Below are 42689 nucleotides of genomic sequence, written 5' to 3' on the forward strand. Positions count from 1 at the left end.
CTGCAGGGGCCCGGCCCGCGTCTACGCCTCCGTCAGGGTCGCCAGCAGCGCGTCCGCCGCCGCGTACGGGTCCAGCTCGCCCACGGCCACCCGGGCCGCCAGCGCGTCGAGGTGCGCATCGCCGTGCAGGTCCGCCATCCGCGCCCGCAGGGCCGTCACGGCGATCGTCTCGACCTCCCGGGCCGCCCGGGCGGCCCGGCGCTGCTCCAGCACCCCGCGCTCGTCCATCCAGGCCCGGTGCTTCTCCAGCGCCTCGACCAGCTCGTCGATGCCCTGGCCGCGGGCCGCGACCGTCTTCACGATCGGCGGCCGCCAGTCCTCCCGGCCGCGCGCCTCGCCCAGGCCCAGCATGTGGTTCAGCTCCCGGGCCGTCGCGTCCGCGCCGTCCCGGTCGGCCTTGTTGACCACGTACACGTCGCCGATCTCCAGGATTCCCGCCTTGGCGGCCTGGATCCCGTCGCCCATCCCGGGGGCCAGCAGCACCACCGAGGTGTCGGCCTGCGAGGCGATCTCCACCTCCGACTGCCCCACGCCGACCGTCTCGACGAGGATCACCTCGCAGCCGGCCGCGTCCAGCACCCGGATCGCCTGCGGGGCGGCCCAGGCCAGCCCGCCGAGGTGGCCCCGGGTGGCCATGGAGCGGATGTAGACCCCCGGGTCCGAGGCGTGGTCCGACATCCGCACCCGGTCACCGAGCAGCGCCCCGCCCGAGAAGGGCGAGGACGGGTCGACGGCGAGGACGCCGACCCGCTTGCCGGCCTTGCGGTACGCGGACACGAGCGCCGAGGTCGAGGTCGACTTGCCGACACCCGGCGACCCCGTCAGCCCCACCACGTACGCCCCGCCCGTCAGCGGGGCCAGTGCGGCCATCACCTCGCGCAGCTGCGGGGACGCCCCCTCGACCAGCGAGATCAGCCGGGCCACCGCTCTCGGCCGGCCCTCCCGGGCCTGGGCCACCAGCTGGGGGACGTCCACCGCCGTCATACGTGCTGCGCTCCTCGGTTCTCGTACGGGATGCGTGAGGGCCAGCAGGCCCGGGGAAGGGGTACCGCCGGGCCCCCGTAGCAGGGCCCCGGCGGCCTGGCGGGCCTACTTGGCGACGCGAACGATCAGCGCGTCGCCCTGACCGCCGCCGCCGCACAGCGCGGCCGCGCCGATCCCGCCGCCGCGGCGCTTCAGCTCCAGCGCCAGGTGCAGCACCACACGGGCCCCGGACATGCCGATCGGGTGTCCCAGGGCAATGGCGCCACCGTTGACGTTCACCTTTTCCGGGGTCACGCCGAGGTCCTTCATTGACTGCACGGCGACCGCCGCGAAGGCCTCGTTGATCTCGATGAGGTCCAGGTCGGAGACCTCCAGACCCTCCTTCTTCAGGGCGTGCAGGATCGCGTTGGACGGCTGCGACTGGAGGGAGTTGTCCGGGCCGGCCACGTTGCCGTGGGCACCGATCTCGGCGATCCACTCCAGGCCGAGCTCCTCGGCCTTCGCCTTGCTCATCACGACCACGGCGGCCGCGCCGTCGCTGATCTGGGAGGAGGTGCCGGCGGTGATCGTGCCGTCCTTGGCGAAGGCCGGACGCAGCTTGCCGAGGGACTCCACCGTGGTCTCGGGGCGGATGCCCTCGTCGGTGGAGAAGATCACCGGGTCGCCCTTGCGCTGCGGGATCTCCACGGGGACGATCTCGGCCTCGAAGACGCCGTTCTTCTGCGCGGCCGCGGCCCGCTGGTGCGAGGAGGCGGCGAACTCGTCCTGCGGGGCGCGCTCGATGCCGAGCCGGGTGTTGTGCTTCTCGGTGGACTCGCCCATCGCGATGTTCTCGAAGGCGTCCGTGAGGCCGTCGTAGGCCATCGCGTCCAGCATCTCGACCGCGCCGTACTTGTAGCCCTCGCGGGTCTTCGGCAGCAGGTGCGGGGCGTTCGTCATGGACTCCTGGCCGCCCGCGACCACGATGTCGAACTCGCCGGCGCGGATCAGCTGGTCGGCCAGCGCGATCGCGTCCAGGCCCGAGAGACACACCTTGTTGATCGTGAGGGCGGGCACGTTCATCGGGATGCCGGCCTTGACCGCCGCCTGGCGGGCGGGGATCTGGCCCGCGCCGGCCTGGAGCACCTGGCCCATGATCACGTACTGGACCTGGTCGCCGGAGATCCCGGCCCGCTCCAGCGCGGACTTGATGGCGAAGCCTCCGAGGTCGGCACCCGAGAAGGACTTCAGCGAGCCGAGCAGCCGCCCCATGGGCGTGCGGGCCCCGGCGACGATCACAGAAGTGGTGTTGTTCGATCCGGACATGAGGCACAGCCCCTTGGATGAGGAGTGAACGAGGGTTTACGTGAATGTACTGGGCGGTACCGCAGCGGTCACCGGGCTGCCGGTGTGATCGCGCGCACGTTGCGTGACCACCCCCTTCAGGAGTGCACTGTCACCATGCTGACAAGAATCGACCACATCGGGATCGCCTGCTTCGACCTGGACAAGACTGTCGAGTTCTACCGTGCCACGTACGGCTTCGAGGTGTTCCACTCCGAGGTCAACGAGGAGCAGGGTGTCCGCGAGGCCATGTTGAAGATCAACGAAACCTCCGACGGCGGCGCCTCCTACCTCCAGCTCCTGGAGCCCACCCGCGAGGACTCCGCCGTGGGCAAATGGCTGGCCAAGAACGGCGAGGGCGTCCACCACATCGCCTTCGGCACCGAGGACGTCCAGGGGGACTCCGAGGCCATCCGCGGCAAGGGCGTCCGCGTCCTCTACGACCAGCCCCGCACGGGCTCCATGGGCTCCTCCATCACCTTCCTGCACCCCAAGGACTGCCACGGCGTTCTCACCGAACTGGTCACCTCGAACCCCGAGCACTGACGGACCACTGATGGCCCGATTCCCCGGCCGGTAGAGTGGCCATGGCTCGGCCGGGGTTCGGTGCGGAGACGGGGTCGGGGCCTGTGACCCCTGCCCCGGTATCTGACACCATTCCCCCGGGGGCGTCGTTCAGCGGGCGAGCGATGCTCATTGGGAGTGAGCTTGCGACCAGGGGACGGATGGGACCGCGCTGTGCGGGGCTACGAAAGCCAGGAGAGCCATCAGGCCGAGGCCGACCATCTCTCGCGCTTCGAGGCCGAGATGGAGCGGCTGAAGAAGGAGCGCGGGAAGGCCGTCCAGCACGCCGAGGACCTGGGATACCAGGTCGAGGTGCTGCGCGCCAAGCTGCACGAGGTACGGCGCGCTCTTGCGTCCCGCCCCGCCTACGACGGCGCGGACATGGGGTACCAGGCGGAGCAGCTGCTCCGCAATGCCCAGATCCAGGCCGACCAGATGCGCTCGGACGCCGAGCGCGAGCTTCGTGACGCCCGGGCCCAGACCCAGCGCATCCTCCAGGAGCACGCCGAGCACCAGGCGCGCCTGCAGGCCGAGCTGCACGCCGAGGCCGTCAACCGCCGCCAGCGCCTGGACCAGGAGCTCGGCGAGCGGCGCCAGACCGTCGAGGCCCACGTCAACGAGAACGTGGCCTGGGCCGAGCAGTTGCGCGCCCGTACGGAGGCTCAGGCGCGCCGGCTCATGGAGGAGTCCCGCGCCGAGGCCGAGCAGTCCCTGAACGCCGCCCGCGCCGAGGCCGCCCGGGTGGCCGAGGAGACCCGCCGCCGGATGGCCGGGGACGCGGAGGCCGCCCGCGCGGAGGCCGAAGCCACCCTGCTGCGCGCCCGCAAGGAGGCCGAGCGGCTACTGACCGCCGCCTCCTCGCAGGCCCAGGAGGCCACCGAGCACGCGGAGCGGCTGCGCTCCACCACCTCCGCCGAGGCCGAGCACACCCGCCAGCAGACCCTGGATCTGGGCCGGCTGGCCGAATCCCGCGCGCAGGAGGCCGATTCCGCGCTGCGCGAGGCCCGTGCCGAGGCGGAGAAGCTCCTCGCGGAGGCGAAGGAGAGCGCCACCCGGCAGCTGGCGTCGGCGGAGTCCGTCAACGAGCAGCGCACCCGCACCGCCAAGGAGCAGGTCGCCCGGCTGGTCGGCGAGGCCACCAAGGAGGCCGAGGCCCTCAAGGCGGAGGCCGAACAGGCCCTGGCCGATGCCCGCGCGGACGCCGAGCGGCAGCGCACCGAGGCCGGCCAGCAGGCCCGTACGGCCGCGGCCGAGGACATGGCGGCGCAGCTGGCGAAGGCCGCCCGCACCGCCGAGGACGTACTGAACAAGGCCTCGGAGGACGCCCGGGCCACCACCCGGGCCGCGTCCGAGGAGGCCGAGCGGATCCGACGCGAGGCCGAGACCGAGGCCGACCGGCTGCGCCTGCAGGCGGCGGCCACGGCCGACGAGCTCAAGGGCGCGGCGAAGGACGACACCGAGGAGTACCGGGCCCGCACAGTCGAGCTCCAGTCGGAGGCCCGGCGGCTGCGCGGTGAGGCCGAGCAGCTGCGCGCCGAGGCCGTCGCCGAGGGCGAGCGGATCCGCGGCGAGGCCCGCCGCGAGGCCGTACAGCAGATCGAGGAGGCGGCCCGGACCGCCGAGGAGCTGCTCGGCAAGGCCAAGGCGGACGCCGACGAGCTGCGCGGCGGCGCGACCGCCGAGAGCGAGCGGGTGCGCGCCGAGGCCGTGGAGCGGGCCGGCACGCTGCGCAAGCAGGCCGAGGAGACCCTGGAGCGGACCCGCGCCGAGGCCGAGCGGCTGCGCGCCGAGGCCGAGGAGCAGGCCGAGAGCGTACGGGCCGAGGCGGACGCGGCGGCCGTCGCCCGGCGCCAGGAGACCGAGCAGGCACTGGCCGCCAAGCGGACCGAGGCCGACGAGGAGCTCGTACGGCTGCACACGGAGGCCGAGACCCGGCTGACGACGGCCGAGCAGACGCTGCGCGACGCCCGCGGTGCGGCGGAGAACATCCGCCGGGAGACCACGGAGGAGAACGACCGGCTGCGCGCCGAGTCGGCGGAGCGGATCCGCACCCTGCAGGCGCAGGCGGAGGCGGAGGCCGACCAGCTGCGCACCGACGCGGCGCAGGACGCCGGCCGGGCGCGGGCCGAGGCCGAGCAGTCCGCCGTGCGGCTGCGCGGCGAGGCCGAGGCCGAGGCGGAGCGGGTGCGCTCCGAGGCCCAGGAGACCGCGGACCGGCTGCGCGCGGAGGCGAAGGCCGCCGCGGAGCGGGTCGCCGAGGAGGCCGCGGAGGCGCTGGCCGCCGCCCAGGAGGAGGCCGCCCGGCGCCGCAGGGAGTCCGAGGAGACCCTGTCGTCGGCGCGGACCGACGCGGACAACGAGCGGGCCCAGGCCCGCGAGCAGAGCGAGGAACTGCTGGCGCAGGCCCGCAAGCGCTCCGAGGAGGCGCAGGCCGAGGCGGTCTGGCTGACCGAGGAGGCCGAGCGGCGCGCGTCGGAGGTCGTGTCGGCGGCGGAGGCCACCGCCCAGCAGGTGCGGGACTCCGTGGCCGGGCTGCACGAGCAGGCCGAGGAGGAGATCACCGGACTGCGCAGCGCCGCCGAGCACGCGGCGGAACGTACGAGGACGGAGGCCGAGGAAGAGGCCGGCCGGGTCCGTTCCGACGCCTACGCGGAGCGGGAGCGGGCCACCGAGGACGCCAACCGGATCCGCAGCGAGGCACGGGCCGAGACGGACGCGGCGAAGTCGCTGGCGGAGCGGACGGTCGGCGAGGCGATCGCCGAGGCGGAGCAGCTGCGCGCCGACACCGCCGAGTACGCGCAGCGGGTGCGTACCGAGGCCACGGACGCGCTGGCCTCGTCCGAGCGGGACGCGGCCCGCACCCGCGCCGACGCCCGGGACGACGCGAACCGCATCCGCGGCGAGGCCGCGGAGTCCCTGGAGGCCTCCCGCGCCGAGGGCGCCCGGATCATGGGCGAGGCGACGGCGGAGGCCGAGCGGCTCGTCGAGGAGACCCGCGCCGCGAACGCGGTCACCGTCGGCGAGGCGGCGGCCGAGGCCGAGCGGCTCACCGCGGAGGCGGCGGAGGCCGCGGAGGCCACCCGTACCGAGGCCGCGAACACCCTGGACGAGGCACGGGCCGAGGGCAACCGGCTGCGTACCGAGGCCGCGGAGCAGATCGACCGGCTCATCACCGAGGCCTCGGCGGAGGCCGACCGGCTCACGGAGGAGACCCGCGCCGCGAACGCGGCCACCGTCGCCGAGGCGACGGTGGAGGCCGAGCGGCTCACCGCCGCGGCGACCCGGCTCAAGGCCCAGGCGGCCGACACCCTGGCGAGCGCCGAGCGCGACGCCGCGCGGATCATGGTCGATTCGCGTGCCGAGGGCGACCGTCTGATCGACGAGACCCGTGTGGCCAACGAGGCCACCGTCGGCGAGGCCGCGGCGGAGGCCGACCGGCTGCGGGCCGAGGCGGCCCGGGTGCTGGACGACGCCCGCGCGGAGGGCGGCCGGATCATCGGCGAGGCCACCGCGGAGGCGGAGCGCGTCACGGTCGCGGCGAACGAGACCCTGGCGGGCGCCGAACGCGACGCCGAGCAGACGCTGGACGAGGCGCGCGGCGAGGCCAACCGGCTGCGCACCGATGCGGCCGAGCAGGCGGACCGGCTCGTCACGGAGGCCGTGGCCGAGACGGAGAAGCTCACCGAGCAGACCCGCAAGGACAACGAGCGGACGATCGGCGATGCGGCCGCCGAGGCGGAGCGGCTGCGCGCGGACGCGTCGGAGGCGTTGTCCTCGGCGCAGGAGCACGCGACCCGCACCCGGTCGGAGGCCGAGCGGGTCAAGGCGCAGGCGGCCGCCGAGGCGGAGCGCATCCGCGGCGCGGCCCGTACGGAGTCCGAGAAGCTGCTGGACCAGGCCCGCGAGGCGGCCAACAAGCGCCGCAGCGAGGCCGCGGAGCAGGTCGACCGGCTCATCACGGAGGCTTCGGCGGAGGCCGAGAAGCTCACCGCCGACGCGCAGAAGCAGGCCCTCGCCGCCACGACGGCGGCCGAGGAGCAGGCCGACGCGATGGTCGACGCGGCCCGCAAGGAGGCGGTGCGGATCACCTCGGAGGCGACGGTCGAGGGCAACTCCCTGGTGGAGAAGTCCCGTACCGACGCGGACGAGCTGCTGGTCGGCGCGCGCACGGACGCGGCTGCCATAAGGGAGCGGGCGGAGGAGCTGCGCGGCCGCGTCGAGGGCGAGGTCGAGGAGCTGCACGAGCGGGCCCGCCGGGAGTCGGCCGAGCAGATGAAGTCGGCCGGCGAGCGCGTGGACAAGCTGGTGCGCGCCGCGACCGAGCAGAGCGTCGAGGCCGAGGCGAAGGCCAAGGAGCTGGTGTCGGACGCGAGCAGCGAGGCGAGCAAGGTGCGCATCGCGGCGGTCCGCAAGGCGGAGGCGCTGCTCAAGGAGGCCGAGCAGAAGAAGGCGGAGCTGGCCCGGGAGGCCGAGAGCGCGCTCGCGCAGGCCAAGGCGGAGGCCGAGCAGCTCGTCGAGGAGGGCCGCCGCGAGCTGGAGGTCCTGGTGCGCCGTCGCGAGGACATTCAGGCGGAGATCTCCCGTGTCCAGGACGTTCTTGAGGCGTTGGAATCATTCGAGGCGCCTTCGGGCGGAAAGCCGGCGGTCGGTGGCCAGGGCTCGGGGGGCGTGAAGGCCGGAGTGACAGCGGGATCCACTCGTTCGGGTGGCAAGGCGTCCGAGGGGTAGCCAAATGCTCTGGGATGTGTGCACCTGATGAACGTTCAGGCGAACGAGTGACAAGCGTTCTGTCGCCTTGCCACTCAAAAGGGGTGTCATTGTCCAGATCAAACGCGGATTGACTCGATGACACGCCGTCTGGGCGCCTAGGATTCCCCTAACACCTCACGTAGCACCTCATCGGTCTCATTCGACAGGAACCCCATGAGCGACACTTCCTCCCCCTTCGGCTTCGAGCTCGTGCGGCGTGGTTACGACCGTGGTCAGGTGGACGACCGCATTACCAAGCTGGTCTCCGACCGCGACAGCGCCCTTGGACGTATCAACTCTCTGGAAAAGCGGATCGAGGAGTTGCACCTCGAGACGCAGAACGCCCAGGCCCAGGTGAACGACGCCGAGCCGTCGTACGCCGGTCTCGGCGCCCGGGTCGAGAAGATCCTGCGGCTGGCCGAGGAGGAGGCCAAGGACCTGCGCGAGGAGGCCCGTCGCGCGGCCGAGCAGCACCGTGAGCTCGCCGAGTCGGCTGCCCAGCAGGTGCGCAACGACGCCGAGTCGTTCGCCGCCGACCGCAAGTCGAAGGCGGAGGACGAGGGCGTCCGCATCGTCGAGAAGGCCAAGGGCGACGCGTCGACCCTGCGCTCCGAGGCCCAGAAGGACGCGGCCTCCAAGCGCGAGGAGGCCGACGCCCTGTTCGAGGAGACCCGCGCCAAGGCCGCCCAGGCCGCCGCGGACTTCGAGACCAACCTGGCCAAGCGCCGTGAGCAGTCCGAGCGCGACCTGGCCTCCCGTCAGGCCAAGGCCGAGAAGCGCCTCGCGGAGATCGAGCACCGCGCCGAGCAGCTGCGCCTGGAGGCCGAGAAGCTGCGTACGGACGCCGAGCGCCGGGCCCGCCAGACCGTGGAGACCGCGCAGCGCCAGGCCGAGGACATCGTGGCCGACGCCAACGCCAAGGCGGACCGCATCCGCAGCGAGTCCGAGCGCGAGCTGGCGGCTCTCACCAACCGCCGCGACTCGATCAACGCGCAGCTGACCAACGTGCGCGAGATGCTGGCGACGCTCACCGGTGCGGCCGTCGCGGCGGCCAACCCGATCGTGGACGACGAGCCCGTCACCCGCGGCGTCCCGGCGCAGCAGACCCGCTGATCATCCACGGGTCGGGCGCGCTACGCCCCGTATGCCCGATCGAGGGCCCTATGTCACCTTTTGGGGTGGCGTAGGGCCCTCGGGCGTTCTAGCGTGGCCGCATGATCGAGCTTGAGGGCCTCACCAAGCGATTCGGCGCGACGACCGCCGTGGATCACCTCAGCTTCCAGGTCAGACCGGGGGTGGTGACCGGTTTCCTCGGTCCGAACGGTGCCGGCAAGTCCACGACCATGCGCATGATGCTCGACCTCGACAACCCGACGAGCGGCACGGTCCGGGTCTACGGGAAGCACTACCGGGACCTGCCGGAGCCGCTGAAACACGTCGGGGCGCTGCTGGACGCGAAGGCCATGCACGGTGGCCGAAGTGCATACAACAACCTTCTCTGCCTGGCCCAGTCGAACCGCATCCCGCGGCAGCGGGTCGACGAGGTGCTGGATCTGGTCGGCCTGACGGCCGTGGCGAGGAAGAAGTCCAAAGGATTTTCGCTGGGAATGAGCCAACGGCTGGGAATCGCCTACGCAATGTTGGGCGACCCGGAAATCCTGATGTTCGACGAGCCGGTCAATGGCCTGGATCCCGAGGGAATTCTCTGGATCCGCAATCTGATGAAGGGCCTGGCCGCAGAGGGGAGGACGATCTTCGTCTCCTCCCATCTGATGAGTGAAATGGCGCTGACCGCAGATCATCTGGTCGTCATCGGACAGGGAAAGCTGCTGGCCGACCTGCCGATGGCCGATTTCATCCAGCAGAACTCGCGCAGCTACGTCCGGCTGCGCTCGCCGCAGCAGGAGTACATCAAGGACGTGCTGCACGAGGCCGGGATCGATGCCGTCAGCATTCCGGCCACCGGCACGCTGGAGATCGACGGCGTGAGTGCGGAGCAGCTCGGCGAGCTGGCCGCCCGGCACCGGATCGTGCTGCACGAACTCAGTCCGCAGCGGGCCTCGCTGGAGGAGGCGTTCATGCGCATGACCGCGGACTCCGTCGAGTACCACGCCCACGCGCCGGGCGCGCCGGGCACCTGGCCGGAGCCGGGCGTGGCCGCCGGCCGGCCGGCCCCGCCGCCCGACGTCCCCGCCTGGGGCGCCGGCCACCGGGCGACGCGCAAGGACGGTGAGTGAGCATGGCCTTCTCCGCCGTCCTGCAGTCCGAGTGGACCAAGATCCGTACCGTCGCCTCCACCAGCTGGACCCTGATCGTCGCGCTGGTGGTCACCGTCGGCATCAGCGCCGCGATCTGCGCCTTCGTCAACGCGAGCTTCCAGGACATGCCCCCGGCCCAGCAGGCCACCTTCGACCCGACCCAGGTGAGCTTCGCCGGGATGACCCTCGGCCAGCTGGCGATGATCGTCTTCGGGACACTGGTGGTCGGCACCGAGTACAGCACCGGCATGATCCGCACCTCGCTGGCCGCCGTGCCCCGCCGGGAGCACTTCCTGCTCGGCAAGCTCGTGGTGGCGACCGCCCTGGCCCTGCTGGTCGGCCTCCTCACCAGCTTCCTGTCCTTCTTCCTCGGTCAGGCACTGCTCGGCGCCCGGAGCATCGGGATCGGCGAGGAGAACGTCCTGCGCGCCGTGGTCGGCGCGGGCCTCTACATGGCCCTGCTCGCCCTGTTCTCGATGGGGGTGACCGCGCTGCTGCGCAGCTCGGTCCTCGCCATGTGCCTGCTGATCCCCTTCGTGCTGGTCCTCCCGGCGATCCTGTCCATCGCCGAGGCGACCCGGAAGGCGGGTCTGTACCTGCCCAACCAGGCCGGCTCCCGGATCATGCAGGTGGTGCCGAACGGGATGGACGCGCCGGACACCCCCTACGGGCCGTGGGGCGGCCTCGGGATCATGACCCTGTGGGCGCTCGCAGCAGTACTCGGGGGCTACCTCGTCCTCAAGAAGAAGGACGCCTGACGCCGGCCCCCTGCTGAAGTACTACGGGTGATGCCCGGGTCGGCCTCAGGGGCGGCTCAGGGATCCGGCCGGGGACGGAACCGCAGGAACCTCGTTATCCTCTTAACCCTTACGCGGGCGAAAGTCGTCCCGGCCTGGTAAGGGGCAGCAAGATGATCGAGGCAGTCGGCCTGACCAAGCGCTACGGCGCCAAGACCGCCGTCGACCAGCTGTCCTTCCAGGTCAAGCCGGGTCACGTCACCGGATTCCTGGGGCCCAACGGCTCGGGGAAGTCCACGACCATGCGCATGATCGTCGGCCTCGACCGGCCCACGTCCGGTCATGTCACGATCAACGGCCGGCCCTTCCGGGAGCTGCCGAACGCCCAGCGGCACGTCGGGGCCCTGCTCGACGCCAAGGCCGTCCACGGCGGCCGCCGGGCCCGGGCCCACCTGCTGTCCATCGCCCAGCTCTCCGGGATCCCGGAGAAGCGGGTGGACGAGGTGCTGGCCGTGGTCGGCCTCCAGGACGCCGCCCGGCAGCGCACGAAGGGCTTCTCGCTCGGCATGGGCCAGCGGCTCGGCATCGCGACCGCCCTGCTCGGTGACCCGCAGGTGCTCCTGTTCGACGAGCCGGTCAACGGACTCGACCCCGAGGGCATCCTCTGGGTCCGCAATCTCATGCGCCGCCTCGCCTCCGAGGGCCGCACCGTCTTCGTCTCCTCGCACCTCATGAGCGAGATGGCGCTGACCGCCGACCACCTCATCGTGATCGGCCGGGGGCGGCTGCTGGCCGATATGGGTACCCAGGAGTTCATCGCGCACAACTCGGCCGGATTCGCTCGGGTGCGCGCGGCCGACACTGATCCTGATGGCCGGGACACGCTGGGTAAGGCCCTCGCCAAAGCAGGCGGGCGGGTCCTGCAGGAGCCCGACGGAGCACTGCGCGTGACCGGCCTGGAGCTGCGGCACGTCGCCGACCTCGCGCACGGGGCCGGCGTACGGCTGTGGGAGCTGTCACCGCACCGGGCCTCGCTGGAGGAGGCGTACATGCGGATGACCCAGTCCGCCGTCGAGTACACCTCCACGGACGACCCCCGGGCCGAGCTGTGGGAACCGGAGCCGCTCTCCGTCCCGGCCTGGGAGGAGGAGCCCGAGACCCCCGAGGTCCCGCAGTCGGGCTTCTACGCGCCTCCGCCGCCGGGAGCGAACGGGCGGCCCTTCCTGATGCCCACCGACCCCGGCGCACTCGCGAGCGCCGCCGGGAACACCGCACCGAAGACCCCCGAGGACACCCGATGACCCCGACGACCACGACGGCGGAGCAGTCCGGGAGCTACAGCTCCCCCCTCGCCACGCCGCGGCCGCACCTGGGGCACGCCCTGGCCTCGGAGTGGACCAAGCTGGTCTCGCTCCGCTCCACCCTGTGGACGCTGGGCGCGCTCGTGGTGACCGTGGTCGGGATCGGCGTGGCCGTCATTTCACAGACCGTGGACGCGGACTACGAGCAGATCCACTTCACCACGCCCGCCCTCATCGGCCTGCTGGTCGGCCAGCTCGCGGTGATCGTCCTCGGCGTGCTGACCATCACCTCGGAGCACGGCACCGGACTGGTGCGGACCACGTTCACGGCGGCCCCGGACCGGTACCGGGTGCTCACCGCGAAGTACCTCGTCTTCAGCATGACGGCCTTCGTCACCACCGTGCTGGCGGTCTTCGTGGTCGGGGTCTGCGCGGCCGTGGCGCACGGCGGCACCGCGTCCGGCCCGCACGCGGCCGGCGAGTGGTTCGGGGCGCTGCTCGGCTGCGGCTACGTCACCCTGCTCGGCGTGCTCGCGCTGGCGATCGGCTCCCTGGTGCGGCACTCCGCCGGGGGGATCGCCCTCATGCTGGGCCTGGTCACCCTGCCGCCGGTGATCGGAGCCATGCTGAGCATGTGGGAGGCGGTCGCGCCCGTCAGCCGGGTCATCCTGCGGCACAACGTGCCCGTGGCGATGATGCAGCTGTTCGGCATGCCGGAGGGCGGCGACCTCGGTCCGGAGCCGAGCAACCTCTCGCACATGATGCTGATCGTGCTGGTCACCGGCGGCGCGGTGGCCGCCTCGTACCTGGTGGTCGGCCGCCGGGACGTCTGAGGCCGTACCTTTCGGATCCTGCCTCGTCAGTACCGGGGAGCATTTCGGGACCGCTGCACCTTCGAGGTGCGGCGGTCCTTCGCGTTCCAGCAGGCCTTGTGCCAGTGCCGCCGGTCGTCCACGCCGCCGTACTCGGGCCAGGCCACCAGGTGCGGGGTGCCGGAGGGGATCTCCTGGTCACAGCCGGGGCAGCGGTAGCGCTTGCCCGCCGCGCTCGCGCCGGCCACGTGCCGGACCTTCCAGTCCTCGCCCTGGTACTCCTCGGTGCGCTCCAGTCCGTAGCGGTCGAGGCCGGTGCTGGGGCGTTCGTCCGGGGTCTCGCCGCCCCTGGGACGGTTGTTGCGCGGTGACACGTATACCTCACGGATGGGCGGCCGGCAGTGACTTTCTCCCAGACTACGCGCAGCGAGGCCGGGTACCCGCAGGGTGGCTGAAGAAGGCGGCCGGCCGAAGAGGAATGGCCCGACAATCCCAATAACTTTCGTGTCAGCCCGTGCCTTTGGCACGTGTCAGACGTTGTTGCCATAGGAAGAACCGGTCCACCTGGGGGAGGCCGCGTCAGCCGCAAGGAGGCTAAAGGCGATGCGCGTAGGAGCGTTTGTACTGGCGGCCCAGTTCCCGGGTCAGGGACAGGGCGAGGCACTGCACCGGGCGGTGCGGACCGCCGAGGTGGCCGAGGAGGCCGGGCTCGACTCGGTCTGGCTCGCCGAGCATCATTTCGTCCCGTACGGGGTCTGCCCCTCGGCGGTGACCCTGGCGGCCCTGCTGCTGGGCCGGACCCGGCGGCTGCGGGTGGGCACGGCGGTGAGCGTACTGCCGAGCACGCATCCGGTGGCGCTCGGGGAACAGGCGGCCCTGCTGCACGTGACCTCGGGCGGCCGGTTCACCCTCGGGGTCGGCCGCGGCGGGCCGTGGGTGGACCTGGAGGTGTTCGGGGGCGGCCTGGACAGTTACGAGAACGGCTTCCCTGAGGCCCTGGACCTGCTGCGGCGGTGGCTGACGGAGGCGAGGGTGGGGGCCGCCGGCGAGCGGTACGGATTCCGCGAGGTGGACGTCGTACCGCGGCCCTCGGAGGCCCTGGACGGGGACGGGGCCGGGCCCGAGGTGATCGTGGCCTGCACCTCGCCGGCGTCGGTACGGATGGCCGCCGAGCGGGGGCTGCCGATGCTGCTCGGGATGCACTGCGGCGACGAGAGCAAGGCCGAGATGGTCGCCCTGTGGCGCAGCACGGCGCTGGCGGCGGGCCACTCGCGCGAGCACGTGGCCGGCGCGGGACACGTCTCCGCAGGGGTGTGCCAGATCGCGGACCGTACGGCGGACGCGCGCGAGACCCTGGTGAAGGCGATGCCGGGCTGGCTCAGGCAGGGTCTCGACGCGCATGTGACGGTGGACGGCCGCGTGCGCGCGATGCGGGATCCGGTCGCCTACACGGAACTGCTGTGCGACCTGCACCCGGTGGGCACCCCGGAGGTGGCGGCGGACCGGCTGGCGGCCACGTCGGCACGGACGGGCATCACGCGCTTCGCCCTCCTGACGGAGGGCTCCGGTGATCTCGCCGCGACGGAGGAGAACGTACGACGGCTCGGCGCCGAAGTCCTTCCCCGCCTCGGCTGAGACCTCCCGGTCCCACCCGGCGCTTCTTTCGGATCACGCCCGGGCGGCATGATCCGAAAGAGACGCCCCGGGGCACGGCCTAGCAGTCCCGCAGCTCCGGCGACTGGTTGAGCAGCTGACCGCGGATCGAAGTGAACTTGGCCAGCCGGTCGTCCACCGAGGGATCCAGCGGGAACACCGCCACCCGGTGGCAGTTCTGGAATGCCAGGCGCACCCCGAAGTGCCGCTGCAGCGCACCGCGTATCGCGTCACTCGCGAGGGCGCGCAGCAGCTGCCCCCGCGCCTGCTCGTCGGGCGGCGGCGTCTGGTTGTCGGCGAACTGTCCGCCGTCCACCTTCAGCTGGGCCACCAGCGAGCTGATCATCTCCCAGGCGTAGGGCAGGGAGGTCCGGACGCAGTCGACGAAAGCGGCTTCGTCGACCTCGCCTCGCTCGGCCTGTTCGAGTAGGGCCGGTGAGACGTCGAGCGACATGGGTTCTCCTCTCGCGACCCCGGCTGTTTGGGTTGCCGGAGTCTTACGGGCAGGGAAGGAGGTCGCGACGCAGAGTGCACGCTCGACAACCTCCCGCTCACCACGGTAGGCGTCCCATGGGTGACGCACCAGGAGAATGCGCATACAACGCGCCATCGGCGAACGGGGCTTTCAGGGGCGAATCGCGTGAAGGCCTTCTCGTCGAGTAGCGTTGCCGACCATGCGTCTCGTCATTGCCCGCTGCTCCGTCGACTACGCGGGCCGGCTCACCGCCCATCTGCCCTCGGCACCCCGTCTGATCCTCGTGAAGGCCGACGGCAGTGTCTCGATCCACGCGGACGACCGAGCGTACAAACCGCTCAACTGGATGTCGCCGCCGTGCACCCTCAAGGAGGGGAGCGGTGACGAGGCCAACGTGTGGACGGTCATCAACAAGGCGGGCGAGAAGCTCATCATCACCATGGAGGAAGTCCTGCACGACTCCTCCCACGAGCTGGGCACCGACCCGGGGCTCATCAAGGACGGCGTCGAGGCGCACCTCCAGGAACTCCTCGCGGACCGCATCGAAACGCTGGGCGAGGGCTACACGCTGATCCGGCGCGAATACATGACGGCGATCGGCCCGGTGGACATCCTGTGCCGGGACGCCTCCGGCGCGACGGTGGCCGTGGAGATCAAGCGCCGCGGCGAGATCGACGGTGTCGAGCAGCTGACCCGCTACCTCGAACTCCTCAACCGCGACCCGCACCTGGCCCCGGTCCGGGGCATCTTCGCGGCCCAGGAGATCAAGCCGCAGGCGAAGGTCCTGGCGACGGACCGCGGGATGGACTGCGTGGTGCTGGACTACGACGCGCTGCGCGGCATCGAGGACGACAAGCTCCGCCTGTTCTGATCCTCCGGTACTTCGGCAACGGCTCCGTCCCCAGGGACGGAGCCGTTGTCGTTCACCTGCCCGTGGCCGGTGAGGTGGCCGTGGCCGTACCCGTACCCGTCTCGGTGGTGGTCGTCGGCAACGGCGCGACGGTCTCCGATGCGGAGGGAGAGGGCCCCGCGGTGGTCGGCGCGGGCGAAACGGACTTCGTCGGCGAGGAGTCGGGCGGCGTCGCGGACGGCCTGCGGGACGGGGTCCGGGCCGGTGTGCGGCCCGGGGTCGGGGCGACGCTCGGTCCGGGTGCCGCGGCCGGCGACGGCGGGGCCGCTGCGGGCGGTTCCGGCGCAGGATCGTTCCCGCCGGTGCTCGGGGCCGCCGAGGGCGCCGTCACGGTCGGGGTCGAGGACACCGCCGGTCCCTGCGCCGGCGGCGAGGTGTCCGAGGAGCTCAGCGCGAGGCTCACGACCGTACCCAGTGCCACCACCGCCAGCGCGCCCGCACCGGCCAGCAGGACGAGCCGGCGACGGCCGGGGGCCGGAGCCGGGGCGGCGGCGGGCCGCGGGGCGACGGGCGGGGCGGGCTTCGGCGTCAGCGGGAAGGCGTCCTCGAAGACCTCGGACAGCGTCGTGGGCGGCTCCGAGCGGGCGGTCACCGGCACGACCGGGGTCATCCGGGTCACCGCCTCGGCGGAAACCTTGACCTCCGGGGTCGCCGGAGCCGCCGGAGTCACCGGCGCCATACGGGACGTGGGCGCCTCGGAGCCCGGACGGGCGGCCGGTGCCGCCTTGGGGGCCGGGGCGGCCGGCGTGGCCACCGTCACGGCCTCCGGGGCCGCCGTCAGCGCGGCCGGTGCCTCCAGCCGCAGCGGCGGCGACGCGGCCGCGCCCGCGGTCTCCCGGTCGACGACCAGGGCCAGTGCCCGCCGCCCCGCGACGGTGCCCCGCTTGTCCGCCAGCGCGCCCCGCAGTCCGATCGAGGTCTCCAGCTCGGCCCGCGCCCGGTCCAGCCGCTCCTCGCACAGGGCCAGCACACCGAGCTCGTGGTGGAAGTACGCCTGCTCGGCGACCTCCCCGGCCTTGCGCGCGGCCTCCGCGCCCGAGCGCAGCACCCGTTCCCAGGCCTCCCAGTGCAGCGAGGCCGCGAACGCCGGGGCCGCGGTGCGCGCCAGCAGCACCGCCGCGACCACGTCCGCACCGGACAGCGCCGCGAGCACGGCGTCCGCCTCCGCCGCGACCCGCTCCGGAACCACCGAGGCGTGCCCGGTCCACCAGGCGTAGTGCCGGGCGGCCGTACGGGCCTCCTCCGACGCGGTGTCCCCGTATCCGACCTCCTCCAACTGCCGTGCGACGCCCGCGGCCAGCCGGTAGCGCGTCCCGACGGGGGTCAGCAGCCCGCACCCGAGGAGCTCCGCCACCGCGGTGTCGGCGTGGGTGTCCCCCACCAGCGCGGGCAGGTGCGCGTGGTGCGGCATCTCCCCGCCCAGCGCGCACGCGATCCGCAGGGCCGCGCGCGCCGACTCGCTGACCCGCGAGGCCAGCAGCTCGGCGGGGGCGGCGCCCTCGGCGAGCGTCGGCAGCGGCACCTGCACGGCGTCGCGCGGCCGCTCCTCGAAGACGCCGGGCTCCTCCTCCTCGTCGTCCTCGTCGCTGTGGTTGAGCTCGTCCCGCTGCCGCAGCATCGCGGCGGCCTGTACGAAGCGCAGCGGCAGCCCCTCGGAGGCGAAGCGCAGGTCTCCCGCCCAGGCGGTCTCCTCGTCCGTCAGCGGCCGTCCGACGCCCGATTCCAGCAGTTCCAGGCAGTCGGCCCTGCCCAGCCCGCCGAGGAAGACCTCCTCGATGTGCGAGTCGTCGGAGGGGGCCCGGGTGTCGGGGGTGGCGGCCAGCAGGTAGGCGCATTCGGGGGTGGCGTGCAGCAGCTCGTCGAGGGCGGTCCCGCCCATCTCCAGGTCGTCCAGGAGGACGACGGCGCCTATCTCCCGTACGCGGGCCAGGAGCTCGGTCCGTCCGGGGCGCTGCCGCCCGGCCTCGTACACGGCCGCGTACAGCGCGTGGAGCAGTTCCCCGGGCTGCTGGTGCCCGTACCCGGACAGCCGTACGACGCCGTCGGGCGCGAGGCCGGCGCACTGGGCGGCGACGGCGTCGAGCAGCGCGCTGCGGCCGGATCCCGAGGGCCCGGTCAGCCGTACGGAGCGGCCCCGGCCCAGCAGCCGCACCAGCCGCTCCCGCTCCTCCTCGCGCTCCAGCAGGGGCCGGGCGGGGAGGGTGGGGCCCGGCAGTACGGGCGGGTGCGCGGCGGCGGCACGGGCCGCGCGGGCGGCCGCGTCACGCTTGGCGGGGCGGCCCGGCTCGGTGCCGGGACGGAGCGGTTCGATCTCGCTGCCGTCGACCGGGTTGACGGTGAGGGCGAAGTCGCCGGCGGTCAGGCTGACGACCCGCGCGGGTCCGACCGCTCCGGGCGCCGCGGGTGCCGTGGCCGCGGGCAGGGAGCCGCCCGTGGGCTGCTCGTGCTGCTCGGTCTGCCCCTGTGTACGGTCCATGACCCAGTCCCCCGATCGCGGGCCGCGCGCCTCGCCGTCGTACCGCCCGGCCATCGCGCACGCGCTGTCGCTCCTGGTCCGGTTTCCGCCCGAACCCTAGACCGTGGCCGGTCGTGCGGGAAACCGCAGGGGTGCGATCACCACCGGACCGTTACGTTTCCGCAGGAAATGCAAAGGTCAGCGGCCTGCCGGTCAGACGCGGGGCAGGGACTCGGCTTCCAGTCCGCCCTCGATCGCGAGGATGCGGTGCAGCCTGGTGGCCACGAGGAGCCGCTGCATCTGCGGCGGCACCCCGCGCAGGACCAGGCGCCGTCCGGTCCGGCCGGCCCGGCGGTGCGCGCCCATGATCACGCCGAGGCCGGTCGCGTCCCACGAGTCGAGCCCGGTGAGGTCGAGGACGAGATCGCCCTGGCCGTCGTCCAGGGCGGTGTGGAGGGCCGTACGGGCGTCCGCCGCGCTGCGCACGTCGAGGCGGCCCCCGACAGCGAGTTCGGCGTGGTCGCCCCTGATGTGCATGTGTACTCCCGGCAGTACTGCGTACGTATGGTCCGACTGGTCCGTGGTCGGCAACTCTCACTGCAACTGACTGCCGCGCGGGCAGGGAAGTTGCCGACCGTGAGCGAACCGATACCTAATTCACCCTGGGGGGTGACGGCATTCGAACGGTGTTGCTCCGTGGCGGGCCAGGCCTCAGTGCTTGTAGAAGCCCTGGCCGCTCTTGCGGCCGATGTCCCCGGCGTCCACCATCCGGCGCATCAGCTCCGGCGGGGCGAACTTCTCGTCCTGGGACTCGGTGTAGATGTTGCTGGTGGCGTGCAGCAGGATGTCGACGCCCGTGAGGTCGGCGGTGGCCAGGGGGCCCATCGCGTGCCCGAAGCCGAGCTTGCAGGCGATGTCGATGTCCTCGGCGGAGGCCACGCCCGATTCGTACAGCTTGGCGGCCTCGACGACCAGCGCGGAGATCAGACGGGTCGTCACGAAACCGGCGACGTCGCGGTTGACGACGATGCAGGTCTTGCCGACGGACTCGGCGAACGCCCGGGTGGTCGCGAGGGTTTCGTCGCTGGTCTTGTAGCCGCGGACGAGCTCGCACAGCTGCATCATCGGGACGGGCGAGAAGAAGTGCGCGCCGACGACCCGCTCCGGACGCTCCGTCACGGCCGCGATCTTGGTGATCGGGATGGCGGAGGTGTTGGAGGCGAGGATCGCGTCCTCGCGGACGATCTTGTCCAGGGCGCGGAAGATCTCGTGCTTGATCTCGATCTTCTCGAAGGCCGCCTCCACCACGATGTCGACGTCGGCGACGGCGTCGAGGTCAGTGGTGGTGGTGATGCGCGCGAGCGCCGCCTCGGCGTCCTCGGCGGTCAGCTTGCCCTTGGAGACGAACTTGTCGTAGGAGGCCTTGATTCCGTCCGTGCCGCGGGTCAGCGCGGCATCGGTGACATCGCGGAGTACGACGTCCCAACCCGCCTGAGCGGAGACCTGCGCGATGCCGGAACCCATGAGTCCGGCACCGATGACGGCGAGCTTCCCAGCCACTACACACCCCTTGTTTCCCTACGGCACTCACGTAGCCACTCCGGCGGAGACTAGCGCCCGGGCGGTGCGGTGTGACCGTGAAGTAACACGCGTCACGTCTCAGATGACGGACATCACACCGGTACGGCCCAGCAGCCGTGCCCGGCCGTCCAGTTCACTCGCCGTCGTCCCCGGCGCACCGCCGGGCCAGCGCGCGCAGCCGCGCCAGCTCCCTGCGCGCGGCGCCCGGGCGGCCGAGTTCGACGGCCATCGCGGCACGGCCCGCGAGATAGTGCGCGTCCGCCCGGGCGCGCGCGTCCGCCTCCGGCCGGGTGCAGATCTCCCGCTGCAGGAGGCGGAGCTCCGTCAGCATCCGGCGCGCCGTGGCGACCTTCGCCTCCTGCGGCCGGAGCTCCGCGCGCAGCAGGTCCTTCGCGTAGTCCCACACCCTCGCGTCGTGCTCGGCGGCGGCCGGTTCCCCCGGATGGTGCGGGTGGCCGGCCCAGCGGGCGGCGTGCTCGCGCAGGTCGTCGAGGTGGTCGAGGGCCTCCCCCAGATGCCCGGCGGCCACCGCCGCCCGCCCGGCCCCGGCGCTCTCCGCCGGTTCGCGGCGGGTGGCCGGACCGTCCCCGGGACGGGTGGCGAGGAAGCCCGCCAGGAGGTCGATCTGCTGGGCGGCCTCGGCAAGCCGCCAGATGTAGTACACGTCGGCCAATGCGCCACTCCCCCGTCCCGGACCCCTGGGCCCGTCCTGGCGATCAGGCCGCGCCCGGCCTGATCGACAGGACGGGCCCGGGCCCCACCGGACCGTACGCGGGGAAGGGGCGGCCTCGCCCGGAATTTCCCCGGCGGGCCCGTCTACCCTGGCCGCATGGTGAACCTCACGCGCATCTACACCCGTACCGGCGACAAGGGCACGACCGCCCTGGGCGACATGAGCCGCACGGCCAAGACCGACCTGCGGATCTCCGCGTACGCCGACGCCAACGAGGCCAACGCGGCCATCGGAACGGCCATCGCGCTCGGCGGGCTGGCGGCGGAGGTCGTGAAGGTCCTGGTCCGCGTGCAGAACGACCTGTTCGACGTCGGCGCCGACCTGTGCACCCCGGTGGTCGAGAACCCGGAGTACCCGCCGCTGCGCGTGGAGCAGTTCTACGTCGACAAGCTGGAGGCGGACTGCGACCACTTCCTGGAGCAGGTGGAGAAGCTGCGCAGCTTCATCCTGCCCGGCGGGACCCCCGGGGCGGCGCTGCTGCACCAGGCCTGCACGGTGGTCCGGCGCGCCGAGCGGTCGACGTGGGCGGCGCTGGAGGTGCACGGCGAGGTGATGAACCCGCTGACCGCCACCTACCTGAACCGGCTCTCCGACCTCCTGTTCATCCTGGCCAGGGTGGCCAACAAGGAGGTCGGGGACGTGCTGTGGGTGCCGGGCGGCGAGCGCTAAGGGGTGTCCGCAAAGTAGCGCCGGCGCCTGGAGGGCGTGGCCCGCGGCGCCGGGCGTCGCGGGCCGGGCGGGACTTTGCGGACACCCCCTAGAGGTCGTTGCGGACGAGTGAGGCCCGGTCCTCGGCGGCTTCCGCCGGGGCCTTCTTCGGCCAGACGGTGTACGCCAGGGCGACCAGGGCGTGGATGCCGACCGCCCGCAGGGCGCCGAACTGCCAGGCCTGGAGCGAGCTGACGTCGCCCGCGTCGCCGACGTACCAGATCGCCACCTGCAGCAGGGCCAGGGCGACGGCCGCGGCGATCACGGTACGGACCCAGAGCTTCCACTCGTGCCGGGCCCGTTCCTTCCCGTACCCGGCGCCCGCGGGCTTCGGTCCCCCGGCCAGCCGGTACGCGGCGTGCCCGTCGAGCCACTTGATCGTGTAGTGCCCGTAGGCGATGGTGTAGCCGATGTACAGGGCGGCCAGTCCGTGCTTCCAGTCCGGCTCGGCGCCGTTCTTGAGGTCGAGCGTGGTGACCACCAGCAGGACCAGCTCCATCAGGGGCTCGCACAGCAGGACCGCCGCCCCCAGCCTCGGCATCCTCGCGAGGTAGCGCAGGGCCAGCCCGGCCGCCAGCAGTACCCAGAAGCCGACCTCGCAGGCGATGATCAGCGCGACGATCATGGGACTCTCCGTCCGCTCGGTTCTCAGTTCCCCTCCAGACTCCCGTCCGGCCGGGCCCGTTTCGTCGTCTCCATTGACCATCCGGGCCTGCATCGTTCGATGTACCGGGACCTCGGCCTCTCCGCCGAGGTGTACGGCTCGCGCACCCTGTTGGATGGGACCGTGACCACGAAGAGCCTGCTCCCCCACCGTGACGACGTCCTTCTCGCGGTGATCAGCGTGGCCGCGGGCCTGGTGTTCTGGTCGCTCGGCGTCTACAGCAGCCCGAGCCGGGACACGCTGCCCGCCTGGGCGGCCCTGATCCCCCTGCTGGTCCTCGGCTCGATGGAGCTGCTGCGCCGGACCACCCCACGGGTGACCCTGGTCGTCGGCACCGCCGGGGTGATCGCCGACCAGTTCACGGTCGGCAGCCTCGCCACCGTCGTGATCTTCACCGATCTGATGTACGCCGCCGTCGTGTACGGAAAACCGGCCATGGCCCGGCGGCTCCCGGTGACCACCGGTCTGATCTCCGTCGTGATCACCATCGCCTCGGTGGCCTGGCTGCGCACCCCGCAGGCCCTCCTGATCGGCGCGATCACCGGCATCGTGAGCTTCGCCCCGGCCCTGACCGGCGCCACCCTGCGCAACCACCGCGAGGCCGCCGAGGCCGCCCGGCTGCGGGCCGAGCAGACCGCGCTGCTGGCCGAGATGGACCGCACTCAGGCCGTGGCCGCCGAGCGCGCCAGGATGGCCCGGGAGCTGCACGACATGGTGGCCAACCACCTCTCCGCCATCGCCATCCACTCCACCGCCGCGCTCTCCATAGACACGGCCTCGACCAGCCGTGACGCGCTCGGCGTGATCCGCGAGAACAGCGTGCAGGGGCTGGCCGAAATGCGCCGCCTGATCGGGCTGCTGCGGGATGCCGGGGGCGACCGGGAACCGGTCGCCGTGCCCTCGCTGGACGGCCTGGACTCCCTGATCGCGCAGGCCGGGACCAACGGCTCGGCGAGCGGGCTGACGTTCGTGCTCCACGACGAGCGGCCGTCCGGGGAGCCGGCGGCGGCCCCCGTGGAGCTGGCGGCGTACCGGATCGTCCAGGAATCGCTCACCAATGCGCTCAAGCACGCCGCGCCGGGCACGGTCACGGTCCGCGTGGCGCACACCGGCGGGCTGCTGACCGTATGGGTGGACTCCCCCTACGGGGACCGGCCGGGCCCCCGCGCGCCCGGCTCCGGGGCGGGTCTGATCGGCATGCGGGAGCGGACGGAACTGCTGGGCGGGGAGTTCACGGCGGGCCGGTCCGGCCCGGTGTGGCAGGTACGGGCGACACTGCCCGCTGAGGAGAAGGCGGTGGAGGCATGACCATCCGGGTGGTGGTGGCGGAGGATCAGGGCGCGGTCCGGGCCGGGCTGGTGCTCATCCTGCGCAGCGCGGGCGACGTCGAGGTGGTGGGCGAGGCGGCCGACGGGGAGGAGGCGGTGCGCCTGGCCCGGGAGCTGCGGCCGGATCTCGTCCTCATGGACGTGCAGATGCCCCGGCTCGACGGGGTGTCCGCGACGCGTCAGGTGGTGTCGGAGGGCCTGGCCGATGTCCTGGTGCTGACCACCTTCGACCTCGACGAGTACGTGTTCGGGGCGCTGCGGGCGGGGGCCGCCGGCTTCCTGCTGAAGAACGCGGACGCCGCGGAGCTCATCGAGGCGGTACGGACCGTCGCGCGCGGCGAGGGGCTGATCGCCCCGGCGGTGACACGGCGGCTGATCGCGGAGTTCGCGGCCCCGCGTCCGGCGCGGCCCGCTCCGGCGCCGGAGCGGGCCGCGGCGGTCGCCTCCCTCACCCGGCGGGAGCGGGAGGTGCTGAGCGCGCTGGGCGAGGGGCTGTCGAACGCGGAGATCGCCGTGCGTCTGGAGATGGCGGAAGCAACGGCCAAGACGCACGTCAGCAGGCTGCTCGGCAAGCTGGAGCTGCGCAGCAGACTCCAAGCGGCAGTGCTCGCACAGGAGTTGGGGATGTAGGCGCGAAGGCGCGCACCGGTCTGGACCTCTTGACGGTTGGTCCAGACCTTTCTACGCTCGCCGCAACACTGTGGTGAGCGTGCCATGACAAAGCGTGCTCACGGGCGGCGCAGGTCCCACCCCCATGTCGCAGTCGGCCCCACGACTGCGACGGACCTACGGAGGATCACCCTTGAGCACAGCATCCCCACCCCGCACCAGGCGCACCCGGTTCTTCAGCCGAGTCGCGGCGATCGTGGCCGCGCTCGCCCTGCCCGTCACCGGACTCGTCGCCCTGGCCGGCCCGGCCCAGGCGGCCGCCTCCGCGACGGCGACGTACACCAAGGTCTCCGACTGGGGCTCCGGCTTCGAGGGCAAGTGGGTGGTGAAGAACACCGGCACCACCACCCTGAGCAGCTGGACCGTGGAGTGGGACTATCCGGCGGGCACCTCGGTCACCTCGGCCTGGGACGCCACGGTCACCGGCTCGGGCACGCACTGGACGGCCAGGAATCTCGGCTGGAACGGCACCCTCGCCCCCGGCGCCACCGCCAGCTTCGGCTTCAACGGCGCCGGCGGCGGCGCGCCCAGCGGCTGCAAGGTCAACGGCGCCTCCTGCGACGGCGGCACCCAGCCCGGCGACACTCCCCCCACGGCTCCCGGCACCCCCACCGCGAGCAATGTCGCCGACACCTCGCTCACCCTGACCTGGACCCCGGCCACGGACGACAAGGGCGTCAAGAACTACGACGTCTTCCGGGGCTCCGCCAAGATCGCCACCGTGACCGGGACCAGCTACGCGGACTCGGGCCTGACCAAGGGCACGACGTACACCTACAGCGTCACCGCCCGCGACACCGTCGACCAGACCGGCCCCTCCTCCGGCTCCGCGACGGTGACGACGACCGGCGGGGTCATCCCCCCGGACCCCGGCGGCAAGGTCAAGCTCGGCTACTTCACCAACTGGGGCGTCTACGGACGCAACTACCACGTGAAGAACCTGGTGACCTCCGGCACGGCGAGCAGGATCACGCACATCAACTACGCCTTCGGCAACGTCCAGAACGGCCAGTGCACGATCGGTGACGCCTACGCCGACTACGACAAGGCCTACACCGCCGACCAGAGCGTCGACGGCGTCGCCGACACCTGGGACCAGTCGCTGCGCGGCAACTTCAACCAGCTGCGCAAGCTGAAGAAGCAGTACCCGAACATCAAGGTGCTGTGGTCCTTCGGCGGCTGGACCTGGTCCGGCGGCTTCCCCCAGGCCGCCGCCAACCCGACCGCCTTCGCCCAGTCCTGCTACAACCTGGTCGAGGACCCGCGCTGGGCCGATGTCTTCGACGGCATCGACCTGGACTGGGAGTACCCGAACGCCTGCGGCCTGTCCTGCGACACCAGCGGAGCGGCCGCCTTCAAGAACCTGATGCAGGCGACCCGGGCCAAGTTCGGCGCGAACAACCTGGTCACCGCGGCCATCACCGCCGACGCCTCCAGCGGCGGCAAGATCGACGCGGCCGACTACGGCGGCGCCGCGCAGTACGTCGACTTCTACAACGTCATGACGTACGACTTCTTCGGTGCCTGGGCGGCGCAGGGCCCGACCGCCCCGCACTCCCCGCTCACCTCCTACGCGGGCATCCCGCAGGCCGGCTTCAACTCGGCCGACGCCATCGCCAAGCTCAAGGCCAAGGGCGTCGCCGGCGCCAAGCTCAACCTCGGCATCGGCTTCTACGGCCGCGGCTGGACCGGAGTGACCCAGGCGGCCCCCGGCGGCACCGCCACCGGGCCCGCGCCGGGCACCTACGAGCAGGGCATCGAGGACTACAAGGTGCTCAGGAGCAGCTGCCCGGCCACCGGCACCATCGCCGGCACGGCCTACGCCAAGTGCGGCAGCAACTGGTGGAGCTACGACACCCCCGCCACGATCGCCGGGAAGATGACCTGGGCCAAGCAGCAGGGCCTCAGGGGAGCCTTCTACTGGGAGTTCAGCGGCGACACCGCGAACGGTGAACTCGCCAACGCGGTCCACACCGGGCTCCAGTAAAGGCCGAAGCCGGGGAGACGGGTCCGCCCCCGTCTCCCCGGCTTCTCCGTACCCCGCCGGGGTACCAGGGCCCGTCTTGCCGATCAGGCCGGGCCCTAGGCCACGTTCACCCGCTGGCCGGGCGGCGCCGCCTCCAGCCAGGCCAGGAAACCGGTCAGCGCGTCCTCGCTCATCGCCAGCTCCAGGCGGGTCCCCCGGTGGAGACAGCCGAGCACGACCGCGTCGGACAGCAGGGCCAGCTCCTCCTCGCCCTCCGGGGCGCGGCGGGCGACGACCTCGATCGAGGACCGCTCCAGCAGCCGGCGCGGCCGCGGGGAGTACGAGAACACCCGGAACCACTCGATCCGGTCACCGCTGTAGCGGGCGACCCCGTACACCCAGCCCTTGCCGGAGATGTCGGGCTCCTCGGACACACCCCAGCGCATGCTGCAGTCGAAGGTTCCGCCGGACCGCTGGATGAGTCTGCGGCGCAGCCCGAAAACAAACAGCCCGATCACCACCAGGGCTACGACCAGGCCGCTCACAAGCAGAGCGAGGAGCATCTTCACCGACCTCCTCGCTCATCGAATACGCATGAGAAAAAAACGGACCTGCATCGCCTCAGCCGCGACCCGGTCTGGAAAATTCCAGCACGGACCGCGGCTGAGGTCGCTCGAGTCCCGGCGGTTGCCCCCCGGGACTCAAGCATTCAAACTCCGACGGGCATTCAGCCCGTTACGGCGCGCAGCCGGACATCAGCGCGACGCTCGGCGGCCGCGTCGGCCTCCGCCTTCGCGCGCTCCAGTGCCCGCTCCGCACGCTGGACGTCAATCTCGTCCGCGAGCTCGGCGATCTCGGCCAGCAGGGACAGCTTGTTGTCCGCGAACGAGATGAAACCGCCGTGCACCGCGGCGACGACAGTGTTGCCGTCGCTGGTACGGATGGTCACCGGGCCCGATTCCAGCACACCGAGAAGCGGCTGGTGACCGGGCATGACGCCGATGTCGCCGGACGTGGTGCGGGCGACAACAAGGGTGGCCTCGCCGGACCAGACATTGCGGTCCGCCGCGACCAGCTCGACGTGCAGCTCAGCAGCCAAGGTGGCTCCTCGGGTCACCACCCGGCGGGTCGGCCGGGTGTTGGGTCAAATTCTAATGGGCGTGGGGAGAGGGACGGGACACACCCGCCCCTCTCCTGCAAGACACCAGCCGGCGAGCCGGCGGGCCTTCGAACCGGATGCGCTCCGCGAGGAGCGCGCCGGATCAGGAGACGCCCAGCTCCTTGGCGTTGGCCTTCAGGTCCTCGATGCCACCGCACAGGAAGAACGCCTGCTCGGGGAAGTGGTCGTAGTCACCGTCGCAGATCGCGTTGAACGCGGTGATCGACTCGTCGAGCGGAACGTCCGAACCGTCCACACCGGTGAACTGCTTCGCCACGTGGGTGTTCTGCGACAGGAAGCGCTCGACACGACGGGCACGGTGGACAACGAGCTTGTCCTCCTCGCCCAGCTCGTCGATACCGAGGATCGCGATGATGTCCTGGAGGTCCTTGTACTTCTGCAGGATCCCCTTGACGCGCATCGCCGTGGCGTAGTGGTCCGCCGCGATGTACCGCGGGTCGAGGATGCGGGACGTCGAGTCCAGCGGGTCCACGGCCGGGTAGATGCCCTTCTCGGAGATCGGACGGGAAAGAACCGTCGTCGCGTCGAGGTGGGCGAAGGTGGTCGCCGGCGCCGGGTCGGTCAGGTCGTCCGCGGGGACGTAGATCGCCTGCATCGAGGTGATCGAGTGACCACGGGTCGAGGTGATGCGCTCCTGCAGCAGACCCATCTCGTCAGCCAGGTTCGGCTGGTAACCCACTGCGGACGGCATGCGGCCGAGCAGCGTGGAGACCTCGGAACCGGCCTGGGTGTAACGGAAGATGTTGTCAATGAAGAAGAGCACGTCCTGCTTCTGCACATCGCGGAAGTACTCCGCCATGGTCAGACCGGCAAGGGCGACGCGAAGACGGGTGCCCGGGGGCTCGTCCATCTGGCCGAAGACAAGCGCCGTCTTGTCGATGACGCCCGAGTCGGCCATTTCCTCGATGAGGTCGTTGCCCTCACGGGTACGCTCACCGACGCCCGCGAAGACCGACACACCGTCGTGGTTGTTGGCGACGCGGTAGATCATTTCCTGGATCAGAACGGTCTTGCCGACACCGGCACCACCGAACAGACCGATCTTTCCACCCTTGACGTACGGGGTGAGAAGGTCGATGACCTTGACGCCGGTCTCGAACATCTCGGTCTTCGACTCGAGCTCGTCGAAGCGAGGGGCCTTGCGGTGGATCGGCCAGCGCTCGGTGACGTTGGCGTTCTCCTCCGGGTAGTTCAGCACCTCACCGAGGGTGTTGAACACCTTGCCCTTGGTGAAGTCACCGACGGGGACGGTGATGCCCTCGCCCGTGTCGGTCACCGGGGCCTGGCGGACCAGACCGTCGGTCGGCTGCATCGAGATGGTACGGACGAGGCCGTCACCCAGGTGCTGCGCGACCTCGAGGGTCAGGGTCTTCAGCGCGCCGTCCTCGGCCGGGTCGGCGACCTGGACCTTCAGCGCGTTGTAGATCTCGGGCATGGCGTCGACGGGGAACTCCACGTCGACGACCGGGCCGATGACCCGGGCGACGCGGCCCGTGGCGGCGGCCGTCTCAACAGTGGTCGTCATTACTTGTCACTCCCCGCGGTCGCGTCAGCCATGGCGCTCGCGCCACCGACGATCTCGCTGATTTCCTGGGTGATTTCGGCCTGGCGGGCCGCGTTGGCAAGCCGGGAGAGGCTCTTGATGAGGTCTCCGGCGTTGTCGGTCGCCGCCTTCATCGCGCGGCGGCGGGCGGCGTGCTCGGAAGCGGCCGACTGCAGCAGTGCGTTGTAGATACGGCTCTCGACGTAGCGCGGCAGCAGGGCGTCGAGGACGTCCTCCGCCGACGGCTCGAAGTCGAACAGCGGAAGGATCTCGCCCTTCGCACCGGTCTCCTCCTGAGCCTGATCGAGGCTGAGCGGCAGCATCCGGCCGTCGACCGGGTTCTGCGTCATCATCGACACGAATTCCGTGTAGACGATGTGCAGCTCGTCGACGCCACCCTCGGCCGTTTCCAGCTGGATGGCCTCGATCAGCGGCCCGGCGACGCGCTTGGCGTCGGCGTAGGCCGGGCTGTCGGTGAAGCCGGTCCACGAATCCGCGACCTTGCGCTCGCGGAAGCCGTAGTAGGCCAGCCCCTTACGGCCGACGATGTAGGTGTCGACCTCCTTGCCCTCGCCACGCAGCCGCTCGGTGAGCCGCTCCGCCTGCTTGATGGCATTCGAGGAGTAGCCGCCGGCCAGACCGCGGTCGCTCGTGATGAGCACGATCGCGGCACGGGTCGGCGCCTCGACCTCGGTCGTCAGGGCGTGCTTGGTGTTCGAGCCGGTCGCCACCGCGGTCACCGCACGGGTGAGCTCGGTCGCGTACGGCATCGATGCCGCCACCTTGCGCTGCGCCTTGACGATGCGCGAGGCGGCGATCATCTCCATCGCCTTGGTGATCTTCTTGGTCGCCGTGATGGCACGGATGCGACGCTTGTAGACCCGGAGCTGCGCTCCCATGAGTCAGGTCCCTTCCGTCGTCACTTGGAGACGTTGACGGCCGGTGCGTCCTCGCCCAGGAGCTTGCCGTCCGAGGTCTCGAACTGGCGCTTGAAGGAAGCGATGGCGTCCGCGACCGACGTCAGGGTGTCGTCCGACATCTTGCCGCCGTCGGCGATGGAGGTGAGGAGGTCCTTGCGCTCGCGGCGCAGGTGCTCCAGCAGCTCCGACTCGAAGCGACGGATGTCGACGACCGGAACGTCGTCCATCTTGCCGGTGGTGCCGGCCCAGACGGAGATGACCTGCTCCTCGACGGGCATCGGCTGGTACTGGCCCTGCTTCAGCAGCTCGACCAGACGCTTGCCGCGCTCCAGCGAGGCCTTCGACGCGGCGTCCAGGTCGGAACCGAAGGCGGCGAACGCCTCCAGCTCACGGTACTGGGCGAGGTCCAGGCGCAGACGGCCGGAAACCTGCTTCATGGCCTTGTGCTGGGCGGAACCACCGACGCGGGAGACCGAGATACCGACGTTCAGCGCCGGGCGCTGGCCCGCGTTGAACAGGTCGGACTCCAGGAAGCACTGGCCGTCGGTGATGGAGATGACGTTGGTCGGGATGAACGCCGACACATCGTTCGCCTTGGTCTCGACGATCGGCAGACCGGTCATCGAACCGGCACCCATGTCGTCGGAGAGCTTGGCGCAACGCTCCAGCAGACGCGAGTGCAGGTAGAAGACGTCACCCGGGTAGGCCTCACGGCCCGGCGGGCGGCGCAGCAGCAGCGACACGGCGCGGTAGGCGTCGGCCTGCTTCGACAGGTCGTCGAAGATGATCAGGACGTGCTTGCCGGCGTACATCCAGTGCTGGCCGATGGCGGAACCGGTGTACGGCGCCAGGTACTTGAAGCCGGCCGGGTCGGACGCCGGGGCGGCGACGATCGTCGTGTACTCGAGCGCGCCCGCGTCTTCCAGCGCGCCGCGAACGGACGCGATGGTCGAGCCCTTCTGGCCGATGGCGACGTAGATGCAGCGAACCTGCTTGTTCACGTCACCGGAGCGCCAGTTGTCGCGCTGGTTGATGATCGTGTCGACAGCCAGGGCGGTCTTGCCCGTCTGACGGTCACCGATGATCAGCTGACGCTGGCCACGGCCGACGGGGACCATCGCGTCGATGGCCTTGTAGCCGGTCTGCATCGGCTCGTGGACCGACTTGCGGACCATGACGCCGGGGGCCTGCAGCTCGAGGGCGCGGCGGCCTTCGGTCGCGATCTCGCCGAGACCGTCGATCGGGTTGCCGAGCGGGTCGACGACGCGGCCGAGGTAGCCCTCGCCGACGCCGACGGAGAGCACCTCACCGGTGCGCTGCACCGGCTGGCCCTCCTCGATACCGCTGAACTCGCCGAGGACGACCGCACCGATCTCGCGCTCCTCGAGGTTGAGGGCGAGACCGAGGGTGCCGTCCTCGAACTTCAGCAGCTCGTTCGCCATGGCGGAGGGCAGGCCCTCCACCTTCGCGATGCCGTCGCCGGCAACGCTGACCGTTCCGACCTCCTCGCGCGAGGCCGCGTCCGGCTGGTACGACTGGACAAAGTTCTCCAGTGCGTCCCGGATCTCCTCCGGCCGGATCGTGAGCTCCGCCATCTGGGTTCCCTGCTCTCCTTGTTGGGCCTGAAGCTTCTTAGGGGTCTGGGGGCGACCCCCAGGAATCTTCTGCAAGTTCTGCACGGCCCAACCGGGCCGCTAGGAATGCTTTGTTCTATTGGTGGCTGGTCAGCCGGCCATGCGGCGGGACGCCTCGGCGAGGCGGTCCGCGATGGTGCCGTCGATGACCTCGTCGCCGACTCGCACCGAGATCCCGCCGAGGACCTCGGGGTCCACGTCGAGGTTCAGGTGCATCTGGCGGCCGTACAGCTTGGCCAGCACCGCGCCGAGACGCGCCTTCTGCACGTCGCTGAGCGGAACCGCGCTGGTCACGGTGGCGACCATGCGGTCACGGCGCTCGGCGGCGAGCTTGGAGAGGGACTCGAGTCCCGCTTCCAGGCTACGTCCACGCGGGTGCGTGACAAGACGGATCACCAGGCGCTCGGTGACGGCGTTCACCTTGCCGCCGAGCAGGCTGCGCAGCAGCTCGCTCTTGGCGGAGGTGGTGGCCGCGCGGTCGGTCAGCGCGGAGCGCAGCTCGGTGCTCGAGGACACGATCCGGCCGAAGCGGAAGATCTCGTCCTCGACGTCGTCGAGCCCGCCCGACTGCTGGGCCGCCGTGAGGTCGGCGGTGGCCGCCAGCTCCTCCAGCGAGTCCACCAGGTCGCGGGACTGCGACCAGCGGGACCGGACCATGCCGGACACCAGGTCGAGGGTTTCCCCGCCGACCTGACCGCCGAGCAGCCGACCGGCCAGCTCGGCCTTGGCCTCGCCGGACTGCGCCGGGTCGGTGAGGACCCGACGCAGCGAGACCTCACGGTCGAGCAGCGCGGTGACGGCAGCCAGCTCACCGGCGAGCTTCGCCGCGTCGACGGACGTGTTGTCCGTCAGTGCGTCGAGACGCTCGCGCGCGGAGGCCAGTGCCTCGCGGCTCGCTCCGTTCATCGGGCCGCCTCGGCCTTCTCCTCAAGCTCGCTGAGGAAGCGGTCGATGGTGCGGCTCTGCCGGGCGTGGTCCTCAAGGGACTCGCCGACGAGCTTTCCGGCCAGGTCGGTGGCGAGCTTGCCCACGTCCTGACGCAGCGCCTGAGAGGCGGCCTTGCGGTCTGCCGCGATCTGGGCGTGACCGGCAGCGATGATCTCCTCACGCTGCCGCTGGCCCTCTGCGCGCAGTTCTTCCTTCAGCGCAGTGCCCTGCTCCAGCGCTTCCTGGCGCAGGCGCGCGGCCTCGTGCCGGGCTTCGGCGAGCTGGGCCTTGTACTGCTCCAGGACGCTCTGGGCCTCGGTCTGGGCGGATTCCGCCTTCTCGATACCGCCCTCGATGGCCTCGCGGCGCTCTTCCAGAACCTTGTTGATGTTCGGGAGGAGCTTCTTCGCGAGGAAACCGAAGACGATGACGAAGGCGAGCAGACCGATGACGAGCTCGGGGATCGGCGGGACGAGGGGGTTTTGAGGCTCCTCGGCCGCGAGAACCAGGAGGTTCACATCAGTGCCTTTCGTCGATTCGGACTAGTCGTGGGGTTCGTCAGCTGTAGACGAACGGCATGACCAGACCGATGAGGGCGAGCGCCTCACAGAAGGCGAAGCCGAGGATCTGGTTGGCGCGGATCAGACCGGCAGCTTCGGGCTGACGGGCGAGCGCCTGGGTGCCGTTACCGAAGATGATGCCGACGCCGACGCCGGGGCCGATCGCCGCGAGGCCGTAGCCAACGGAGCTGAGGGAACCGGTGACGGCAGCAAGGGTCTGGGACATGCCAGTTCTTCCTTCTCTTTCACGGACCGGTGGGGGTTGGCCACCGGACGACTGGGGGGATTGCTTGGAGCGGGTTGCGCTCAGTGGTGCTCGGCGAGCGCGCCCTGCAGGAAGCTGCAGGCCAGGAGCACGAAGACGTAGGCCTGGACAGCCTGGATGAAGAGTTCGAAAGCGGTCATCACGAGGACCATGACGAACGAGACGCCCGCGTAGGCGATGCCGATCCCGTTCAGCAGGTACCAGCTGGCGATGGTGAACAGCAGCAGCAGGGTGTGACCGGCGAACATGTTCGCGAACAGTCGGACCGCGTGGGTGAAGGGGCGGACCAGGACGTTCGAGAAGAACTCGATGATCATGACCATCGGCAGGACCGGGCCGAGCGTCTTGTCGTAGCCCGTGATGTTCTTGAAGCCGCCGACGAAACCGTGGCGCTTGAAGGTCACCGACATCCACATGACGTAGATGACGAGGGCCAGGCCGGCCGGGTACGCGATGACCGCGGTCACCGGGAACTGGGCGAGCGGGACGATGGACCAGAGGTTCATCATCCAGACGAAGAAGAACGTCGCGACCATGAAGGGGACGTACTTCTCGCCCTCCTTCTTGCCCAGCGTCTCGTAGACGATGCCGCGGCGCACGAAGTCGTAACCGGCCTCGGCGACCATCTGCAGCTTGCCCGGGACGACCTTCGGCTTCCGGAACGCAGCCCAGAAGAAGCCGACGATGATGATCGAGCCGAGCATGGCCAGCAGCATCGTCTTGTTGAAGTACAGGCCGCTGTCGTCACCGAAGATCGGCTTGAACAGGAACGAGTACAGGGTCGGGCCCGGGAAGCCGCAGCCAGTGCCGTCTTCGAAATGACAATTGATCTCGAAGGCGAGCGTCATGTCAGCAGCACTCACCGCAGGGCTCCTTCAGCGTGGCGCATAGGTACGGCAACCTCGTTGTGTCGGCGCGGCGCGCAGCCGCGGTTCGGCACTGGACTGGTGTTACGGATGGTGGGGCGACAGGCAGGCATCGAGCCTCGCGATGGGACAGGCGTCAGCTCAGATGCCCGCGCCCGCAGTGCCGCAGTTGGCACCGGACGATAGCAGGATCTCGAACGCTCACTTATCCCGGCCCTACCCTTCACGACTTCGGCCCCGGATTTTCGGGCTTGTCGCCCTTCACCGAGTCCGGTTCGACGTAAAGAATCTTGGCCTTCATGTGAGCACGGGTCTGCGCGCCGATCCACACCAGGGTGGTGACGACGAGCGTGATCGCGAACGCCTTGGGGTTGAACAGGGTGGTGTTCTTGAACGCCGCGACAAACACGAAAAGCAGCAGGATCTGGGCCGTGTAGAGCATGAGCCCCATGGCCTGGAAGAGATGCGGGAGTGATTTCGCCGTGCGCTGCAGAACGACGAATCCGATGCCCATGAAAAGAATCACGACCAGCGTCGCGACGACGGCTCCGACCGCGCCCTTGCTGCCGACGACCAACGCGCTGATCGCTGCGGCGAGAGCGCCGGCGACAGCCGTGGGTACGGCAGCTTGCAGGAGGGATCGGACGTCATCTGACCGCATGGCGGTTTGCTCCGCGTGGTGGTGGGGGCACTGGACTCGTACAGGACGAGCGTAAGCCCGGTCCGAGAGGGAACCTCGGGCCAAGGGACCGTCGCACTACGGTCCTTCGGCTCTGTCGCCGGGTTTAGTGAACGGTATCACAAACTATTTGATGAGAGCTTTACCTGTCAGGTGTGCCGACTGTCACACATGAGAGTGACCCTGCGCGTGTGTGCGCGACAAGCGGGCGTCTTGCCTGATAAAGGCCATCCATATCCGACATGCGCCTCGGGCGTCAGCGGGTGGATTCAGCCTTACGCCGGTCGGGGAAGCGCGAACGGGGGCCCACGGCGGTCGCTCCGTTGACGCCGGAGACGCCCGCGGCGATCGGCCTCGCGGGCTCCGGCTCCGTCCCCGACGCATCCCGTGCGGCCGCCTCCGCGGCGGCCTCGGCGGCGCGTGCGGCGTGCCGGTACCGCGGCGGAACCAGACCCTCCGCCCAGCGCGGGGTGCGCGGGGTGAACCGCGGCAGAAGCAGCAGGATCAAGCCGATCGCGCTGAGCGCGGCGATCGCCAGCACGATCCACATCGTGGCGGAATGCACTGAGTAGGCCACCGTGCCGAAGGCGATCAGGCCCGACCAGAAGTACATGATCAGGACCGCGCGGCTGTGCGAGTGCCCGAGCTCCAGCAGCCGGTGGTGCAGGTGGCCGCGGTCGGCCGCGAAGGGCGACTGGCCCTTCCACGTACGCCGGACGATGGCCAGGACCAGGTCGGCCATCGGGATCGCGATGATCGTCAGCGGCAGGATCAGCGGGATGAAGACCGGGAGCATCGCGTGCGTCGCGTTGCGCTCGCCCTGCGCGTACAGGGCCAGGGCGTCGGGGTCCACCTGACCGGTGATGGAGATGGCGGCGGCGGCGAGCACCAGGCCGATGAGCATCGAGCCGGAGTCGCCCATGAAGATCCGGGCGGGATGCATGTTGTGCGGCAGGAAGCCGAGGCACATGCCCATCAGGATCGCGGCGAAGAGGGTGGCGGGCGCGGCCGCCTCGATGCCGTAGCCGAACCAGATCCGGTAGGCGTACAGGAAGAACGCGGCCGCGGCGATGCAGACCATGCCGGCGGCGAGACCGTCGAGGCCGTCGACGAAGTTCACCGCGTTGATGGTGATCACGACGAGCGCCACGGTGAGCAGGTTGCCCTGCCACTGGGTGAGCGCGACCGTGCCGATGAAGGGCACCGGGATCCACAGGATGGTCAGACCCTGCATGACCATCACGCCTGCGGAGATCATCTGCGCGCCGAGCTTGATGAGCGCGTCGATCTCGAACTTGTCGTCGAGGACGCCGATCAGCCAGATCAGCGCGGCGCCCGAGAGCAGCGCCCGTGGTTCGTTCGACAGCTCGAAGACACCGTTGAGGTTGGGCAGGTGGTCCGCGACCAGCAGGCCCGCGCACAGACCGCCGAACATGGCGATGCCGCCGAGGCGCGGTGTGGGCTCCCGGTGCACGTCGCGGGCGCGGATCTCCGGCATGGCCCCGGCCGCGATCGCGAACTTCCGCACGGGCCCGGTCAGCAGGTAGGTCACCGCGACCGTGACGCAAAGCGTCAGCAGATATTCACGCACGGGCTGCCCCAGATGTATCGCCGGCCATCTCAGCCCCACACATTAGCTGCGATGTCACCTCCATCGAGGACGCGAGGGGGCGGTATCCCGGTTCCAGTACGCCCCGCTTGTCCTGCTTACTCCGCGTAAGGGGGAAATCCCATCGTGAGCTCACTGACCTCCGTACGTGTTTTCGCGCCATCCCCGTCCAGCGCCGCGGCGAACAATGCCGCGATCCGCACCATCTCCGCCTCGCCCATTCCCTGCGTGGTCACGGCGGCCGTCCCCAGCCGGATGCCGCGCTGGTCCCCGTACGGGAGGACGCAGGTGTCCAGCACGATCCCGGCGGCCGCCAGCCGGCCGCGTGCGGTCGGGCCGTCCACGCCCAGCGGCGCGGGGTCGGCGGCGATCAGATGGGTGTCGGTGCCGCCGGTGCTGATGGCGAACCCGCGTTCCTGGAGCGCGGCCGCCAGCACGCGGGCATTGGCGACGACCCGGTGGGCGTACGTGGCGAAGGCCGGCCGGGCCGCCTCGCCGAAGGCCACGGCCTTGGCGGCGATGGTGTGCATCTGCGCCCCGCCCTGCGTGAAGGGGAACACCGCCCGGTCGATGCGCTCGGCGTACTCGGCGCCGCACAGCACCATTCCGCCGCGCGGCCCGCGCAGCACCTTGTGCGTGGTCGCGCAGACGATGTCCGCGTACGGGACGGGGCTGGGCGCCGCCCCGCCGGCCACCAGCCCGATCGGATGGGCGGCGTCCGCGATGAGGTAGGCGCCGACCTCGTCCGCGATCTCCCGGAAGGCCGAGTACTCGGGGTGGCGGGGGTAGGAGATGGAGCCGCACACGATCGCCTTGGGCCGGTGCGCGTGGGCCAGGCGCTGCACCTGCCGGTAGTCGATGAGACCGCTCTCGGCGTCGAGCCCGTACCCGACGAAGTCGAACCACCGCCCGGAGAAGTTGGCGGGCGACCCGTGCGTGAGGTGTCCCCCGTACGTGAGCCCCATCGCCAGCACGGTGTCCCCCGGCCGCAGCAGGGCGGCGTACGCGGCCAGGACGGCGGAGGAGCCGGAGTGGGGCTGCACGTTGGCGTGCTCGGCGCCGAAGAGCGCCTTGGCCCGCTCCACGGCGGTCCGCTCGGCCAGATCGGCGTACTCGCACCCGCCGTGGTGCCGGGCGCCGGGATACCCCTCGGCGTACTTGTTGGCGAGCGCGGACCCGAGGGCCGCGAGCACGGCGGTCGAGGTGAAGTTCTCCGCGGCGATCAGCTGCAGCGTGCCGGCCTGGCGCTGTCTCTCCCCGGCCAGTACGTCGGCCATCTGCGGGTCCTGCAGGCGCAGCAGGTCCGTGGGCTGGGTGATGACGCTCATGGCGCGACTCCAGGGGTACCGGGTACCAGCCACTGTAGGCCCGCGGGCCCCGCCGTGCCCTGTCGGCGCGGGGCGGTTCCCTGCCCGGCGCGGCACTCGCTCCGTCCGTCCCCAAGGAGCCTGTCGGCCTCCGGCCGGACGGGGCCTCAGCGCGGGGCGGTCACGCCCGTCAGGGCCGTCACGACCGGATCCAGCGCCTGGTTGATCTCGTCGCCGATCGAGCGGAAGAAGGTGATCGGCGCCCCGTACGGGTCGTACACCTCGTCCGCGTCCGGCGACGGCGCCAGCAGCCAGCCGCGCAGTGCCGCGGCGGCCCGTACCAGCGCCCGCGCCCGCTCCGCCATGCCGTCGTCCAGCGGCGGCAGCGTGGCCGGATCTATCGCCCGCACCAGCCGGGTGAATTCCTTCAGCGTGAAGGTGCGCAGTCCCGCCGAATGGCCCATCGAGATGACCTGGGCCCGGTGGTCGCGGGTGGCGGTCAGCACCAGGTCGGCGCGTATGACGTGCTCGTCCAGCAGCTCCCGCCCGGTGAACCCGGACGCGTCGGCCCCGAAGTCCGCCAGCACGGCGGCCGCGTTCGCCTCCATCGGGGCGCCCTCGTGGCCCCAGGTGCCGGCGCTCTCCACGATGAGGTCACCGGTGACGGGACCGCCGAGGCGGTGCGAGAGGGCATGGCGCGTCAGCCGCTCGGTGATGGGCGAGCGGCACACGTTGCCGGTGCTGACGTGGAGTATGCGGAAAGTGTTTCCTCCGGCCGCCGCCGGGCGCCACCCCCCTGCTATGCCACGCCCCTCAGGGCTCACGGGGCGACCTCGAGGTCGGGTACGACCTCCCGCAGCTGGTCTGCGGTGAGCGCCCCCTCGCGCAGCAGGACGGGAACCTTCCCGGTGACGTCGACGATCGACGACGGCTGGATGCCGGGCGTCGGGCCGCCGTCCAGGTACACGGACACGGAGTCCCCGAGCATCTCGCGCGCGGCGTCGCAGTCCTCGGGCGCCGGGTGCCCGGACAGGTTGGCCGAGGACACCGCCATCGGGCCGACCTCGGTCAGCAGCTCGATCGCCACGGGGTGCAGGGGCATGCGCACGGCCACGGTGCCCTCGGTGTCCCCGAGGTCCCACGCCAGCGAGGGCTGGTGCTTGGCGACCAGGGTCAGCGCGCCCGGCCAGAAGGCGTCGACGAGCTCCCAGGCCTGCTCGGAGAAGTCGGTGACGAGGCCGTGGAGCGTGTTCGGGGAGCCGATGAGCACCGGGGTGGGCATCCCGCGGCCCCGGCCCTTGGCCGCGAGCAGGTCGTGGACGGCCTCCGGGCTGAAGGCGTCCGCGCCGATCCCGTACAGGGTGTCGGTGGGCAGCACGACGAGCTCGCCGCGGCGGACGGCGGATGCGGCTTCGCGCAGACCCGTCTTACGGTCCGTCGCGTCGTTGCAGTCGTATCGCCGGGCCATCAGCGGGCCTCCTCGTGCATCAGTGGGGTGGCGGGGATCGTCGCGCCGGTCACGGCAGGGCCTTGCGGGCCGTCGCGAAGCGCGGGCGGTTGTTGAGGTCCGGGTGGTCGGCCGCGTCGGCCCAGCCCCGCTCCTCGGCGAAGATCCACGGAACCTGGCCGCCCTGGGTGTCGGCGTGCTCGATGACCACGATCCCACCCGGCCGCAGGAGCCGGTGGGCGGTCCGCTCGATGCCGCGGATGGTGTCGAGGCCGTCCTCGCCGGAGAAGAGCGCCATCTCCGGATCGTGGTCGCGGGCCTCGGGGGCGACGTACTCCCACTCGGTGAGCGGGATGTACGGCGGGTTGGAGATGACCAGGTCGACCTGTCCGTCGAGCTCGGGCAGCGCGCTCAGGGCGTCGCCCTGGTGGACGGTGACCCGGGAGCCCTCGGCGTTCTTGCGGGTCCACCGCAGGGCGTCCTCGGACAGCTCGACCGCGTGCACGCGCGAGCGCGGCACCTCCTGGGCCATGGCCAGCGCGATCGCGCCGGAGCCGGTGCACAGGTCGACGATCAGCGGCTCGACGACGTCCATCGCCCGGACGGCGTGTATGGCCCAGTCCACGACCGATTCGGTCTCGGGCCGGGGCACGAAGACCCCGGGTCCGACCTGCAGCTCCAGGTACCGGAAGAAGGCTCGGCCGGTGATGTGCTGGAGCGGCTCGCGCGCCTCGCGGCGGGCGACGGCCTCCCAGTAGCGGGCGTCGAAGTCCGCGTCCTTGACGTGGTGCAGTTCCCCCCGCTTGACGCCGTGCACGAAGGCGGCGAGCTCCTCCGCGTCGAAGCGCGGTGAGGGCACGCCGGCGGCGGCCAGCCGCTGGGTGGCCTGGGCCACCTCGGCAAGCAGCAAGTTCACGCTGGTCCTCCGGGCTGCTGTCGTACGGGGGGTGATGCAGGGATCGGGTCAGTGCGCGGCCGCGAGCTTGGCCGCGGAGTCCGTGTCCACGCAGGCCTGGATGACCGCGTCGAGGTCACCGTCGAGCACCTGGTCCAAGTTGTACGCCTTGAAACCGGTCCGGTGGTCCGAGATCCGGTTTTCCGGGTAGTTGTACGTCCGGATCTTCTCGGAACGGTCCACGGAGCGCACCTGGCTGCGGCGCACGTCCGATGCCTCCTGCTCGGCGGCCTCCTGGGCGGCGGCCAGGAGCCGCGAGCGCAGGATGCGCATGGCCTGCTCCTTGTTCTGGAGCTGGCTCTTCTCGTTCTGGCAGGAGGCGACCACACCGGTCGGGATGTGCGTGATGCGCACGGCCGAGTCGGTGGTGTTGACGGACTGGCCGCCGGGGCCGGACGAGCGGTACACGTCGATGCGGAGGTCGTTCATGTTGATCTCGACCTCGACCTCCTCGGCCTCCGGGGTGACGAGCACGCCGGCGGCGGAGGTGTGGATGCGGCCCTGGGACTCGGTGGCCGGAACGCGCTGGACGCGGTGCACGCCGCCCTCGTACTTCAGGCGGGCCCACACGCCCTGGCCGGGCTCGGTGGCACCGTTGCCGCCCTTGGTGCGGACGGAGACCTGGACGTCCTTGTAGCCGCCGAGCTCGGACTCGGTGGCGTCGATGATCTCGGTCTTCCAGCCCACGCGCTCGGCGTAGCGCAGGTACATGCGCAGCAGGTCGCCGGCGAACAGTGCCGACTCGTCGCCGCCCGCGCCCGCCTTGACCTCGAGGAGCACGTCCTTGTCGTCGCTGGGGTCGCGCGGGACGAGCAGCAGGCGGAGCTTCTCGGTGAGCTCTTCGCGCTGTGCGCTCAGTTCCTTGACCTCGGCCGCGAAGTCGGGGTCGTCGGCCGCGAACTCCTTGGCCGTCTCGATGTCCTCGGCGGACTGCTTCCAGGCACGGAAGGTCGCGACGATCGGGGTCAGCTCCGCGTAGCGCTTGTTCAGCTTGCGCGCGTTGGCCTGATCCGAGTGGACCGAAGGGTCGGCGAGCTTCGTCTCAAGATCGGCGTGTTCGCCGACCAATTCCTCGACCGCTTCGAACATCGGGGGACTCCTGGGGTGAAAGTGCGAGAGGGCTGCACGGGGGCGGGGTGGCGGACGGAACGACGACAAAGGCGCCGGTCCGGCCGCCCCCGAGTGGACAGGGGGCGGCCGGAGACCGGCGCCTGGGTCGCGCTACTTCTTGGCCGCACCCTTGCCGAAGCGGGCCTCGAAGCGGGCCACACGGCCACCGGTGTCGAGGATCTTCTGCTTGCCCGTGTAGAACGGGTGGCACTCGGAGCAGACCTCGGCTCGGATGGAGCCCTCGGTCAGGGTGCTGCGAGTGGTGAACGACGCGCCACAGGTGCAGCTGACCTGGGTCTCGACGTACTCGGGGTGAACATCGCGCTTCAAGGTGTCTCCTAGATTCGGGAGGGCGCCGGGTCGCAGGAGCCGAATTGCGCACTGCGTGAACCGGGGCCGACAGACCAGTCTGCCAGGACCGGGCTGCCTGTCAAAATTCTGAGGACGCCTCCCTCAACGGGACGGGGTCTCCATCTATTCCGCACCGGCCCGCAGCCCGTGCCCGGCCCCGCCCGCGCCCCCGCGGACTGCGGCCCTACTGGACGATCGACCCGGCCGTGCTCTTGTCGCCGGAGGAGTTCACGGTGGCCTCCGCCGGGATCGGCCGGTCGGCCAGCAGGGCGTCCCAGACCATCTTGGTCTCCTTGGTGAGCGGGGCCACGCGGTTGGGGTCGCGGGGGTCCGTGGTCACCGGCAGCGTGATCATCTGCATGTCCTGGGCGTCGATGCCCTGGAGGCCCTGGGCGAAGCCCATGAGGGATTTCACGTCACCGAGCGCCTTGTCGGTGGTGATCGCCTTGGTGGCGGAGTCGGCGATGTCGAGCAGCTTCTTCGGGTTGTCGAACAGCCCGATGCCCTTGACCTGCTTGATGAGTGCCTTGATGAAGGCCTGCTGGAGCTGTATTCGGCCCAGGTCGCTGCCGTCGCCGACGCTCTTGCGGGTGCGGACGAGGCCGAGGGCCTGCTCCCCGTTGAGCTTGTTGGTGCCGGCCGCGAGGTCCAGATGGCTGGCGCCGTCCTTGATGGGCTTGGTGGTGGTCACCTCGACGCCGCCGAGATTGTCGATGATCTTCTTGAAGCCGGTGAAGTCGACCTCTATGTAGTGATCCATGCGGATCCCCGACATCTTCTCGACGGTCTTGACCGCGCAGGCGGCCCCGCCGACGGTGAACGCCTCGTTGAACTGGGTGCGCTGACCGCCGGGGTCGGTCTTCCCGCCCGGCGTCGCGCAGGAGGGGCGGGCGATCATGGTGTCGCGCGGTATCGACACGACGCTGGCCTTCTCGTGGCCCTCGTACAGGTGGATGATCATCGCCGTGTCGGAGCGGGCGGAGCCGCCGTCGTCCTGGCCGTACTCGCCGTTGGCGCCGCCGCGGGAGTCGGAGCCCAGGACGAGGATGTCCATCGAGCCGTTGTCGACGTTCTGCGGGCGGTCGGTGCCGAGGGCCTGGTCGATGTCGACGGTCTTCAGGTTGCCGTTGAACTTGAAGTAGAAGTAGCCGAGGCCCGCACCCCCCAGCAGGACCACCCCCGCAGCGCTCCAGGCGGCAACGGCGACGGCCCTGCGGCGCTTCGCCGGCTTGCGGCGGCGCCGGGCCGCGGCACGCCCGCCGTGGTCCTTGCTCTCCTCGGTCATGCTCTCCTCAGTCCTTGGTCCGGTCCCCTGGTCGTTCCGGCCCGCCGTCCACCCCGCGGTTCCTCTGACACAGACGGGTGTACGGCGCCCAGGGTTCCATTCCGGGCCGAACCGCACCGCAGGGCGCGTGTACCCCGAAACACCGCCCGGACGCGCGACAGCCCCCGCCGCGGGTGCGGCG

40 protein-coding genes are annotated in these 42689 nt (G+C 71.0%); 13 read left to right on the top strand and 27 right to left on the bottom strand.

Annotation, left to right across the window (positions count from 1 at the left end):
• Window positions 1-21: 21 nt before the first annotated feature.
• Window positions 22-984, bottom strand: coding sequence for a methylmalonyl Co-A mutase-associated GTPase MeaB (gene meaB, locus ACWGE1_RS17280; RefSeq protein ID WP_453421340.1), 963 nt, complete (start codon window positions 982-984; stop codon window positions 22-24).
• Between the two features lie 105 nt (window positions 985-1089).
• Window positions 1090-2289: an acetyl-CoA C-acetyltransferase gene (locus ACWGE1_RS17285; RefSeq protein WP_453421341.1), complete on the bottom strand. Its 1200-nt coding sequence runs from the start codon at window positions 2287-2289 to the stop codon at window positions 1090-1092.
• 135 nt (window positions 2290-2424) lie between these two features.
• On the opposite strand from ACWGE1_RS17285, the gene mce reads away from it, so the two are divergent.
• From mce to ACWGE1_RS17320, 7 genes are all read left to right on the top strand, one after another.
• A complete protein-coding gene (gene mce / locus ACWGE1_RS17290; RefSeq protein ID WP_008738238.1) occupies window positions 2425-2853 on the top strand; it encodes a methylmalonyl-CoA epimerase in 429 nt (142 codons plus the stop codon).
• 192 nt (window positions 2854-3045) lie between these two features.
• Window positions 3046-7599 (top strand): polarized growth protein Scy, encoded by a 4554-nt coding sequence (gene scy, locus ACWGE1_RS17295; protein WP_453421342.1) that lies wholly within the window; start codon window positions 3046-3048, stop codon window positions 7597-7599.
• 195 nt (window positions 7600-7794) lie between these two features.
• Entirely contained in the window at window positions 7795-8733 is a 939-nt protein-coding gene (locus ACWGE1_RS17300) for a cellulose-binding protein (protein WP_453421343.1), read from the top strand.
• 101 nt (window positions 8734-8834) lie between these two features.
• Complete coding sequence (locus tag ACWGE1_RS17305) at window positions 8835-9857, top strand: ABC transporter ATP-binding protein (RefSeq protein ID WP_453421344.1); 1023 nt, start codon at window positions 8835-8837, stop codon at window positions 9855-9857.
• Between the two features lie 2 nt (window positions 9858-9859).
• Window positions 9860-10636: an ABC transporter permease subunit gene (locus ACWGE1_RS17310; RefSeq protein WP_453421345.1), complete on the top strand. Its 777-nt coding sequence runs from the start codon at window positions 9860-9862 to the stop codon at window positions 10634-10636.
• Between the two features lie 152 nt (window positions 10637-10788).
• Window positions 10789-11916 (top strand): ABC transporter ATP-binding protein, encoded by a 1128-nt coding sequence (locus tag ACWGE1_RS17315; protein ID WP_453421346.1) that lies wholly within the window; start codon window positions 10789-10791, stop codon window positions 11914-11916.
• Window positions 11913-12749: an ABC transporter permease gene (locus ACWGE1_RS17320; RefSeq protein WP_453421347.1), complete on the top strand. Its 837-nt coding sequence runs from the start codon at window positions 11913-11915 to the stop codon at window positions 12747-12749. The genes ACWGE1_RS17315 and ACWGE1_RS17320 overlap by 4 nt, the downstream gene beginning before the upstream one ends.
• Before the next feature lie 26 nt (window positions 12750-12775).
• Here the strand turns inward: ACWGE1_RS17320 and ACWGE1_RS17325 are convergent, their stop codons facing one another.
• Complete coding sequence (locus tag ACWGE1_RS17325; protein ID WP_030009607.1) at window positions 12776-13102, bottom strand: hypothetical protein; 327 nt, start codon at window positions 13100-13102, stop codon at window positions 12776-12778.
• Window positions 13103-13331: 229 nt separating this feature from the next.
• Between ACWGE1_RS17325 and ACWGE1_RS17330 the strand changes: the two genes are divergently transcribed.
• Entirely contained in the window at window positions 13332-14363 is a 1032-nt protein-coding gene (locus ACWGE1_RS17330) for an LLM class flavin-dependent oxidoreductase (protein WP_453421348.1), read from the top strand.
• A gap of 79 nt (window positions 14364-14442) precedes the next feature.
• On the opposite strand, the gene ACWGE1_RS17335 is transcribed toward ACWGE1_RS17330, so the two are convergent.
• Window positions 14443-14835: an SCO5389 family protein gene (locus ACWGE1_RS17335; protein WP_030660337.1), complete on the bottom strand. Its 393-nt coding sequence runs from the start codon at window positions 14833-14835 to the stop codon at window positions 14443-14445.
• 220 nt (window positions 14836-15055) lie between these two features.
• Here ACWGE1_RS17335 and nucS point away from each other — a divergent pair, with 220 nt between their 5' ends.
• Window positions 15056-15727, top strand: a complete 672-nt coding sequence (gene nucS, locus ACWGE1_RS17340; protein ID WP_453421349.1) for an endonuclease NucS — start codon at window positions 15056-15058, stop codon at window positions 15725-15727.
• A 52-nt stretch (window positions 15728-15779) separates the two neighbouring features.
• Here nucS and ACWGE1_RS17345 read toward each other — a convergent pair whose 3' ends face one another.
• The 4 genes from ACWGE1_RS17345 to ACWGE1_RS17360 all read right to left on the bottom strand — a co-directional run bounded on the left by ACWGE1_RS17345 (window position 15780) and on the right by ACWGE1_RS17360 (window position 20475).
• On the bottom strand, window positions 15780-18242 hold the full coding sequence (locus ACWGE1_RS17345) for an ATP-binding protein (protein WP_453421350.1): 2463 nt from the start codon (window positions 18240-18242) through the stop codon (window positions 15780-15782).
• A 192-nt stretch (window positions 18243-18434) separates the two neighbouring features.
• Entirely contained in the window at window positions 18435-18758 is a 324-nt protein-coding gene (locus ACWGE1_RS17350; protein ID WP_030386930.1) for an STAS domain-containing protein, read from the bottom strand.
• Between the two features lie 174 nt (window positions 18759-18932).
• Complete coding sequence (locus tag ACWGE1_RS17355; protein WP_030708166.1) at window positions 18933-19781, bottom strand: 3-hydroxyacyl-CoA dehydrogenase family protein; 849 nt, start codon at window positions 19779-19781, stop codon at window positions 18933-18935.
• Window positions 19782-19935: 154 nt separating this feature from the next.
• Entirely contained in the window at window positions 19936-20475 is a 540-nt protein-coding gene (locus ACWGE1_RS17360) for a hypothetical protein (RefSeq protein WP_453421351.1), read from the bottom strand.
• Between the two features lie 156 nt (window positions 20476-20631).
• Here ACWGE1_RS17360 and ACWGE1_RS17365 point away from each other — a divergent pair, with 156 nt between their 5' ends.
• The gene (locus tag ACWGE1_RS17365) at window positions 20632-21204 is read left to right on the top strand and encodes a cob(I)yrinic acid a,c-diamide adenosyltransferase (RefSeq protein WP_453421352.1); all 573 of its coding nucleotides are present in this window, start codon (window positions 20632-20634) and stop codon (window positions 21202-21204) included.
• 88 nt (window positions 21205-21292) lie between these two features.
• Here the strand turns inward: ACWGE1_RS17365 and ACWGE1_RS17370 are convergent, their stop codons facing one another.
• Window positions 21293-21868 (bottom strand): hypothetical protein, encoded by a 576-nt coding sequence (locus tag ACWGE1_RS17370; RefSeq protein ID WP_453421353.1) that lies wholly within the window; start codon window positions 21866-21868, stop codon window positions 21293-21295.
• Between the two features lie 162 nt (window positions 21869-22030).
• On the opposite strand from ACWGE1_RS17370, the gene ACWGE1_RS17375 reads away from it, so the two are divergent.
• The 3 genes from ACWGE1_RS17375 to ACWGE1_RS17385 all read left to right on the top strand — a co-directional run bounded on the left by ACWGE1_RS17375 (window position 22031) and on the right by ACWGE1_RS17385 (window position 25891).
• Entirely contained in the window at window positions 22031-23215 is a 1185-nt protein-coding gene (locus tag ACWGE1_RS17375) for a sensor histidine kinase (protein ID WP_453421354.1), read from the top strand.
• Window positions 23212-23865 carry a response regulator gene (locus ACWGE1_RS17380; RefSeq protein ID WP_453421355.1) on the top strand — a complete coding sequence of 218 codons (654 nt, stop codon included), beginning with the start codon at window positions 23212-23214 and terminating at the stop codon, window positions 23863-23865. The genes ACWGE1_RS17375 and ACWGE1_RS17380 overlap by 4 nt, the downstream gene beginning before the upstream one ends.
• A 124-nt stretch (window positions 23866-23989) precedes the next feature.
• Window positions 23990-25891, top strand: a complete 1902-nt coding sequence (locus tag ACWGE1_RS17385) for a glycosyl hydrolase family 18 protein (protein WP_453421356.1) — start codon at window positions 23990-23992, stop codon at window positions 25889-25891.
• Between the two features lie 95 nt (window positions 25892-25986).
• Here ACWGE1_RS17385 and ACWGE1_RS17390 read toward each other — a convergent pair whose 3' ends face one another.
• The 18 genes from ACWGE1_RS17390 to ACWGE1_RS17475 form a co-directional block, all read right to left on the bottom strand.
• Window positions 25987-26433 (bottom strand): DUF2550 domain-containing protein, encoded by a 447-nt coding sequence (locus ACWGE1_RS17390; RefSeq protein ID WP_397729056.1) that lies wholly within the window; start codon window positions 26431-26433, stop codon window positions 25987-25989.
• Between the two features lie 164 nt (window positions 26434-26597).
• Window positions 26598-26969 (bottom strand): F0F1 ATP synthase subunit epsilon, encoded by a 372-nt coding sequence (locus ACWGE1_RS17395; RefSeq protein WP_030008701.1) that lies wholly within the window; start codon window positions 26967-26969, stop codon window positions 26598-26600.
• Between the two features lie 163 nt (window positions 26970-27132).
• The gene (gene atpD, locus ACWGE1_RS17400; protein WP_030386949.1) at window positions 27133-28575 is read right to left on the bottom strand and encodes a F0F1 ATP synthase subunit beta; all 1443 of its coding nucleotides are present in this window, start codon (window positions 28573-28575) and stop codon (window positions 27133-27135) included.
• Window positions 28575-29492: a F0F1 ATP synthase subunit gamma gene (locus ACWGE1_RS17405; RefSeq protein WP_453421357.1), complete on the bottom strand. Its 918-nt coding sequence runs from the start codon at window positions 29490-29492 to the stop codon at window positions 28575-28577. Before ACWGE1_RS17405 ends, atpD begins: the two co-directional genes overlap by 1 nt.
• 20 nt (window positions 29493-29512) lie before the next feature.
• Window positions 29513-31108, bottom strand: coding sequence for a F0F1 ATP synthase subunit alpha (gene atpA, locus ACWGE1_RS17410; RefSeq protein ID WP_453421358.1), 1596 nt, complete (start codon window positions 31106-31108; stop codon window positions 29513-29515).
• A gap of 129 nt (window positions 31109-31237) precedes the next feature.
• A complete protein-coding gene (locus ACWGE1_RS17415) occupies window positions 31238-32053 on the bottom strand; it encodes a F0F1 ATP synthase subunit delta (protein ID WP_453421359.1) in 816 nt (271 codons plus the stop codon).
• Window positions 32050-32592 carry a F0F1 ATP synthase subunit B gene (locus ACWGE1_RS17420; protein WP_030386953.1) on the bottom strand — a complete coding sequence of 181 codons (543 nt, stop codon included), beginning with the start codon at window positions 32590-32592 and terminating at the stop codon, window positions 32050-32052. The genes ACWGE1_RS17415 and ACWGE1_RS17420 overlap by 4 nt, the downstream gene beginning before the upstream one ends.
• A 40-nt stretch (window positions 32593-32632) precedes the next feature.
• On the bottom strand, window positions 32633-32860 hold the full coding sequence (atpE, locus tag ACWGE1_RS17425; protein ID WP_030386954.1) for an ATP synthase F0 subunit C: 228 nt from the start codon (window positions 32858-32860) through the stop codon (window positions 32633-32635).
• A gap of 80 nt (window positions 32861-32940) precedes the next feature.
• Window positions 32941-33747 carry a F0F1 ATP synthase subunit A gene (gene atpB, locus ACWGE1_RS17430; protein ID WP_453421366.1) on the bottom strand — a complete coding sequence of 269 codons (807 nt, stop codon included), beginning with the start codon at window positions 33745-33747 and terminating at the stop codon, window positions 32941-32943.
• A gap of 241 nt (window positions 33748-33988) precedes the next feature.
• A complete protein-coding gene (locus ACWGE1_RS17435; protein WP_453421360.1) occupies window positions 33989-34426 on the bottom strand; it encodes a hypothetical protein in 438 nt (145 codons plus the stop codon).
• 274 nt (window positions 34427-34700) lie between these two features.
• Window positions 34701-36047: an MraY family glycosyltransferase gene (locus ACWGE1_RS17440; protein WP_453421367.1), complete on the bottom strand. Its 1347-nt coding sequence runs from the start codon at window positions 36045-36047 to the stop codon at window positions 34701-34703.
• 104 nt (window positions 36048-36151) lie between these two features.
• Complete coding sequence (locus ACWGE1_RS17445; RefSeq protein WP_453421361.1) at window positions 36152-37381, bottom strand: serine hydroxymethyltransferase; 1230 nt, start codon at window positions 37379-37381, stop codon at window positions 36152-36154.
• A 146-nt stretch (window positions 37382-37527) separates the two neighbouring features.
• Window positions 37528-38184, bottom strand: coding sequence for an arsenate reductase/protein-tyrosine-phosphatase family protein (locus ACWGE1_RS17450; RefSeq protein ID WP_453421362.1), 657 nt, complete (start codon window positions 38182-38184; stop codon window positions 37528-37530).
• On the bottom strand, window positions 38181-38828 hold the full coding sequence (locus tag ACWGE1_RS17455) for an L-threonylcarbamoyladenylate synthase (protein ID WP_453421363.1): 648 nt from the start codon (window positions 38826-38828) through the stop codon (window positions 38181-38183). The genes ACWGE1_RS17450 and ACWGE1_RS17455 overlap by 4 nt, the downstream gene beginning before the upstream one ends.
• A 49-nt stretch (window positions 38829-38877) precedes the next feature.
• Window positions 38878-39723 carry a peptide chain release factor N(5)-glutamine methyltransferase gene (gene prmC, locus ACWGE1_RS17460; RefSeq protein ID WP_030008688.1) on the bottom strand — a complete coding sequence of 282 codons (846 nt, stop codon included), beginning with the start codon at window positions 39721-39723 and terminating at the stop codon, window positions 38878-38880.
• A 48-nt stretch (window positions 39724-39771) separates the two neighbouring features.
• Entirely contained in the window at window positions 39772-40851 is a 1080-nt protein-coding gene (prfA, locus tag ACWGE1_RS17465) for a peptide chain release factor 1 (RefSeq protein ID WP_453421364.1), read from the bottom strand.
• A gap of 132 nt (window positions 40852-40983) precedes the next feature.
• Window positions 40984-41202 (bottom strand): 50S ribosomal protein L31, encoded by a 219-nt coding sequence (gene rpmE / locus ACWGE1_RS17470; RefSeq protein ID WP_030708126.1) that lies wholly within the window; start codon window positions 41200-41202, stop codon window positions 40984-40986.
• A 205-nt stretch (window positions 41203-41407) separates the two neighbouring features.
• Window positions 41408-42508, bottom strand: coding sequence for an LCP family protein (locus tag ACWGE1_RS17475; protein WP_453421365.1), 1101 nt, complete (start codon window positions 42506-42508; stop codon window positions 41408-41410).
• Window positions 42509-42689 lie beyond the last annotated feature (181 nt).

Source organism: Streptomyces sp. NPDC054932 (assembly GCF_053610205.1).

Bases quoted from the DNA above. Each gene is read 5' to 3' on its own strand.
- atpE (WP_030386954.1), bottom strand. From the start codon at position 32,860: ATGTCCCAGACCCTTGCTGCCGTCACCGGTTCCCTCAGCTCCGTTGGC.
- ACWGE1_RS17405 (WP_453421357.1), bottom strand. From the start codon at position 29,492: ATGGGAGCGCAGCTCCGGGTCTACAAGCGTCGCATCCGTGCCATCACG.
- atpB (WP_453421366.1), bottom strand. From the start codon at position 33,747: ATGACGCTCGCCTTCGAGATCAATTGTCATTTCGAAGACGGCACTGGC.
- ACWGE1_RS17300 (WP_453421343.1), top strand. From the start codon at position 7,795: ATGAGCGACACTTCCTCCCCCTTCGGCTTCGAGCTCGTGCGGCGTGGT.
- ACWGE1_RS17385 (WP_453421356.1), top strand. From the start codon at position 23,990: ATGTCGCAGTCGGCCCCACGACTGCGACGGACCTACGGAGGATCACCC.
- ACWGE1_RS17305 (WP_453421344.1), top strand. From the start codon at position 8,835: ATGATCGAGCTTGAGGGCCTCACCAAGCGATTCGGCGCGACGACCGCC.
- ACWGE1_RS17285 (WP_453421341.1), bottom strand. From the start codon at position 2,289: ATGTCCGGATCGAACAACACCACTTCTGTGATCGTCGCCGGGGCCCGC.
- ACWGE1_RS17335 (WP_030660337.1), bottom strand. From the start codon at position 14,835: ATGTCGCTCGACGTCTCACCGGCCCTACTCGAACAGGCCGAGCGAGGC.
- ACWGE1_RS17315 (WP_453421346.1), top strand. From the start codon at position 10,789: ATGATCGAGGCAGTCGGCCTGACCAAGCGCTACGGCGCCAAGACCGCC.
- ACWGE1_RS17445 (WP_453421361.1), bottom strand. From the start codon at position 37,381: ATGAGCGTCATCACCCAGCCCACGGACCTGCTGCGCCTGCAGGACCCG.
- ACWGE1_RS17310 (WP_453421345.1), top strand. From the start codon at position 9,860: ATGGCCTTCTCCGCCGTCCTGCAGTCCGAGTGGACCAAGATCCGTACC.
- nucS (WP_453421349.1), top strand. From the start codon at position 15,056: ATGCGTCTCGTCATTGCCCGCTGCTCCGTCGACTACGCGGGCCGGCTC.
- prfA (WP_453421364.1), bottom strand. From the start codon at position 40,851: ATGTTCGAAGCGGTCGAGGAATTGGTCGGCGAACACGCCGATCTTGAG.
- ACWGE1_RS17455 (WP_453421363.1), bottom strand. From the start codon at position 38,828: ATGGCCCGGCGATACGACTGCAACGACGCGACGGACCGTAAGACGGGT.
- meaB (WP_453421340.1), bottom strand. From the start codon at position 984: ATGACGGCGGTGGACGTCCCCCAGCTGGTGGCCCAGGCCCGGGAGGGC.
- ACWGE1_RS17390 (WP_397729056.1), bottom strand. From the start codon at position 26,433: ATGCTCCTCGCTCTGCTTGTGAGCGGCCTGGTCGTAGCCCTGGTGGTG.
- ACWGE1_RS17370 (WP_453421353.1), bottom strand. From the start codon at position 21,868: ATGATCGTCGCGCTGATCATCGCCTGCGAGGTCGGCTTCTGGGTACTG.
- atpD (WP_030386949.1), bottom strand. From the start codon at position 28,575: ATGACGACCACTGTTGAGACGGCCGCCGCCACGGGCCGCGTCGCCCGG.
- atpA (WP_453421358.1), bottom strand. From the start codon at position 31,108: ATGGCGGAGCTCACGATCCGGCCGGAGGAGATCCGGGACGCACTGGAG.
- ACWGE1_RS17380 (WP_453421355.1), top strand. From the start codon at position 23,212: ATGACCATCCGGGTGGTGGTGGCGGAGGATCAGGGCGCGGTCCGGGCC.
- ACWGE1_RS17435 (WP_453421360.1), bottom strand. From the start codon at position 34,426: ATGCGGTCAGATGACGTCCGATCCCTCCTGCAAGCTGCCGTACCCACG.
- ACWGE1_RS17415 (WP_453421359.1), bottom strand. From the start codon at position 32,053: ATGAACGGAGCGAGCCGCGAGGCACTGGCCTCCGCGCGCGAGCGTCTC.
- ACWGE1_RS17365 (WP_453421352.1), top strand. From the start codon at position 20,632: ATGGTGAACCTCACGCGCATCTACACCCGTACCGGCGACAAGGGCACG.
- ACWGE1_RS17350 (WP_030386930.1), bottom strand. From the start codon at position 18,758: ATGCACATCAGGGGCGACCACGCCGAACTCGCTGTCGGGGGCCGCCTC.
- ACWGE1_RS17320 (WP_453421347.1), top strand. From the start codon at position 11,913: ATGACCCCGACGACCACGACGGCGGAGCAGTCCGGGAGCTACAGCTCC.
- ACWGE1_RS17475 (WP_453421365.1), bottom strand. From the start codon at position 42,508: ATGACCGAGGAGAGCAAGGACCACGGCGGGCGTGCCGCGGCCCGGCGC.
- mce (WP_008738238.1), top strand. From the start codon at position 2,425: ATGCTGACAAGAATCGACCACATCGGGATCGCCTGCTTCGACCTGGAC.
- ACWGE1_RS17345 (WP_453421350.1), bottom strand. From the start codon at position 18,242: ATGGACCGTACACAGGGGCAGACCGAGCAGCACGAGCAGCCCACGGGC.
- ACWGE1_RS17330 (WP_453421348.1), top strand. From the start codon at position 13,332: ATGCGCGTAGGAGCGTTTGTACTGGCGGCCCAGTTCCCGGGTCAGGGA.